Genomic DNA, 57,671 nt, shown 5'->3' with positions numbered 1-57,671 from the left:
ATCTATATTTTGCCATTCAACATCATCCGACCAAGTACCTGAGCCTCTGGTAAATGTTTCAGCACTGCCTCCCGAAAAAACACTCCATGTTAAATCATCGGTAATAACCGCGCTGCCACTTCGGTAGCCCGTAATAGTAAAAACGTTATCACTAGTGCTACCAGTAGATCTTCGCCCTAAGTACATAGAGTCTAATGAAAAGTTATTTGTAGCGGATAGCTGAAAACCGCCTGTAGAAGCATTGAAAGCGATATTTGATGCCGTATCAAATGGCAGCATTGCAGCATTCGCCGCATATACTTTTTCATCCGTATATACATTGCTACCTTGTAAACCGGTTCCCCAATCGATTGTAAAGTTTGTGCTAGTAGATAGACTGACTGTTGAGGTATAGTCGTTTACTGCCCCCCCTGTATCTACATTGGTATAATCAATTGTTGCAGCCGAGGTTGCTATTGATGCAGTCAAGGTTGTTGATAAACCAACAAGCCTAATAGAATTAGTTATTTTATTTAATCGCATGATACTCAACCTCTAACCTGCGCTTGATACACATAAAATCCCATGATATGAAGCAATTTCTGCTTTTTATCATATTAAACAAATGCTTATACAGCATTCTTTGGTAATATTGAAGAAAAAGCTCTTCAACCTTCTAATTTAAAGAACGAGTTTTGCATAAGCCTTTGCAAAGCTCGCTCTGTCTGATTTATGAACGAGATGGGTATATTCCCTCCAGTACCATTTGCCAGTTAACTACCTGATATGGACTAACAATACTAAATGGCTCTGAGTTGCCAGTGTTCCCCACAACGACATTACCTGACACACCACCACCCTCGACAGTTAACCCCGATATATCAGTCAATGTGGGAGCTGGCGAAAAGCCTTGCTCTTTATAGTACATTTGGCTACTTGTATTCGCTGCCAAGTAAGACTCAGCATCCGGCGTCGGTGTATTGGGGCCGTTTGTTGCAACCTGTAGTCGCCCAGTTGCTTGCGAAGCACCTGTAGACTCAAATATCGCAACATGATTATGCTGCGGCAGTTGCGATAAAGCTAAGGTTCTATATTCGGAACCAAAGCGTTGGCCAAGATTATAAGTAGCACCACCAGGCATATTACCCATACCTAATGGGCTCCGACCACGTAAATCAGGTATACCAAACGTCGTTCTTGCATCACCACCATAAAAATCTCCAATTAAAGAGAATAAGGCTGAGTTTTGAGATATTGCCATTAACTGGCCCTGACAAATCGTCCAGTTACGAATTGTAAAATTGCCACCAAATGGTCTCATGGTGCCGATATATGAATCTGCTGACATAATTGGTCCTTAATAATGTTCGAGTTGTAATTGGCGACAAATTGACTTAATAACTGTTTTCAAATGCCTCACCAACTAGGTTACTTGCGATTAAATTAGATATATTTTGTACAACTAAAATCACCTCGTTTATTGAGATTATTTGTTATCTTCTGGTTTACTTCCCACAGGGTGGGCAGAAAATACTGGGGGAACAAACAATTCTGGTAATGCCACCTGACGAACACTTCCAGATGATACTTTTCCTAAACAAACAGTACCTACATCATTAACACTTAAGCTAACGGAAGGATGCTCTGGTTGTGTAGTAAAACGCCAATAAAGCTCAGAAGTCTTATAGCGTATCAATACCATTTGTTCGCATTGATCAAATTCATCTGGCTGTTCACAAAATTTATCGTGGTATTCAGACAGCCGCTGCTCACCCAAAAACTGCACCAACAAGCTCCCCATTCCTGGCACTTTTAAAATTGCGGACTGCCCACGCTCTACAATTAACTCCCCTTTACCCTCAAGTTTGGCGATGGTTTGGGCCAAATCAATGCTAGGCACAGCGCCATCGTTATATGGATATGCTGCTAGGTCATAGCCATAATTATTGGTAAGTTCTATTTTTATCTTCATTTGTTATCTCGCATCTGAAGTGTCATCTAGAGCACCGCGCACATGGAATTACGATAACAGCCCAACCTCTATTGCCTTTCATGCGACTTTGCTCACCATCTTTAAAACTATTATTAACTTGTTGCCTGCGAACCCTGCTTCACTAGATCAAAGAAAATCCTGCATCTAGTCCAAAAAGTACAGCAAATCTATAACCATCAAAGAGCCCTTGCTGTGTGCCAATAACATCTAGACACACAGCACCATCAAGAGTTTTAATAACTAAACCTTCTCGACGACTTAGTTGAATAACAGTACCTGCTTGTACGCCTTTGATATCACATTCAACCTCACTCGCTTGTAGCAATTGAAACATCTCTTGTCTTAGACAAAAGGTGGCACAGCCAACATCGACATTGCCAGCACGGCACATGTTCACAATTTCCGAAGTGGGCTGTTTACACCAGTTAATAGCCAGCTGCTGCGGTTCGAGCATGGGTGCAAAATGCTCAAAGCATGTGTCTTGCTCACGCCAAGAGATATTTTCTTGCTCTTCTAATTGACAAAAAGTATTGAGCAAATGAGGTAAAGCTTGCGAGACTTTTTGATTTACTATACTTATCGTATCGAAAGGATGAATAGTAAGGTCAATATCGATAGCTATATCTCCGCTATCCACTTTTGATGTAACATGGTGCAACGTAAGCTTAGTGGCTTGTTCACCGTTTCTAATTTGCCAATAAAGGGGGAAAGGTCCACGGTATTCAGGTAGAGGACTAGGATGAATATTGACTAAGCTGCCATCAAAGTAGCTGATCAACGTTTGTTTTAAAATATGTCTAAATAGGTAAATTACACCGCGATTAGCGCCTAGCCTGTCCAAATCCGCTATTAGGGCCATATCGTCATGCTGGTTATACTGTAAAGTAGGGATCTGCGCTTGATGCAGTAGCTGCTGCAATTGCATTAAATCCGGGTTTGGCTCAGCGTCCGCCAAAACCACACATGCTAATTTATTGGTTTGTTGGAGATATTGGATCGCCGATAAACTCTGGCAACTCCCCGTAAACACCGCATACCTTTGCATCATATACTCTCCTGTACTTTTACAGGCACAAAACCCGGTAACCCTGTCAGTTGATAGTAAAACTGAATCGTATCCCCGCTACTAGCAACAAAGTGAGTATGTTCGATGTCTTTAGGTTTAAGATCTATGTAGACGCTATTGTCTGGTCTTGGATGTGTGATCCCTGAATCATATTGGCCAACCTCTTCTTGCGCGAAGGTTTCTATGTGAGCATAGACCGCAAAAATACGTTTGCTCATATCTTCGACACCCTTAGGTAGTACAATTTGATTAGCAGGGATCACTTTTATACCGCCTTCAAGTTCAAGCTCTTGCATTTCTAACAAAGTAGACTTATTGATCTTAAGGATTTCGCCTAGCTCCACGCGGTCTTGTTGTGCCTCATTAGCTACATTACTTGAATGACTAAACTCTTGAGTTTTCCATTGTTGATTAAACTCAGTTTCCCCAACAACCATCATGCCTTTTACCGACACATTTTGCGGGATCATCCAACCGTCTATGGATAAGTATTTTACTAAATGTTTAGCAATACTTAATTGGCCCTCTTTCGTAAAACCATGTTGCATCGCTTCTAACACTAAAAGATCAATCGCATTTTCTGGCTCAAATATGCTCGCATCGGCCTCTTCAATAAGTGATATATACTCTTCTAGCTGCAAGTCACTCACGAGCTGTTTAAGGGTTAATATTGCACCGGGCTGAATATCCACAAGTGTCACTTGGATTTGACTCGGCTTATAAGTTTGAGTCTCTTTGTAATAACTAAGTAAAGGTAGTAATAAAGGGGCGAAAGGGCCGCATGCTGGATACAACACATTAATTGAGGGTTTATTTTTTAACTTACCTTGAATTGCTTTATCGAGCCCGCGTGCATATCCCTTTATTCGGTATATATCCTTTATTGTATGCTTACAGTTATAGGGTGACATAATCAAACCCGTCGCTGAAATGTACTGATGTGTAAGTTGCTCTTGGCTTAATCCCGCAACGGCCATAGACAGCACTGCTTGGTCATACATATTTTCGAATGTTTTCACTAATTGAGTGTGAGGGGCAGTTATTTCAGAAAGTACCAACGTCATAGCTTCAACAAAACTTTGTTGCAATACAACGAGCCTTTGTTCAACACTAATAGAAGTCTTCAGCAATGATTCCAACTGTGTTCTGACAGAGTGTTTTAGTAACACGTCTATCTCAGGGTTAGCGTAATCGTATAAAGTCTTACTGTTTGTACCGTCTATTCTATCCATGTAATAAAAACTCAGATTTGTTAAATTGCTAATACCTATAGTTATAGATAATTTTATCTTTAACTAAACAATGTCACGCTGTTTTAGATCAAAGCGAATTACATCAGTATAGTTTTAATACTGTTATTTACAATTTAAGGGTACACTTAAAACAACAAATTATTTATTACACTTTATTACAGCTCATTGCATTACCAATTACCTAGTGCTACTTTGAAAAAATGGCATAAAATAAATTGATAAAATGAAAATACTATCGAGGTGTGGTAAATATTATTACTCGTATTTATTTGCCTAGGGTTCGACCAATATTTGAAGAAAAATCACCGAAAAGCTTGCCATGAACAAATTTGAAAAAATATCTTTTCAGATGGAAAAGAGCGTGTTATTTCATCCTCGAAAATAAACTTTCGAGATCCACGTTTATAGCATTCCAAAAAGTTTTCAGTGTTCATCCCTCATTTTAGACAGGATCTCTAATATGAAAAATTATATTGAGACTATTTTAAGTTTTTTAAGCGAAATAAAAATAGCTTATGAAATGACTGATATTAAGAATAAAACCCTTTTGCCTGGGTTATTTATTCAAAATGGAATTCTTCAAATAGATATAAATAAGCTTAAGTATCCCGGAGATATTTTACACGAGGCCGGCCATATCGCTGTGTGCGAACCTATCTTTCGCGATCGGCTAACGGGGGATGTTTACAAACATGGTCTATCAATTAAGAGAGAGCCTCAAGCGATGCATGGTGAAGAAATCGCCGCCACAGCTTGGTCAGTTGCTGCTGTAAAATATTTAGGCTTACCTATAGAGCTCATTTTCCATGATAAATCCTATAAAGGATCTGCACAAAACCTTTTCGATTTATTTGAAAATGGCGGGTTATTTGGTCAACCGTTATTACACGCCTGGGACATGACGTGCCCAAACGCAGGCTTTCCAATTATGCGAGCCTGGATAAGAAAAACAAGATGGATTAATTCGCTTTCTTAATGAGCTGTGAGGCGTTTGGTAAAGAGTTATTTTCTAAAAAAACTTTGTGAAATATGGACTTATAGTGTTTGAGCTGGCTCTGCCACATATCAGACAAAGCCACAACAAAGCTCTTTTAAACTAAACGTGCCTTATTTTTCCCAAGCAGAGAGTACATCTTTCACCAACTCATAGCGCCATGAGTTAAAAAGGTCTGGTCTTGAGGCCGCTTTACGTTCTTCATCATCGAGCTTCCAATTCCAGCTGATCAGTTGATTAATCTGTTTTTTAGAGGCCAATACATCTTCAGGAATCCCCTGCTCTTTAGCAGCCTTGGTAATTTTTTGTTTAATATCTTTAGCGGCTTTTTTATAAGCCGGAAAATCAATTAAACGTTTTAATTGTGCTGGTTGCTCGCTTACAGGGACAGCTTTACCACGTTCAATACATTTTAAAATTTCGACGCCTGAGCGGTTAACTTCCATCGACTCAACACCTGGGACACGGCGAAGTGCATTCAAGCTTGTTGGCTTACGTTTGGCAATTTCGACCATGTTATGCTCTTTTACCACAAAGTTAAGAGCAAGGTTTTTGCGCTCTGCTTTTTCACGGCGCCATGCTGCAAGTTCGCGTAATACAGCTAAATCATGGGGTCGTAATTGCCATGCATTTTTAATGTCTTTGTAAAGCTGATCGGCAGGGGTTTGATAGGCACGTTTTTGCGCAACTAACTCGCTTTCGCTGATCACTATGTCAAAAAAGCCGGCTTCATCAATTTGTTTTTTAATGATTTCAAAACAAGGCAGTAAATGAAAAGTATCGGCAGCGGCGTAATCTAACTGTTTTTCAGTTAGCGGACGCTGTAACCAGTTAGTGCGTGATTCGCTTTTATCAATTTCGATATCAAGCAACTCTCTCACCATGTGCGCAAAGCCCATGCAGTTACCATGACCTAAAATTTGCAGTGCAAATTGGGTATCAAACAGCGGTGTTGGTACAAAGCCAGCATACTTTTGAAACACTTCAATATCTTCTGATGGTGAATGCAGTACTTTTAACACTTCTGGGTTTTTAAGTACTTGCCAAAAATCAAAAAGCGACAACTCAGCCAGTGGGTCAATTAATGCTAAATGCTCACCATCATATACTTGAATAAGTGCAACTTCAGGATACAGTGTGCGACGACGCATAAACTCGGTATCAATTGCCAGTACCGATTTACCTGTAATTTTTTCTACAAAATCATTTAATTGGTTTTGTGTTTCGATCAGTTGATATTGCACTTACACTCCTATAGGAAACATAAAAAAGCCGGCTGATGCCGGCTTTAATTATTTCTTTTCGTCCTTTAAGGCTCTTCTTAGAATCTTACCAACGTTTGTTTTCGGTAATTCATCTCTAAACTCAACGAGTTTAGGCACCTTATAGTTCGTTAAATTATCACGACAGTGCTTTATTATATCTTTTTCAGTTAAAGATTGATCTTTTTTCACAACAAAAACTTTAACTTGTTCACCACTTACCTCATGAGGAACACCAATCGCTGCCACTTCAAGCACGCCATCGTGCATTGCAACAACTTCTTCAATCTCATTTGGGAAAACATTAAAGCCAGATACGATAATCATGTCTTTCTTACGATCAACAATATAGAAGAAACCTTCATCATCGTAAGTTGCAATATCACCTGTTGCAAACCAACCATCTTTTAAGCATTCGGCTGTTGCATCAGGGCGGTTATAGTAACCTTGCATAACTTGTGGGCCTTTAACCCAAAGCTCACCAGGCTCACCTTTCGCTGCTTCTTCACCATTTTCAAGCATTAGCTTAATATCAGTGCTTGGTGCAGGTAAACCAATGGAACCGTTATAACCCTCAAGGTCGTATGGGCTCAGTGTTACAAGTGGTGCACACTCAGTTAAACCATAACCTTCCATTAATTTGGTTTTCGTTACAGCTTGCCATTTTTCAGCAACGGGACGCTGTACCGCCATACCACCGCCAAGTGACATTTTTAAGCTTGAGAAGTCTAGCTCAGCAAAGCCAGGGGTATTTAGTAAACCGTTAAATAAGGTATTTACCCCCGTCACCGCAGTAAATTTGTGTTGTGCTAACTCTTTTACAAAACCAGGCATATCGCGAGGGTTAGTAATAAGCACGTTCAAACCGCCATATTTCATAAAGGTTAGACAGTTCGCTGTCAGTGCAAATATGTGATAAAGCGGTAATGCCGTAATAACGACTTCTTTACCTTGCTCTAGCACTTTATCTAAGCAACCTGATACTTGTTCAAGGTTACCAACCATGTTGCCATGCGACAGCATTGCACCTTTTGATACGCCTGTTGTACCCCCTGTGTATTGTAAAAACGCTAAATCGTTTAAATCAATATCAGGCTTTTTATAGTTTGCTTCATCACCTGCCAATGCATCTGAAAACTTGATTACATCTGGTAGTGAGTAACTTGGCACCATTTTTTTGATGTGTTTTACAACAAAATTAACAATGTGCTTTTTAAGACCACCTACCATATCACCCACTTGGGTAACAACAATGTGTTTAACATTGGTTTTTGGAAGGGCTTTTTCTAGCGTATCGGCAAAATTAGCAAGAATGAAAATTGCAGCTGACTCTGAGTCATTTAATTGATGCTCTAATTCACGTACGGTATAAAGTGGATTTACGTTAACCACCACACAGCCAGCACGAAGAATACCTAAAATTGTTACGGGTGTTTGAAGCAAGTTCGGCATCATCACCGCAACTTTATCGCCTTTTTTTAGACCTAGGTCGTTTTGAATATACGATGCCACACGTTTTGTCGCACTGTCTAGCTCACTGTAGGTCAACTCTTTACCCATGTTGGTAAAGGCTGGAAGGTCACTATAGTCAGCAAAACTTTTTTCAAACAAGTCGAGTAACGAGTGATAATGCTCAGGGTCGATTGTTTCAGGCATACCTTCTGGGTAGCGCTTAAGCCAGATTTTTTCCACTCTTAGCTCCTGTTTATAATTATATTTTTTAATAACCTTAATCTAACTAAGGCTGTTTCACAATGGAGTAAATACTCTAATGGTGCAGATAATCCCACATTTGGTGCAATTATACAATTAACTTGCTTTATAGTGCTTAATAAATGCATGAATGTGCTCTAAGGTTAATGCAGGATTTTGCATATGGCAATGGTGACCGCCAGGTATCTGATGAATTTTTAACTCCTTGTAATATTTGCCATATGCTTCTAAGTTTTGCTTAACGAACGGGAACCCTTGCTCGCCAAGGATTAGCTGGCATGGTGCCTGAATTTGTTTGATGGTTGCAATACATTGTGCTTCATCAAAACGAAAACCTGAGTGATTTTTAAGCTTAGGGTCCGTTGTTAAATACCACTTACCTGCTTTGTGGTAGCTATTTCTGTCCATCAGTAACTCTGCTTGTGGGTATTCAAGGTCACCACTGGCAAGTCTTGCACTAATAATGTGCGCTTTAGACTCAAATGCTCTGAGCCCTTTAGTACTGACTCTTGCTCTATTTAAAATTGCTTTGCGAAGCTGACTGCTCACATCATTACTGTTTGTTGTGACGCCCCCTATTCCCTCAATAAAATTCACCGATGCCACTTTTTCAGGGAAGCAGCTGGCAAAAACACCTGCAACCATAGCGCCCATTGAATGGCCTACTAAATGCACTTTATTCACTTCAAGTGACTCAATAAACTTATATACGTCATCAATGTAGTCAATAAAGTAATAATGAGCATCGCTACTTCGCCAATCAGATAAACCATGGCCTGGGAAGTCTATACAGTACCAAGTATTATCGAGCTTGGCATTCTCTAACATAGGAATGTAACTATGTGCATTATCAAGCCAGCCATGTAAGGCAACAACAGCCTCTTCACCATGGCCAAAGGTTAGGCCACGTAATGTCTGAGTACCAGTTTGAAAAGAAAAAGGTTGCACAATTACTCCTATTTATTAAGCGTTTCAACTTAAAGGCGTTTATTTATCGTCTAGCTAGTATACAATAATCCTCGCAGTATAAATAAGGGCACAATAATAAGGTTACATCAATGAAATTAAAATTAAGTCTTTTAGCATTATTATGCTCAGCAGGCTCAGTAATGGCTGAATCAGCACCAAAAAACATTATTTACATGATTGGTGATGGTATGGGCCCAGCATATACAACTGCATATCGTTACTTTAAAGATGATCCAAATACTAAAGTCGTTGACCCAACTGTATTCGATACCATTTTACGTGGTATGGCACATACTTACCCTGATGATCATACTTATGTAACTGACAGCGCAGCGGGTGCAACAGCACTTAGCAGTGGTCATAAAAGTTATAATGGCGCAATTGCTGTTGATACTGATAAAAAACCAGTAAAAACCATGCTTGAAGTTGCTAAAGAGCGCGGTATGACAACAGCATTAGTAGCTACTTCACAAATCAACCACGCAACACCAGCAAGCTTTGCTTCACACAATGAATCACGCCGTAACTACGACGAGATCGCTAACGACTATATCGATAACAAAATCGCGGGTAAGTTACCGGTTGATTTAATGCTAGGTGGCGGCACTAAATATTATGTTCGTGAAGACCGTAACCTAGTTGAAGAATTCAAAGCAGCGGGTTATCAGTACAGCGATGACTTCGCAACAATGAGTGACTTAAAACAAGTTCCAGCACTTGGTTTATTCGCTGAAGTGGGCTTGCCTTTTGCACTTGACGAAAATCCGACTCGTCTTACGCAAATGACAACTAAAGCACTTGATTTACTTGATGGTCAGAACGACAAAGGCTTCTTTGTGATGATCGAAGGTAGCCAAATTGACTGGTGTGGTCATGCCAACGACATCGCGTGTGCGATGGGTGAAATGGATGACTTTGCTAAATCGATTGAACAAGCAAAAGCCTATGTAGATAAAAACCCTGATACTCTCCTTGTTATCACAGCCGATCACTCAACAGGCGGTTTAACACTGGGTGCTCATGGTCAATATAAGTGGGAAACTGACGTTGTTAAGGGTGTCAAAGCAACAGCGGGTACCATCACAAAAGCCTTGCTTGAAAGCGAAGATTTAAAATCAGTATGGCAAAAGTATTCTGATATCGAGTTTACTGAAGCAAATGCGATTAAGCTCAGCGAAGCGAAGAAAATGGGCGATAAAACTTTAGTACTCGCCGTTAAAGATATCATTAATCATGCAAGTTTTACTGGTTGGACAACCGGTGGCCACACCGCTATTGATGTGCAAGTTTTTGCCTACGGTAAACGTGCTGAAGATTTCTACGGCTCGCAAAACAATACTGCGATTGCCAATAAGTTGATTGATTTTATTAAAGAGTAAATCTTTTAATCATAAAAAAGCCTAAACACTGTTTAGGCTCTCTTCATTTAATTCAGTTATTTTATTAATTATGCGTACACATCAACGCCAATTAAGCTTTGCACTTCGGCACGGCGATCTAAATTAGCAAATTCAGTGTAGGTGGAAATTGCACGGCTTATTTTTGGATTGCTTGGTTTGTCATAAATTGTTTGCTGATAGCTTTGCGACTCAGCTTTAAACTTATCGGCAATAACAACAGCTTGAGGGCTCGATTTAACATACTCTGTTGACGATTTTTGCTCAGCCGTTCGGTCTGATATCGCCTTGGACGTATCAGTAACGGTATTTTTACGGCTATATTGACCTGGGATGTCACCGGTATAAAAGCCTGAGCCAATAGGTAAAGTCAAACGAGTATTTCCACATCAAACATGACTAAATTATGTGCCATAACTGACGGGCACGCAAGTCCCGTTGCTCTTTCAGTTACTCTCGGCCTGGTAGCTTTTTCCAAGTCACTGTATCACGAACATATTTAGGCTGTGCATTCGCAGCAGTTACCGTTTCACCGTTAGCAAAAGCAGATTCAACAGAGGCCAGCATGTATTTCGCATCAGGCAATAAGATGTTTTCATGTAAGCTTACATTTGCAAGTTCAGTAACAAGCGAAGGATAGGTCTGCCAACCGGTACCCACCGCTGTTGCAGCCATTTCAGGTAGCGTTAGCAACTCAGGTTTAATGACTTGCTCTTCATCAACAAGTCGCATTAAGCCATGTTCATTCGCTTTATAGTGAGCGTAATAAATCTCCCCCATACGTGCATCAATGGCAGAAAACACATCACGTCCTTGATGTTGCTCAAACGCTTGTTGCGCCATCATCTGTAATGTTGATACGCCAACCAAAGGCAAGCGTGCGGCATAAGCTAAACCTTGTGCAATCGCAACACTGATGCGCACGCCCGTGAAGCTTCCAGGCCCTTGACCAAACCCAATCACATCTAAATCGGTTAATTTACATTGTGCATTTGCGAGTAACTCATCAATTAAAGGCAAGATTTTTTGGCTGTGCTGCTGTGGACACTCTTCAAAATGATGAAATGTTTGCCCTTGATAATGTAGCACCAGCGATAAAGCTTCAGTTGATGCATCTAAGGCAAGAATATTGTGTTTAATCATCTAAGTTACTCTAATTGATCTGTTCTAAAAACGCGTTTGCCATTGCTAAATCACGCGTGCGGCGCATGGGTGGCAAACTTTTTAAAAATACTTGGCCATAATGGCGCGTTACTAAGCGGTTATCGCAAATAACCAGCACACCTTTATCTTTACTATCGCGAATAAGCCGCCCTACTCCTTGCTTTAATGCAATCACTGCTTGGGGTAATTGAATATGTGCAAATGGGTCTTTACCTTGCAACTGGCAATCTTGCATTTTTGCTTGCAACAATGGGTCATCCGGCGCGGCAAACGGCAATTTATCTATAATAACACAACTTAATGTGCTGCCTCTAACATCCACGCCTTCCCAAAATGAGGCTGTACCGAGTAAAACGGCATTACCGTGGCGGGTAAACTTTTCAAGGATAATGCGCTTTGACATTTGCCCTTGCATATAAACTGGATAATCCATTTGCGTGGTTAAACCTTCCGCCACTAAGTGCATCATGCGATAACTTGTAAACAGCACAAAGCAGCGACCTTTTGCTGATTTAATCAACTCAAGAGTCAGCTTGATAATAGCATGGGGCATATTATTCGCATGAGACTCAGGTAAATAGCGCGGTAAACAAAGTAGCGCTTGTTGTTGATAATCAAACGGACTTTCAACAATCATACTTTGCGCGGGTTTTAGTCCAAGACTGGCATTAAAATGCGCTAATTCATTATCAACCGATAGAGTGGCCGAAGTAAACACAAAGCCAGCCCCTGTGTCTTTCATCATTTGCGCAAATTTAGCCGATACATTTAGCGGTGTAATGTTTACCGTTAAATAGCGGCGAGTTGTTTCATACCAATAGCTATAGCCCGTTTGTGCAGTATCAAATACCCGCTCTAACTGGCCTTTAAAGGCGAGTGTACGCTCAAACGGGTGCTCTATTTTTTCGCTACGGTCTAAACATAATTTCAACACTTGATATAAAAAGTCGAGGTCGCTTATCACGCGGTGCAGGGCTGCACAGATATCTTTATCGGCTAGCTTTTCACGCCAGTCACCGCGACTGCCATCTAAGCCAAACTGCAAACGTAAATCTGCCACGCTGGTTTCTAACTTATTGAGGGTTTTACCTAATTGCAGCATATCGGGGATATCTGCACGGTAAATCGCGCGTAAGTCATTGATTAAATCCATCAGCTTTTTAGTACTAACACTTTCACCAAAATAGTCACTGGCTATTTCACTTAACTGATGAGCCTCATCAAAAATGTAGGCATCAGCAGTTGGCATCAATTCAGCAAAACCCGTGTCTTTCACAGCCATATCAGCAAAGAATAAATGATGGTTGATCACCACCACATCGGCTTCCATCGCATTTAAGCGCGCTTTACGAATATAACAATCTTGGAAATCGGGGCACTCTTTACCTAAACAGTTATCAGCGGTTGAGCTAACATAAGGCAGTACTTTGGCGTCTTCTTCAATACCAACACAATCTGCTAAATCGCCAGAACGCGTTTCACTGGCAAACTTTGCCACCATCGCCAGTTGATGCATGACATCTGGATCATCTGTTGGTACATGCGCAACGTGCTGACTTAAGCGATAGGTACATAAATAATTTGCACGGCCTTTTAATAGGGCTACTTTTTTCGTGGCACTGAGTGCTTTTACTAAGTTGGGTAAATCACGATGAAACAACTGTTCTTGCAGCGCTTTTGAACCCGTTGAGATGATAGTTTTGCCTTTTGATTTTAACGCAGGCGCTAAGTAAGCATAAGTTTTACCTGTACCTGTTCCCGCCTCAACCACTAATTGGTGACGTTTTTTCAAGGCATCATCAACCGCAACAGCCATGTCAATTTGTGGCTGTCTTGGAGTGTATCCATCAAGAGAAAGTGCAAGCGGACCCGCGGCACTGAAAAGTTGTTTGATAAACTTCGCCAATAAGATTAAAAGTGATGGGCAGATTTTACGTAACTGGTTAACCTAGGGCAAGACTAAATGAGGAAGCCTTGCTTCCTCATTATTAAAAACATGGGTTATTGTGCTACTATAGTGAGTGTCACACCCAATGCAGAACTATAACCTTGCAAGTCTATATACCAAGTACCCGCTTGTGGATTACTAATCTGACATGTCTCTTCGTTGCCATTCTTATAAGGTCGACATTGATAATTTGAACTCGTCGAAGGTGAGCCGTAATTAACATATAAATCAGCATCACCACTGCCCCCTGACATAGTCACTGTTAGATTACTCATACCGCTTGGGATCGCTTGAGTAAACCTCTGCCAAGTACCACTGGGTACATTAACATTCGTTTCTGTGCGGTCTATAGGTGTACTGCCAGAGCCTTGGCTATAACTTCCCGTTAATGCAACACCGGCAATTTCATTCCATGCTTCAACCATAACGTGATAAGTCCCCGCTTGTATTGATGAAATCGCACAGCTTTCGTTACTTGAAGATGTTGTACTTTTACAATCAAAATCTTGTAAAGTCGGCTTGCCGCCAAATTTGACATATAAATCGGCATCACCTGTACCGCCCTGTGTCGTAAACTCAAGGTTGCTGCTCATTGCTGGCACTTCAAGGGTAAAAAATAGTTGCTGTTTTGCAGCCGCAGATAAACCGGTTTTTGCTACACCATTTTCAAGTTCATTACTTGGTTCGCTCACAACATCACCGGCATTTTTTGCCATTTCAGCAAGGTAGCTCACAGCCAGTTTGGCGAATTTGCTGGCATGTTGCGCGTCGAACTGTGAATCGTTTGAAGTATGGATGAGAGGGTTAATATCGCTCATTCTTGATTCAAATGGCATTGATGCAGCAAAACCTTGCTGATACCAAGATGCATGATCTGAACAGCCATAACCACATTGGTCAAAGCCGTAGCTAACACTTGGTTGATAAGCATCAAGTAATTGCGATAAATACTGGTTTTGTGGTGAATTAGTGTAATCTGTCATCATCACAATGTCTGTGCTACTGCCGTTATTACCAGTCATATCAAATTGCACCATACCAACCACATTTTTAGCCTGTGATTTATAACTCTGGGCAATATCTTTAGAGCCCCTAAGGCCGACTTCTTCTGCAGCAAAGCCCATAATTTGGATAGTCCGTTGAGGTTGATAGTTATTATCAACAATTGCTTTTAAGGCTTGGGTAAGCACAGCAATGCCTGATGCATTATCGTCTGCACCAGGCGCACGCCCATTACTTGGATTTGATTGATTTATTGAATCTAGGTGACCCCCAATCACGACAATTTCATCGGCTTTTTCGGCACCTGGAATAGTCACAACAACCGACGACTGTGAAAAACTATGATTGAAGTATTCGACGCTAATATCGCTACGGCTACTTGCTATTTGTTGCCAGTGATTTTTTAACCACTGAGCTGCATCTACACCGCTTTGCACTGAATAGTATCGATTATGGAAATTCATCATACTATTCACTGTATCAGTAAGCTCACTTGCATTAATTGATGAAAGCAACGCATTGACAGTCGTAGCGTTATCAATGCTGTAACTTGCAAAGCTGCTCGTCGAAGCAAGGTGTGAAACACTATTTAGCTTTTGAGTATACAGTTCGGCATCGGCTAGAGATTCATGAGCGACAAAACCACCACAGCGATGGTAATTATCATGCATAAATTCGCTTAACCCTGCTATATCTTGTTTATTGACACGCATAAAGTTTACATCATTTATAACTGACGATTGCAAAGCGAGGTTACGTGTTTGTTTTTGTTTACTTAGCGCATCTTGTTGAAAATGTTTTGCGGCTAGGGCATCAATTGTCACCCAGACTGTTTCATCATCTTGAGCGAAACACATTTGGCTTAACGACAGTGAGGCTACACCGACTAAGCACTGCTTAAGAAGGGTTGTCATAATGGGTCCTTTTCTTTGTAAGGGAAAGTAAAGGGAGCAAATGCTCCCTTTTTATGATTGGCTAATTAGCCGAGATGGAGAGTGTTACGCCACTCGCTGCGTTGTAACCACGTAAGTCAATATACCAAGTGCCTGCTTGAGGGTTGGTAAAGGTACACGTTTCGCTGTTACCATTTTTATACGGACGGCAATCATAGCTAGAAGTTGTTGATTGCGAACCAAACTTAACGTAAAGATCTGCATCGCCAGTGCCACCTGAAATAGTGACATCCAGTGATGAATAACCCGCCGTTAAATCTTGTGTGAAGCGTGTCCAGCTACCTGATGCAACACTTACATTTGATTCTGTACGATTGATGGGTGTCACTCCACCTGAACCATTATCAAAACTACCAGTTAAAGACACACCTGAGATTTGGTTCCATGCTTCTACCATCACATAGTATGTGCCTGCTTGTACATTACTGATTGCACAGCTTTCAGTGCTAGTAGATGACGTACTCTTACAATCAAAGTTGTTAAGTGTTGGTCTAGAGCCATACATTACATACAGATCGGCATCGCCACTTCCACCTGTGGTATTGAATTGCAGGTTTGTAGCACCACTCGGAACATCTAAAGTGAAGAACAGCTGTTCTTTGGCTGCGCCACTAATCCCTGTGCGCGCAACACCATTTGTTAACGCTTCGTCAGTCGGTGGCTCAGTTGTACCGCCACAGCTACTACCTGCGCTTAAGTTTGAACTAACACCTACCGCAGCAAGCGCTGCTTGAACATCGGCAGGATCATAGTTTAAGTCACATGCCGCATCCATCACGCCATTACCTGCAAGGTCCCAGTTAGTGCTTGCTGTCCAATAAAGTTGGTTAGCGCGTGCCATAACCACAAATGCCTTTTGCGTATCCCAACCCGATGTGGTTGCAAGATTATAAAATGCTTTATTGAATACGCCTGAGCTGTAGTGAACATCCATACCAGAGTAGTAATCATTTTGATGATCAATTGAGCTACCATCTTGAGTTGGATTATTCATGTAGCGAAGTGCGCCATTACCTTTGAAGATTTCCTGACCAACTAACCAGTCGTTTGAGCCTTTCATGTAAAACTCAGCGGCTTCACCAGCCATATCAGAGAAAGCTTCGTTTAAACCACCCGATTTACCAGAATAAACAAGTCCTGAGTTTTGCTCAGTAAAGCCGTGGCTCACCTCATGAGCTGATACGTCTAGACTTACTAGAGGGTAAAACGTATTTTGGCCATCACCAAAGGTCATAGCACTGCCATCCCAAAATGCATTTTCGTAATTATTACCATAGTGAACACGCATTTTTAATTGGAAAGTTAAAGGTGCAGTACCTAACCAATCGTTATACATATTAAAGATAACGTTACCAAAATAATGTGCATCATTGAGTGGCGAATATGCACCATTAATTTCTTTAAAGGTATTTTCAGGGCAAGTAAACGAATAAGCCGTAGAACCACTCGTACCGCCATTGAGGTTAATCGTTCTTACGTTGGCGTTATTCATCGTACATGTGTTGCCCGACTGAGAAACATCAAGACTACTGAAGTCACTGCCATAGATGTACTTACCCGTTTTTAAATTGCCGCCAGGGCCTGTTGCACTTGCATGCTGGAGGTTATCCATACTAAAAAGTACTTCACCAGTATTGGCATCAATAATTTGATAAGGGCGAGACGGGTTTTCACCATAAGTAACGTATGACACTTCGTAAACCAAATGCGCAACGCTATTCTCATCAAGCCAAATAGCTAAACGAGACTGCTCATTATGTCTCTCTAGGCCTGACGATTTTTTTGCAGCGGCTGAATTAGCAAGGCCATGCGCTAACGCTTTTTGCTTTGGTAAAGCAGGTGAAACAGAACCGATATCTGAAGCAATATCATAGACCGCAGCACCATGTGCTGTTTTTAACTGTCCCGCATCATCAAAGGTAAGAATAACCGTATCGCCAATAACTGGAATATTCTTATACATTTGCTGGTAACGGCGGGTTGTCGTACCGTTATTGCTTTTTATTTCTTTTAAAACAGTTAGTTCATTTCCAGCTTCCAAACCAATTAAATGTTTCGGATTAGACATTAATACTGATGCAGCATTCGTCTGTAATGCTTTATTAATACCTGTTTGCTTGTTTAGGTATTTTTTATTTGCAGCTTCTGCATTTGTTGCTTGAGCTAATGCCAAAGCAGCAAGAGTAGCTATTGTGAGTTTTGATAAATTCACGTTTACGCTCCGTTAGATTGTTATTTAATATTTTCCTAATAATCGGGTTACACACCTTCCCGATTGCTGATCAGCCTAGCGCGATCAAAAAGAAAACAAAAATTAAACAATAAATTAACATTTAAAGTGGCGAGATTTTCCTAAAGCGCTTATTTTTTAGTAGGTTAAGAAAATAGCATGATAGATAAAGCTTAAAAATGGCGTGAAATTGTAAAAAAATAATTACAGATCATTAACAAATTTACTACATTAGTCCCTTTTTTATTGATTATTTCTTAGCGTTGTTTAATTAGCTCCCCATTCATCTCCTGTCCGTTGAGCACTTTAAAGCTGGGTACATAAATTGCAACGCCGACAAAGACTTTAGCTTATAGGATTAACTATGTTTAGCGAGCTGTCGCAGAGCGAATGGGTAAACAAACCATGGTTGCTAATAATTGGTGGCACAACCCTAGCTGCTATTATCTTGTATATAATAAGGTTTTTAATTGTTTACTGTTTAAAGAAGTGGACTAGACGAACAGACTTTGTATTCGACTCACTACTTGTTGACTCACTTATTACTCCGCTTACCTTGTGCACAATGATGGTGCTTGTGATCATATTTGGGCAGTTATTAAGCATCACCGGATTTATGACAGAACACCCCCTGCCTATTTCAGCCACTGCTAAAACAATATGCATTATTGCGTTTGTACTGTTTCTAGATCATTTTTTATTTGGCACAGTTGATTATTATAGTGCGCGTTCAGCAATGATATCGAATAGCCATAGCATTATTAAAGGACTCATACGCTGTGTGATTGTATGTGTTGGCCTGCTGGTTTTAATGGGTACTTTGGGTATATCAATCACACCTATAATTGCATCACTCGGTATTACGTCTCTTGCTGTTGCACTCGCTTTGCAGCCTACACTTGAAAACTTCTTCTCTGGCGTTCAATTGGTGATTGATAAACCGATTCGGGTGGGTGACTTTATAGAGCTTGAAAGTGGCGACCAAGGCTTTGTCGAGAAAATTGGTTGGCGCTCAACTTGGGTAAAAATGTTGCCAAATAACATGATAATCATCCCCAACAGTCAGCTGTCTAAATCACGCATCATTAATTACTTTTACCCCGAAAAAGAGCTCAGTGTAGCTGTTGAAGTGGGTGTTCATTATGGCTCAGATCTAGAAAAAGTTGAACAAGTGACACTGGATGTAGCAAGGCAGGTTTTAAAAAGTCACAAATGGGGCGTAGCTGACTATGATACATTTGTGGTATTTCATACCTTCGATCAATCAAGCATCAATTTTACCGTGATGCTAAGAGCAAAAGAATACTTCAATCGATTTTGGGTAAAATCTGCGTTTATTAAGGCACTGCACACGCGTTACGCTGAAGAAGGAATTGTAATCCCTTATCCGATAAGGGCTATTAATAAGAGTCAGGAATCGGCACAATTAAAAAAAGCGGATTGACCTAACTAAACTAATCCTCAGCGCACTTCTAGTCAGGTTTATTTTGTCTCTTTTGAGACATTTTTAACAGCAATTATACAATTGCAATCAGCCACCTGAATTTTTACTCTAAAATATCATAAAAATCGCATAAACACTGTGACATACATGAGATAGAGGCGTACCATATGCGGCCAGAAAGTGACAACTTTCTGCGTCTTGTTATACAAATATTTAAGGTCAAACAATGAATGCTTGGTACCTCATTTGTTTTCTTTCAGCATTAGCTATTTTTATTGCTTTTGCTAACCAATATATCCTCAAAATGCAAACCACAATTGCTATAACAACAGGCTCTGTTGTTATTTCTTTACTGCTTATACTTGCCGTTAAAATGCTCGGTGATAGCACCGCCCTCGAAATGACCCAAATAGTCTCTAGTATCAACTTTAATCAGTTGCTATTAAAAGGCATGCTCGGGTTTTTACTGTTCGCAGGTGCACTTGAAATCAACTTAGCAGCCCTTCGTAAACAACGTTGGGAAATAACCGCATTAGTGCTATTTTCAACCATTACCTCCACGGTCATTGTTGGCTACTTAAGTTACTACTTATTTGCTTTTGTTGGCTGGCCAGTGCCATTTATTTACTGCTTATTATTTGGTGCATTAATCAGCCCAACCGACCCAATTGCTGTATTAGCCATTATTAAACAAATGCGAGCCCCAGAAGGTATTTCTGTGCAAGTTGAAGGTGAGTCTTTGTTTAATGATGGTATTGGCTTGGTGATTTTCACTACCATATTTTCAGTTGCATTTTATGGTACCGAAGCTAATTTTACCGACATTGCTGAGCTATTCTTAGTCGATGCTATAGGTGGCATTGCATTTGGTTTAGTGATTGCTTTAGTTGGACATTTTTTAATTATTAATAGCCGCGATGTGAATATTCGCTTGTTATTAACGCTCACCATTCCAACCGCTGGCTTTGCTGCTGCAAATATTTGGGAAATCTCGGGCGCACTGGCGATGGTAACCAGTGGTATTTTACTTGGTAATATCACTCGCTCAAAAGCCACAGAGCGCACGGGTCCTGAAGATACTCGCTACGTAAAAGACTTCTGGCATGCCACCGATAGCTTTTTAAATGCCTTGCTGTTTCTGATCATCGGTATGCTCATTGTCACCATGCCTATCACACTTGAAGAGATTGGCCTTGGTTTACTTATGGTACCTGTGGTGCTATTGGCGCGCTTTGTAAGTGTGGGTGCACCGTTTGTGTTCTTTAAAAAATACCGTCAATACGACAAGCACTCGGTGAAAATCCTCACTTGGGGGGGCTTGAGGGGTGGTTTAGCGTTGGCGATGGCCGCAGCTATTCCACGTGATCAGGTGATGATTGCTGGCTCTGACTTGCACAATTTAATTGTAATTGTCACCTATGTGGTGGTGATCTTTTCGATTATCGTACAAGGCTTAACAATTTCACCATTGATTCAAAGTAGTATTCAATCAGCACAGGCAAAGTCTTAAACATTGCTTTAAAACCATAAAGGCTCGTTTATCGAGCCTTTTTTACGTTTCTTGCACATACAACCACAAGCAGCTAACTTTTTAGTTACTAAATAAGACCGCAGACGAGAAAAATTCGCTATGCCCACGTATCAAGATGCTGATTGCCTTCTTCATCTTCTTCGGTGGTGTTTTTATTATTTTTATCCGCTTTTTGGGCTGTTTTTTTTCGTAACTCAATCTCTCTTTTTTGTCGCTTTTCAAGCTCAATTCGCTGCACGTTCGCATCTTTTACCCCAGCAATATGAAACGCGCCTTTACTTTCAAGTTGTAGGCGAGTTATACGCCCTAAAAAGGGGATCATGATATCCATATGTGCCTCCAGCTGTACCTGCTACCTATCCATTATATATCGACCGTTATAAGATATACTTTAATTTCGCAAAAAAATGCTTGCCAAAGATTAGCAAAGCATGTTTATCTATATACGTAACTTATTTAAACAGATTTACGCACTGGTTTATACAAACGAGTGCAACACAGGAAAAATTATGCGCTTCAATCTGACAACTATCCATCATCACCATCATTCATCGGAATAGCCTGTCAGGTTTTTCGCTGAGAGGTTATTCCTAAAAGGAACCTCTGGCGAGCAATCAACCAAATTATTTATTTTCGCCCTGAGGTTCCCTCGGGGTTTTTAGTTTTTGAATTAAAGGAAAATGAATAATGAGCAATACCAATCGTTTACGAATCGCCATCCAAAAAGGCGGTCGCTTATCAAAAGACTGCCAAGAGTTACTAAAGCAACTTGGTGTTAAATTAAACCTTCGTGAACAACGTTTAATCGCCCACTCTACCAACATGCCAATTGATGTGCTTCGTGTACGCGATGACGATATTCCGGGTCTTGTCATGGACGGTGTGTGTGACTTAGGTATCGTTGGTGAAAACGTACTTGTTGAAGTACAAGCCGAACGCGAACGCCAAGGCGTGGCATTCGAAGTAAATAAGCTTTCTAAACTTGATTTTGGTTACTGCCGCTTGGCACTTGCATGGCCACAAGAACTTGGCCCTCAGGAAAAAAGCTGGTTCGAAGGTAAACGCATTGCCACTACTTACCCTGAAATCTTAAGCCAATACCTAAAACGCGAAGGTATTAACGCAAGCACGGTAATGTTAACGGGCTCTGTTGAAGTCGCACCGCGTGCAGGTCTTGCTGATGCTATTTGTGATTTAGTGTCTACTGGTGCAACGTTAGAAGCAAACGGCTTAATGCAAGGCGACACCATCTTAGAATCAAATGCATGTTTAATTCAGAATAAAGACCTCACTGATCAAAGTAAGCTTGATTTAATCAATACGCTAATGCCGCGTTTACGTGGTGTTCGTCAAGCTAAAGAAAGTAAATACATCATGCTACACGCACCAAAAGCAAAGCTTGATGAAGTGTGTGACTTACTACCGGGTACTGGCCAACCAACTTTACTATCGCTTGCAGGTAGCGACGATTATGTTGCATTGCACATGGTTAGCAGCGAAACCCTATTCTGGGAAACAATGGAACAGTTAAAAGCACTGGGTGCCAACTCAATTCTTGTTATGCCAATTGAAAAAATGATGGAGTAATTATCCATGTTTCGCTGGAATGAGGAAAATCAACAAGCACAGCAGGCGGTACTTACCCGCCCAGCTGTTACTGCCAGTAAAGAGGTTGAAGCAATTTGCATCGACATCTTAAATGCAGTCAAAACAGACGGTGACGCAGCGTTATTAAAGATGGCAAAAGAGTTTGATAAGCGCGAAACACCTCGCTTATTAGTGCCAATTGAAGAAATTAATCAAGCTGAGCAGTTATTATCAAACGAGTTAAAAGCCGCCATCGAAACGGCCTATGCCAATGTAAAACGCTTTCACCAAGCACAATTACCTAAAGACATTAAGTTAACCACGCAACCTGGCGTATTGTGTGAACTTAAATATCAAGCCATTGAAGCGGTGGGTATTTACGTGCCAGGTGGCAGTGCACCATTGCCATCGTCAGTGATCATGCAAGGGGTGCTTGCACAGTTAAGCGGTGCACAAACCGTTGTGCTTACTACACCTGTAAAAGCAGACGAAACAATCAACCCTGCCATTTTATATGCAGCAAAACTATGTGGTATTAAAACTATTGTAGAAAGCGGCGGCGCAGGTGCTATTGCAGCAATGGCATACGGCACAGAGTCAGTGCCTAAAGTGAACAAGATTTTTGGCCCAGGAAATAGTTTTGTCACCATGGCAAAACAACTCGTTGCGCAAACTATTCCGGGCATGGCGATTGATATGCCTGCTGGCCCCTCTGAAGTGTTAGTGATTGCTGATGAGCGTGCAAATCCAGAGTTTATTGCGGCAGATTTATTATCGCAAGCAGAGCACGGTGCAGATTCACAGGTTATTTTACTGTGTAATAGCGAACGCATCATTGAAAAAACACAGCAAGCATTAACTGAGCAGCTAGCAAAGTTAAGTCGTAAAGACACTGCCGAGCAAGCGCTTGCAAACTCAAGCTTGATATTAGTGGACTCGGTTGAGCAAGCCTTTGCAGTGTCTGCACAATATGGTCCTGAGCACCTTATTCTACAACTTGCTGATGCGCAACCTTATTTGAGCTTAGTAAAAAATGCCGGCTCAGTATTTGTCGGTGATTACACTCCGGAGTCTGCCGGTGACTATGCATCTGGCACGAACCACGTACTACCAACGTATGGTTACAGTGCGACCTATTCGAGCTTAAACTTACTGGACTTCTTTAGAACTTACACAGTACAAACCATCAGCAAAAATGGCTTACGTGAATTATCTAAAGCAATTTTACCTTTAGCTGCAGCAGAAGGGCTTGATGCTCACGCGAATGCTGTTTCAATTCGTCTTGAGGCTATGAACAATGAGCGATAATTCAAAAATAACGACACTGTTGCCAGATAACATTGCAGCGCTTACAGCCTACAGTTCGGCGAAAAGTGAAAAGCTGACAGGCACTACTTGGTTAAATGCCAATGAAAGCCCGTATTCACGTACGCCAAATATCAATTTAACTGATTTAAATCGCTACCCAGATCCACAGCCTCAGCAAGTGATCAATCGTTACGCTTGCTATGCTAATTTAGAGCCAGAGCAGGTATTGATGACTCGCGGCGCTGATGAAGGTATTGAGCTATTAGTACGTACTTTTTGTAGCCCTGGTAAAGATAGCATTGCACTCTTTTTGCCAACTTACGGCATGTACAAAGTCACTGCCGATACCCACAACATTGCGATTAACGATTTAACTCAAGAGCTGTTATTAAAAGGCACGGTTGATGAGATTGTCACTGCAGTTGCTGATTCAAAGCTGGTGTTTATTTGTAATCCAAATAACCCTTCCGGCAGCATGACAAGCCTAGACAAAATCAGAAAAATCACCCAACAACTTGCGGGTAAAGCGATTGTCGTGGTGGATGAAGCTTATATAGAATTTTGCCCAGAACAAACAGCGGCAAGCCTAATCAACGAGTTTAGTAACCTTGTGGTACTAAGAACTTTATCGAAAGCATTTGCACTTGCGGGTTTAAGAACTGGATTCACCCTAGCCAATAACGAGCTACTTGCGCCTATTCGTAAAGTGATTGCGCCATACCCTGTATCAACGGTGGTTGCGAGCATTGCCGCAGACGCATTAAGTAGTGACAACATCGCTTCAATGCGCCGTCAGGTGACAATTCTAAATAGCTTAAAAAGCAAACTAAAAAGTTGGCTCGAGCAATCAGCTGCCGTTATCAAAGTACTGAGCGGTGAAGGTAACTTTGTCACCTTAAAATTAAAGGACAAACAATCATTTAATATCGCACTTGAGCAAGGACTCGTGATGCGTGCCTTCACCTTATATGGCGAAGATGATTGGTTACGAATTTCTATCGGTAACGAGCAAGAACTAGAACAAGTAAAAGTTTGGTTAGATGGTTTATCACTGACCAGTAAAACAGTAGAACAGGAATTATCATGAGCAACCCGTATTTATTTATTGACCGCGATGGCACGATTATCGAAGAGCCTATCACCGACAAACAGGTTGATAGCCTAGAAAAATTAGTGTTCTTGCCGAATGTGATCCCTGCTCTATTACAACTTCAAGCGGCAGGTTACCGCCTTGTGATGGTTTCAAACCAAGATGGTTTAGGCACTGATAGCTTTCCGACGGCTGATTTTGATATTGCTCAAGACAAGATGATGGATATCTTAAATAGCCAAGGGATTAAATTTGATGAAGTTCTGATTTGCCCTCACTTTGATGAACAAAATTGTGACTGCCGTAAACCAAAAACAGGCTTACTTACTGAGCTTATGCGCTCGGGTAAAGTCGATTTAGCACGCTCATTTGTGATTGGTGACCGCCAAACTGATATTGGACTTGCCAATAACTTATGCTGCGAAGGCATTTTGTATGACGGCAGCTGGGATGCCATTGTCACTAAGCTGACAACCGCGAACCGTGAAGGCCGTGTCACTCGCAACACCAAAGAAACGCAAATCGATGTGCAAGTTAATTTAGACCAAACAAAAAATGGCGAAATTAGCACTGGCCTTGGCTTTTTCGATCACATGCTTGACCAAATTCGTACACACGCCAATATCGGACTTAATATTCAAGCCACTGGCGACTTACACATTGATGAGCACCACCTAGTTGAAGATATCGGCATTGCACTTGGCCTTGCCCTTAAACAAGCGCTAGGTACAAAAACACAAATTGGTCGCTATGGTTTTGCACTCCCTATGGATGAATGCAAAGCAGAAGCGCAAATTGACTTATCGGGCCGTGCCTCGTTTGTATTAAATGCTGATTTTAGCCGTGAAAAAGTCGGCGACTTAGACGTACAAATGGTTGAGCACTTCTTTAAAAGCTTAAGTGATAATGCCGCCATGAGCCTTATTTTGTCGGTTAGCGATGGTAATTGTCATCACCAAGTTGAAGGTCTATTTAAAGCGTTTGCAAGAGCACTTCGCGCTGCGATTGCAAAAGATGCTTCACAACAAACAGCAAGCTCTAAGGGGTGTTTATGATTGCCATAATTAATACCGGTTGTGCCAACATTAACTCTGTTCGTTTTGCCTTTGAACGCTTAGGTAAAAATCCTGAGGTGATCACCTCACCTGAGCAACTAAAAGGCTTTGAACGTGCTATTTTACCAGGCGTAGGCCATGCTTCTGTTGCCATGAAACGCCTAAAAGACGGTGGTTGGCAGCAAGCAATTGATGAATATCAGCGCCCGCTGATGGGCATTTGTTTAGGTATGCAATTACTTTGCGACAGCACAGAAGAAGGCAACGTTGATTGCCTTGGCAAAATTCCAGGTATTGTTAAGCACTTAGATGTAGGTGAATTAACTTCACCGCACATGGGCTGGAACGACCTAAGCGTGTTAAAAGAGCATGCCCTTACTAAGGGGTTATCAGCACAAGATCAAGTGTACTTTGTGCATAGCTTTGCTCACACAGTGAACGATGCCACCCTAGTTAGCGGTGAATACGGGCAAGCTTTTTCAGCGATTGTTGCTAAAGATAACTACGCAGGCATGCAGTTTCACCCAGAGCGAAGCGCCAAAGTAGGCACCCGACTTTTACAAAACTTTTTAGATTGGCAGCTGTAAGCGCAGCAAAAATATAAGAGAAATAAACGTGATTATTCCAGCACTCGATGTATTACAAAACCAAATTGTGCGCTTATACCAAGGTAAGTATGATACAGCACAATTTTACCCTTACGAACTTGGCGCACGCTTACAAGAGTACGCAAACAGCGGCGCAGGCAAACTGCACCTAGTTGATTTAGAAGGCGCGCGCGATCCAAATAAAAAACAGTGGCAGCATATTCAAGCCGCAACTAAAGCGCTTAATGTGCCTTATCAAGTGGGCGGCGGTATTCGCTCTGAGCAAGATGTTGCTGACTGGCTTGAAGCCGGAGCTAGTCAAGTCGTAATTGGCTCAATGGCCGTTGAAAAGCGCGAGCAAGTAAAGACTTGGATTGAAGAGTTTGGCAGCTCTCACTTTGTTATCGCACTAGATGTTAATAAAACTGACAACGGCTGGGCGCCAGCAACACATGGTTGGTTAAGTGAATCTGAGTTTGGTTTGTTCGAACTTGTTGATTTTTACGTGGCACTGGGTGTGGTTGATTTTCTGTGTACTGATATCAGTAAAGACGGCACCATGACCGGCCCTTCATTTGCACTTTATGAAGATTTAACCAACCACAACAGCGAGATTAAAGTTCAAGCATCAGGCGGTGTAAGTTCACTGGATGATATTGCAAAGCTGAAAAAACTGGGCGTTGGCGGTGTTATCTTAGGTAAATCATTACTTGATGGTGCCTTTAATGTTGAGGAGGCGTTAGCATGTTATCAAAACGCATAATCCCTTGTTTAGATGTAAAAGATGGCCAAGTCGTTAAAGGCATTAAATTTAAAGGCCATGAAGTGGTTGGTGATATTTTAACGCTTGCCAAGACTTACAGCGATGCCGGTGCGGATGAACTGGTGTTTTATGAAATCAGTGCCAGCGTCGAAAAACGCCTACTTGATGTTAATTGGGTAGAGAACATTGCGCGCCATATTGATATTCCATTTTGTGTGGCGGGCGGCATTAAATCTGTTGCCGATGCCGCTCGTGTTTTAGAACGTGGTGCAGATAAAATCAGTATTAATAGCCCAGCTATCGCTCGCCCAGAGCTAATCAAAGAGTTACACGATGAGTTCGGTAAACAATGCGTAGTTGTGGGTATTGATAGTTTTTATGATGAAAAAACTGGTGAGTATTTGGTGTACCAGTTAACTGGCGACCCAAATGCATCAAGCCGTACTCGCTACAAAACCGAAGAATGGGTTAAGCGCGTGCAAGATCTAGGTGCTGGTGAAATCGTCCTTAATTGCATGAACCAAGATGGCGTGCGTAAAGGCTACGACAATGTTCAGCTATCAAAAATGCGTGCTCTGTGCGATATTCCACTAATTGCATCGGGCGGCGCAGGTACGATGCAAGACTTTGTTGATGTATTTGGGCAAAGCCAAGTTGATGGCGCGCTCGCTGCCAGCGTATTTCACAAGAACGTCATTGATATTGGCGAACTAAAACAATTTTTAACTGATAATAATGTAGCGGCAAGACTATGCAATTAACCAAAGACACTCTTACTCAAGTCGATTTTGCCAAAAGCGAATTGATCCCAGCTATCGTGCAAGACGCACGCACTGGGGTTATTTTAATGCAAGGCTTTATGAATCAAGACGCATTAGCTGCCACTTTCGACAAACAAAAAGTAACTTTTTACTCGCGTTCTAAAGAGCGTTTATGGACCAAAGGCGAAACATCAGAAAACTACCTTGAAGTAGTTTCTGTGCACACCGACTGCGATTACGACTCACTATTAGTGCTAGCAAACCCACTTGGCCCAACATGTCACTTGGGTACACAAAGCTGTTTTGGCGATGATGCAAAACCTAGTTTGTCTTTTTTAGCAGAGCTTGAACAAGTGATTGTTTCACGTAAAGACGATGATCCAAGCAAAAGCTACACTGCGTCTTTGTTTGCAAAAGACTTAAGCCGTAGTTGCCAAAAAGTGGGTGAAGAAGGTGTCGAAGTTGCCCTTGCAGCCATGAAACATGATAACGATGAATTAACCAATGAATCGGCTGACTTACTGTATCACTTAACTGTGTTATTGCACCGCCAAGGCCTATCGCTGGCTGATGTGGTGAGCTGTTTACAAGGCCGTCATAAGTAAATGAAGTACATTAAGATGCACCTTTTCAGGTGCATCTTAAATCTTATTGCCTAAGTGCTTTTAAAACATCACGGGTAAAGTCATGTTCCTTAAAGCCTTTAAGACCCGCAAGATCATACCCTCGCCTAACAATAACTAGCTGCTCACTTGGAATAATTACCAAATATTGACCACGGTTGCCTCGCGCTGCGATGGTATCGTTTGGTAGTTCTGGGAAGCGCTCGTTATAAAGCCACCACTGCGCGCCGTATCCAGGTGCAGTTTCTGGGGGCTGAGCAGGGGCTGGTTTACTAATATAACTTAACCAATCTTTTGGTAATATTTGCTCACCTTGCCAACGACCATTATTTAGATGTAATAGCCCTAAACGAGCAAGATCTCGTGAGGTCGTCCACACTTGCGATGACAAAATAAAGTCACTTTGCCAGTCAGATTCTAAAAAAGTATGCTGCATGCCAATTTTATCGAGCAAGTTTTCATACGGATAACGTAAGTAACTCGCCTCATCGTTGAACGTTTCTCGTAAGGTCCGTAGCGCTAACATGGTGTCGTTATTGGCATATTTCCAGCGGCTGCCAGGCTTTACTTCAAGCGCAGTATGCGTTGCAGTATCAGACACTAAACCGCCCCCCATATACACACGATCCGTCCGGTTACCCGCTTTATTACTGTCTAAGCCTGATGCCATATGAAGCAAGTTTTCCAAGGTAATTTCACCTCGTGGGTCAAGCGGATGAGACCAATTTTTAAGTCCTGCTGGCTTAGTAACATCAAGTCGTTTTTGCTCTACCGCCACACCAATGATGCTCGCGCCAATACTTTTTGCAACGGACCAAGTACGCTGAGCAGTTTCTGGGGTAAAACCTGCCTTATATTGCTCTGCTAAAATCGCCTGAGGGCTCGCTATTAATATTGCTGAAGTACGTGCTCCTTCGCCATAATGACGTGTAAAAGCCTGAGCAATAACCCCATCAAGCGCCTCATTGCCCGTTGCTTTATTAACACCATTTAGCGTTTGCCAAGGCTTACCCTCATCCTTTTGGTAAGCTAAGTTTTCTTTAAACGGCGCTTGCACAAGTGATGCAGATTCTAGGCTAGCCCCTACCGGCAAATCAACACAGCCTAAACGAGGACGCCACACGGATATGCGCTGCTTATCTTTATCATAATCAACAGTGACTCGCTTATGCTCGGTATCAATGTTCGCTTGCAGTGTTTTTACCGTGGCTGCGATTAAAGGATAAATCCCCGTGAGTTCATCTGTAACGATTTGCTCAGTCGTTTTGCCAGCATTAAACGTGGCACTACAGGAAAAATTGGCGACGTACCCAGCAGCGTACGCGTTTAAGGTTGTTTCTGTTTCTTCACTACAAACAAAAAAGCTGGTGCACAGCAAAGCACTTAGGAAGGTTATTTTTTTCATTATTACTCCTTGGAGGCCAAAAAGTTTAAATTAGCAAAAGAAAAAAATAATGATATGTTTTTACGGCAGTATTAACGCTTTTAACGATAAGAAGCTGGATACTAACAAAATAAACAAAGCAGAATTATTTTTTAAAAAGTTTTTAAATTGTTTAAACCTTTTATACCAGCACCTGCGACTAAGCTAATAACACCATACATATGAAAGGGAAGAACCATGTTAAGTACAGTAAAAACACTCTCGCTAATTGCTGCAGGTTTATTGTCAGCACACACATTTGCTTGGGGTGAAATGCCTTTGCAAACAACTAAAAACCTCACCCTTGATGCAGCATCATTAACCGCATTAAAAGTACAAGCTGGCTCTGGTTTTTTACACATTACCGGCACTGACGGTGATGAAGTGAGCGTTAAAGCCGAGATTTATCAAGAAAAGCCTCATGATGAATATTGCCTAACGCTTGAAGCTAAAGATAAGAGTGCTGCGCTTAGTGCAGGTCAATGTGAATATCAAACCAACAAGCAAACTCGCATTGACTTAACCGTTGCGATCCCTCGCTCATTTAATGTCGATGTGCATGATGGCTCTGGTGAGATTATTATTAGCAAAGTCGCTGATACAGTGATCAACGATGGTTCTGGTTCAATTACAGCGAATGACATTGCAGGCAGATTAGAAATCAATGACGGTTCAGGCAGCATAGATGCGCGTAATATCAGCGGTGATATTAAAATTCATGACGGCTCAGGCAATATTGATGTTGTAAAAGCTCAAGGCAATATCGAAGTACACGATGGTTCGGGTGGAATTGATTTAAATGATATTTCAGGTGATGTAGTCGTTTCAGATGGCTCTGGTAGCATCCGCGTTGATACCGCAGCAAACTTTGAGTTATTAACTGATGGTTCTGGCTCAGTAAAAGTAACCAATATTACTGGTAAAACGAAGATTTAGCGCTGTATTACTATTACTTTAAAAAGCGGTGCTAATTTGCAGCACCGCGCTTACTATTTATTCTATCCCGCCAATTTTTTATAGTGGCTAATTATCTTTTTCCGGTCATCCTCAGCAAATATTTTCAGCGGGATCTTACGCGTGATCGTTTTTTCCTTTGCCGCAACTTCTAAGTGCAAAAAATCTTTTATTATTTCAGCGGAGTTTATATCTTTGTTTTTGATAAACCACCTTGGTCTTGCAATAGCTAACTTGACCTCTGAGTAGTCTTTATAAAACCTCACTGCCTCTAACTTACTATGAAAGAAAAATATGGCTATCATAAAAATACCCATGCCGATTAAATGTGGCACAATAAGTAGTCCTATTACCAATGCGGCAATGCCCATATATAACAAAATGTTTTTATGTTTATCAGCAACGCCAAATGTTTCAAGCGGCTCGGCTGTAGCATCATATTCACTCACTACGTAAACTCCTTAAGAAATCACGTTTAATTTCATTATCCATCTCACTTCTCAAAGCAAAAACCCCGAGTGCGCCAATAGGCACAAAAACAACACAACCTAGCATTCCTGTGTAAGCTAACCATTTATTTTTAAAAATAAAATACAACCCCCCAAATAAAGATAACAGGATAGCTGGAGCAAAAATCAGTGCTAATGTCTGATAGTTCGGATCTTGATATAAAATGATAATTGCAAAGGTTTGGATCAATATCGTGAGGGTATATAAGTACTTCATCTAATTCCTTTAGTTTGAAAGTATGCGTCCAGCAATAGGCGGCAATTCTATACACGTTAGTGAAAAAGTAAATATCTGTGTATTAGATCAAGCCTAATTAATTCAAAACTAATATTTTTATGTCTTTCATAGCATTTTTACAAGGGCTTAGGTATCCTTTATAAAACGTTTAAGGAACTGCTATTTAAAAGGATAGCCTGATATGAAAAAGCCACTCGCCGCTTTACTAACCAGCCTTGTTTTAACAGGTTGTACGGGACTGACAACTGAACAACAAGCTGCCATTGATAACTTAACCCCTTGCGAGAAAATTAACGCCCTATTAGGTGCTTACGACAACCGCTTTGAAGGCTTAAAACGTAGCCGTGTAAACACTAAATACATGGAAACATGGACAGCAAAATACAACCTTATTGCTGATAACTGTCAAATTACCGCGCTTGATAAAGACAATGTCACCTACCGCTGTGTAGGCAACTATGAGCAACAGCAGCAAGCTGTGGCCGATCACACTCGTGCGGTTAATTTTACTCAAGCGTGTTTAGCTGGTAATAATTGGCATCAAACACAAAAAGAGTCAGCTGAATCGTTGCGCACGACCTTTGTGCTTGACGAAAACAACCCTGTTATCTCAATTCATTCGGGTAAAACCTTATCACGTAAACAGCCTTGGTCTACCACTCTTGAAATTGGTAAACCCGTTGAAGGCAAATAAAATACCCTTGAAGGCTAATAGACAATAGCCTTCAAATTAACTATGACAAATTCAAAAAAACCAACCAGCCAATTCAAAACAGATTGCATCGGCCAATGTCATCGCCTTAATGGCTATTGTACAGGCTGTGGTCGCAGCAATGATGAAATTTTTGATTGGATCATTTTATCCGAGCAAGAAAAACAAACAATTTTAAATACCCCTCGCCCTGACATAAAAAATAAATAGTACTGACATTCAAGCGTCATTGACGATTGCTAGCCTGCTTTAAACGGCTATTTAGGTGATTATCATGACCGCTATTTTTGTAATTAACTTAGCAAGCTCTACTGAACGATTAAACCGTGTTAGCCATGAGCTAAATGCACAAAATTTGGCATTTGAACGCCTTGATGCAATTGATGGAAGAGAGCTGTCTGATACAGAGATAGCTAAGCACTATAGTGCTGATTTAAACCTAAAAAAATACCATAAGCCATTGAGTAAAGGTGAAATTGGTTGTTACCTGAGCCACCGAAAAGCATGGCAAACAATAGTCGATAGACAACTCGACTACGCTATTATTTTAGAAGATGACTTTGTTCTTGACCGCTCCATTCACAGTGCAATTGAAAACATTAATAGGTTACAGCAGCCTTGGCAGTTAATAAAATTGGCTGCTTACAAAGACCGTCAGCGCGACATTGCTTTTACCAAACCCCTGGCTGATGAGCAGCATTTAGTCATTCATAAAAAGCTGATGTCTGGCTGCTGTGCAACAGCTGTTAGCTTGGCCGGTGCAAAAGCGCTGTTAAAAGCCACTGCCACATTTGGCCGTCCCGTTGATTGCGATTTACAGTACGTTTGGGAAACAGGCGTTTATGGTTACTCTTTGCTGCCCTACCCGGTATCGCAACCTGAAAATTCACAAAGCGATATTAGGGATAGATCAGACAAAGTTAAAAAGTCATTTTGGCGACGTAAAAAGCAGCAACTCCACAGTGCATTATTAAACACAAAGTACACTAAGCAGTTTGTGAAAGCGCAGCAAACACCAAACAAAAAGAAAGGAGCCGCAGCTCCTCTCTTACCAGTCAAAAATCATTAAACATTAAATTGGCTGTTATTTTTCTTGGTTTGGGTGATCAACACCCATCCATGCTTTAAACAATGCCATTTGAGCGGGTGTTGCATCTTTTAATGCTTTTACCTTTTTCTCTTTATCAAAGTCTTCGCTCAGTGTCAGCGTCGTGCTTTGCAGGGCATCACGTCTAATGAAATCAACAGTCACGGTGTCGCCTGCTTTAAATGTTTCAAGGCTAGCTGTTAAATCTTTACCAACATGCTTTTTGTTGAATGCAACAATTTTGTCATCTGTCGTTAAACCCGCTTGCCAAGCAGCACCACCACGGCGAACGTGAGTCAAGGTAAGTAACTCACCACTGTTTTTAGCGAACGAATCAATACTCGGTACTGATTTTGCCCCTTCAGGGCGAATTAAACCTAAACCGACTTTTTCAAGTAATGCATCGAAGTCGATAGCTGCTGGTTCATCCACATTCGCTTGCCACCAAGCGCTGTAATCGCGACCTGTAAGCTCTTTTAAAATCGCTTTAACATCATCTGGCGTAAAACCATCTGGTAAACGGTGCTTGTTGTAAAGTGCACGGTGAACATCACGGTAGCTAATTTTGCCATCGCTTTTTTCAAGTAAATCAATATCAAGCGCCATTGAAATCAATGACCCTTCTAGATAGATATTAGTGCTGTAGTTGCGAGCGTGGTCGCCGCCTTGGTTGATCCACTTATCAAAACTGGTTTCGGTTGCGCTTTGTACTTCGCGACCCGGTGTTTGTAAGTGACGATTAATCGTTTTAGTTAGGGTGTCAAAAAACTCATCGGTTGTTTCAATACCCGAGCGCACCATTAAGTGATCTTCAAAGTAGCTGGTTGAGCCTTCTGCTATCCACAATGTTTTCGTGTAGTTAATATTTGTGTAATCATAAGGGGCAATCCCCTTTGGACGATACGCTTTAACATTCCACGTATGAATAAATTCGTGGGCAGCAGTGCTAATAAACGCGAGGTAATCTTTACGAGAACCAAAACGGTCACGTGGACGCTGGATAATGGTTGAGTTTAAATGCTCTGTTGCACCGCCTGCACCTGATGTGGCATGTACCATAAATACATAACGTTCATACGGGTAGCTATCCCAAATAACATTGCCAGTTGCCACTAGCTTTTTAAGATCGGTTAGCATTTGGTCTACGTCGTAGTTGCCATCACCCCAAATAACGAGTTCGTATTCACGACCATCAACAGTGAACTTGTGTAGCTCATTGATACCACTTTCAATTGGCGAATCTACTAAAATGTCGTAATCAGCGGCTTTGAAGCTATGTTTAGAACCCGCATTTTCCATACCTGACACTGAACGCCACGCTTTTGGTACGTTTAGATTTACAGTAACAGGGTCTTGGCGAAATGATTCACTGAACATGAAGAAGCCCGAGGCATCAATAAATGCATGGCTATCATCAATGTGACGAGCACGCTTACCAAGCTCATTGGCATAGACTTGGTAATCAACATTTACTTGCGTTGGCTCATTTAGGTGAACACGCCAAGTGCTGTGGTCAATTTTTTCCCACTTTAACGCTTTACCATCATCATCTTTTGCATCGAAAAAGCGTACGCCATTGGCAAGATTTAAAATTTCGTAACGACCTGTGCGCCAAGCGGGAAGTTTAATATCCAAATGTGCTTGCGCAGTTTCAGGAAACTCAACACGCACATTACCTAAATGGTGTTCAGGTTCAGTAATAGACAGTGAATAATTAACATCAGCAAATGCACTGCTTGAGCACGCCGCTAATATTGACATAGCCAACAACTTTTTCATAATAACTCTTTTTTCTTAGTATCAAAATTACAAGCTAGCCTACCAACTGAGTAAAAAAATGTGAATTAAAAACCGATAAAGTCCCAATGCAATAAGCTTGATAAACAAATTCGCTAAGTTTTTGACTTCGCGCCTACATTTCGCATTAATTTGTTGTAAACTTAGGGTATTGAAATTTGAATCTAAATGGCGGTATTACTCGGTGCAACAGCAGCATGATGTTCTTAATAAAAAGTTAAAACAAGCGATCGACGCACGCATGGTCGTCGAAGACGCTCGTAAGCATCAAGTTGAATTGCTCTCACAGTTTGCGGCAAAATTATCGCTCAGCTGTAAAGGGCTAGACATTGAACTAGACAACCGTCTTGCCAAATACCGTAATGCATTAAGAAAAGGGGTAGACTTTCAGCTACTCGAACCCTTCATCAACGATATTCTTGGGCTGTTAAAAAATCAAGAAACGAAACAAATGGCGCTACAACGCGAGTTGAACGACACTGTCCTTGATGCCGGTAAGCAACTTCAAAAAGTAAAAGGTTTACCAGACGATGCGCGCAGAACACTTCGTCATTTACTCGATCATGAATTAAATAATATCCAGTCAAATCATGACTTTGTTCCATTACTTTCAAAGTTGATTGTAATCTACCATCAAGCATTGCAAGCGAAACTCTCCACAGCAAATGACGCTGAGGCACTCATAAAGCCAGAACTTGCCAAGCAATTAATGCTACTTGCTAATGACCTTGTGCTAGAAGATGAAAGCGCTGAACAAATAAAGAGTATAAAAAACAAAATTACCTACAATGACAGTGTTGATGATCTGCTAGATACAGCAATCGATATTATCACTATCATTACACGTAATATGAGCAAAGAGCGCCAATCTGCGCAAAGCTTTTTAATCTCATTAAACCAAACAATCGAAGACTTACATCACTCGATTGTATCAACCAGCAAACACTCAGAATCACTCAGTGCTGAATATGAAACGCTCAATAAGCAAATAGAAAGTAAAATTAAAAACTTACATAAAAAAACACAAGATGCGACATCTATTTCAGCGCTTAAAGAGTTGGTAGAAGAAGAGCTAAAATCACTAAGTGATGACTTAATTGCAAAAGAAAAGCTTGAACACTCTGAACGTGAAAACTTATTAGCTAGTTTCAACGATATAAATAGTCGAATTGGTCATTTAGAATCTAAACTGACCACTTACAAGCAGCGTTTGAATGAACAAAGGTTCAAAAGCTTGCTTGATGGGTTGACTAAGTTACCTAACCGCGCTGCATTTGATGAGCGCTTTAATCATGAATTTCATTTATTTGATGCCCATGAATCCGACCTGACTTTGGTTGTGATTGATGTCGACCATTTTAAATCAATTAATGATAAATATGGTCATAGTGCAGGCGATAAAACCTTGCAAGTTATTGCTAAAGCTTTGCAAAAATCAATTCGTAAATCTGACTTTATTGCCCGTTATGGCGGTGAAGAGTTTGTCATGTTAATGACAGGAGTGTCTCTTGAAAATGCATCATTACCGCTTGAAAAACTGCGTAAAACGATTCAAGCCATTCCATTTAAATTTAAAGATACTCAAGTTGAAATAACCATTTCAATTGGTGCTACACAACTTAAAAAAGGTGACACACCTATTATCGCATTCGACCGTGCTGACGATGCACTCTATCGTGCCAAGAACGAAGGGCGTAATAGAGTGTGCGTCAGTCGATAAATGAATTATACCAATTTACTTAATTAATTGGGCAACCTACCCCTCAAAATGATTAAGTATTATTGCGAAAGGTATTAGTTTAAGTCTTGTACATACACAATGATATAGGCTCATATATGAGCTAGGAGAGTGCTTATGTTAAAACAATTGAATCCTACAGGCGTACTGGATTTATTATCACAACTAGAAGTAGACTTACTCGAACAATCATCCACCAGCGAGCGTTATAAACTTTTTAGAAACTGTGTGCTTGCCGTCCTAAATGTGGGCAGTCATACCGACTCAAGCTCTGAGATATACGATAAATTTGAAGATTTTGATATTCGCCTTTTAAGCCGTGAACGTGGTATTAAAATAGAGCTTGAAAACCCTCCTGAATCGGCTTTTGTCGATGGTGAAATCATCTCCGGTATTCATGAACATATTTTCTCAGTTATCCGCGATATTTTGTTTATCTGTCAAAAATATGAGAAAAATTTAACCGAACAAAAAGCCATCACGCATATGGTGTTTGACATGCTAAGAAATGCGGGTGCGCTTCGTGTCAACAGTGATCCAAGTATGATCGTATGCTGGGGCGGCCATTCAATTAACGAAGTTGAGTATAAATACACTAAGCAGGTGGGTTATGAGCTTGGCCTACGTGGTTTAAACATTTGTACTGGTTGTGGCCCTGGCGCAATGAAAGGGCCAATGAAAGGGGCAACTATCGGGCATGCTAAACAACGTATTTCAGATAACCGTTATTTAGGGTTAACAGAACCTAGCATTATTGCTGCTGAGCCACCGAACCCGATTGTAAATGAATTAGTTATTTTACCCGATATCGAAAAGCGCCTAGAAGCTTTTGTAAGAACGGCACATGGCATTATTATTTTCCCAGGCGGTGCAGGCACAGCTGAAGAGCTATTGTATTTGCTGGGTATTTTGCTCCATCCTGATAACGAAAAACAACGTTTACCTGTGATACTCACGGGCCCTAAAGAGAGTGAAAATTACTTTATCGAGCTTTGCAAGTTTGTTGAGAAAACACTCGGTAAAGTCGCTCTTGAAAAGTTCGAAGTCATTATTGATGACCCTGCCCGTGTCGGTAAATCGCTAAAAACCCAAATGGCCGAAGTTCGCGATTACCGTAAGAGCCAAGGTGATGCCTACTACTTCAATTGGACATTGAAAATTGATAATGATTTCCAGCAGCCTTTTGTTCCAACACACGAAAACATGGCCAGTTTAGACTTACATTTAAATCAACCTACACAACAATTAGCAGCAAACTTACGCCGTGCCTTTTCGGGTATTGTGGCAGGTAACGTTAAAGATGAAGGTATCCAAGCTATAAAACAACATGGTCGATTTATACTCAGCGGTGAGCCTACATTAATGACCGACATGGATAAGTTGCTTGCAGCCTTTGTTGCACAAGGTCGAATGAAACTCCCTGGCAGCAAGTATATTCCTTGTTATGAGATTAAAGCGTAACAAGGAGACTGTGTGAGCACCCAGTTACTTTTAATCGATGCGCTTAATCTAATCAGGCGCATCTATGCTGTTGATAGTAATCAAAGTCACCATAGTGAAGAGCATATGATCAAAGCAAGTTGTGCCCGTGTGGCTCATGCTTGCAAAAAGTTACGTGCGCAATGTAACGCCACCCATGGCGTTGCTGTGTTTGATGGTGACAGAAGCTGGCGCTATCACTACTTTAAAGATTACAAATCTTCTCGGGCTCCAATGCCTGATTTACTTAAGAAGAACCTTGCATTATTTAAGCAAGCGATAGAACACACTGGCATTGTTGTTTTCTCCCCTGATAACGATGAAGCAGATGACATTATTGCGACTCTCGCCTACAAGGCCGCCTCAAATAAAGTGCCCTCAACCATCGTTTCAACTGATAAAGGGTTTTTACCATTTTTATCTGAATACATAAGCGTTTTTGACTACTTTAAAAAACACTTTATCAGCCAAGATGATATTTATAAGCGTTTTTCAGTGCCACAGCACAGGCTAATTGATTTTTGGGCTTTAGCAGGTGATAAAACCAATGATATCCCAGGCGTTAAAGGTATTGGCAACAAATCAGCACAACAATTGATAAATCAATATAATGTGATTGATGATGCCATAGACGATGAAACGCTTAACGCGACTTTAAAGCGAAAGCTCATTGCCGAGATGGATTTGTTTGTCATTTCCAAAAACTTGGTTACCTTGCGAACAGATATAAACTTAGGCTTTAGTTTAAAGCAGTTAAGGCTCAATTAGTCGCAATCCATTAGCACTGTAAAGCAACTGATCGTATACTGAAAGCAGCGTTCGTATTGAAGAGTGACACATGTTTAAAAAGGTTTTCCAATATCTGATACTAGGATTGGGTGTTTACGCACTTATAGCGGCCCTAGTTATCACTTTTTATAAAGATGATCCTCAAGCAATGATTTGGCAAGATCGTGAAGCGTTCAATAAACGTTATATTGCCAAGCTTTCAATCGATAAACCTGAAAACCTTAATGCCGTACTTGATTATTTAGGTAGTCCAGACCTAACCTATGCGAAACGAGCAGAAGATGTTGTATGGCAAATTGTTTTTTATCGCACGCAACATGTTAAATCTGATGGCATTACAACAATTGATGAGTGTACAGGTCTATTATTTAAAAACGGTCAACTTGTTTTATGGGGCCCCAGTGCCTATGAAAGCTATCAACAAGAAGGCTAACACGCTATGATGGATCCAGTCACGCCACGAGAATTAGCGCGTTTGTTTGATAGCACTCACCAATTATTAAAGCTTTATCATCACAAAAACAAATGGCCACAGATATACCCTCTATTAACTAACCTTGCTGAACGTTACTACCTCATTTATCAAGCTTGTCCTAAAGGCCTGCAAGCGCAACTAAGTTTATATGTTCCAGATCATGGTTATACAACTAATTTAGTCGTTAACCAATGTGTACTCGCCTGTGTGTTATGTCGAGCCCTTAACTACAACCAAGCAATCAGCGAACAAATTATTGCAACCTGCTTGGCTAATTATTTATGTGTGCAATCACAAAGTAATAAGTTAGCGTGTGCACAGACTCTCACCACACAAGATAAAAAACTGTGGCAATGTCGCCATCAGCTCGCAGTAAAATTATTGCATGCCTCTGGGCCTATGACATTAAGTGTGCAGCATATACTTGCACGCCTTAATAAATACAAACAAGCCTTACTGAGTGCGCCAAAAACAATGATTTACGATGGTGCGACGACCCTTGTTGCCCTCGCTAATATCATTGCGATGAATATAACTTATCGTCAAACAGGCGAGCACATTAGTTTACACAAAGCACTGGCTGACATTTACTTACGAACCCCAAATGAATTTGCTCAAAAAGCGATTAAAAGCTTTATTGCTCACACCGGCTCATACCTACCTGCCAGTGAAGTAAATTATGCCGAGCAGTCACTCATTTATTTAGCAACGGATGATCGTGCACGGCATATACTTGTCGATGTTTCTCGCCCTGAAAAGGTGCGTTGGCATAGAGTGAAAGCAACGCTTAGCACGTTTGAGAAACAGCGAGCATGTGATGATAACCGCTTACTCTATACAGTTTGGTTCAGCGACAATATAAATTTTGCGCACCCTGAAGACATTGCTAAATCTCAGCGACAAAAATACCTCAATCTCATTAGCCAATTAAAAATATCGAAAGAATACAGTTTTAGCGCTCTTAATAAGTTACTGAGTCCATTTCCAGAGCTCATTTTGCAATTAACTTTAGCCGTTAAACCCTATAACAAAGAGCATCAACGTGCTAAAGACTTACGCCATTGTTTATCAATGGTGGGCTACGACAATGCCCCTGCTATTATTCAAAAAGTACTTTTTCAGCGTTTAGTCGCAACTATTTCACACCCATTAGAACAGCATCTAGTTAAGCGACTAGAAAATATTGCTGTTATTATTCAAGCTTTTTTTAAGCACTCAACTATTCAACAATTTGAACAAGTTACCCTGCCCTTATACGCGTACTGTGTATTTTTGTGTGAAAAGCATGCTACGGCTTTATCCCGAAAAACATTATTTGCACCAGCAGAATTAAACAATGTTAGTGCCCCTTTAGCTTGTTTATTTGGCGTAAGTGCAATTGATCAAATACCACTTAGTGAATACCTTATGCAATTACTCGGTGATAACCCATGGACTGGATACTTACTTAACAGTGAGCAAAAGGAAAAGCAACAATTAGGTAGTGAGGAAAAACACTGGATTGCGATAAAATTATTCGCTTACTATGTTTTTCAACCCAACGCGGTTTTCAGCAGTTGGCAAGAACAAATCATGGCACAAAGCCTCAATCTAGTTGGCTGGCAATCAAAAGCGGATTTTTATTCATATCTAGAAACCTGTGAGTTTGCCGATAATTTTTAGATTGTGTTGTTAAAACGTGCAAAATCGTTAAATAATTATGAACTTTCGCCTATTTATAGTCAGTATTCACAGGATAAACTGGCAAAAAGCTGAATAAATTGCTATAAAAGCCGCTTAAATTTTCAAACACATCCACGTAAGTTTCTAACAAGTAAAGTCGTGCTCAATTTCGCGATATATTTACGTGTATATCTACTCATAAATAGGAAAAGTAAATGGCTAAACAAACCATCACAGTGATCAAAGGCGACGGCATTGGTCCTAGCATTATTGATTCAGCACTTGAGATCCTTAAAGCTGCAGGTTGCGATTTTGATTATGAATTCGTTGATGCTGGCCTTGCTGCCCTAGAAAAAACTGGTGAGTTACTTCCGCAAGAAACCATTGATACGATTGCGCGTAACAAGATCACTTTAAAAGGTCCTTTAACTACACCAGTGGGTGAAGGTTTCACATCTATCAACGTTACATTACGTAAAAAGTTTGGCCTATACGCAAACGTACGTCCAGTTAAATCTTTTGCAGGTACGAAAGCTCGTTACGATGATATCGATATCATCACTGTTCGCGAAAACACACAAGGTATGTACTCAGGTCTTGGTCAAGTTGTATCTGAAGACGGTAACGAAGCTGAAGCGATGTCGAAAATCACACGTGAAGGTGCAGAAAAAATCGTTACTTTTGCATACGAATTAGCAGTACGCGAAGGCCGTAAAAAAGTAACAGCAGTACACAAAGCTAACATCCTTAAATCAACGTCTGGTTTATTCTTAAAAGTTGCACGTGAAGTCGCTGAGCGTTACCCGCAAATCGAATCAACTGAGATGATCGTTGATGCAACATGTATGAAGCTAGTAATGACGCCAGACGAGTTTGATGTAATTGTTACAACGAACTTGTTCGGTGACATTCTATCTGACCTATGTGCTGGTCTTGTTGGTGGTTTAGGTATGGCACCAGGTGCAAACATCGGTGAAGATGCAGCTATCTTTGAAGCTGTTCACGGTAGTGCTCCTGATATCGCAGGTAAGAACCTTGCTAACCCAACTTCAGTTATCTTAGCGTCAATTCAAATGCTAGAGCACCTTGAAATGGGTGAAACAGCTGAGCGTATTCGTAACGCTGTAGCAGACGTTATTAAGACAGGTGACCGTACTACACGTGACCTAGGTGGTAGCCATGGTACAACTGATTTCACTCAAGCAGTAATCGACCGCCTATAATTTTAGTCTCAAACTAATTTTTAAGAAGCCAGTCATTCGACTGGCTTTTTTTATGGCTAGATTATGCATAGCTAAGCAATGGTTATATTATTTATTACTGTTAAGCCATAAACCAACACAATCAAATTAATGCATAGTTATTCCTCAAAAACCGCCAATGAAAACAAACAAAAGAACAAAAACAACTATAAAAACAAAAATAAGAAAAAATAATGCAAAAAACACCTTTTACAGTTGACATCCCCTGCTAAAAAGCTTAAAAATAAGTCAATCATTTTTTAGGCAGCAACTCTATTTAGGAGTTGTCCTTTTATAAGAATTTAAAAACTATGAATATTCGCAGTCACCTTTTAGTCGTCAACGTTCTCGTACTGGTCTTTTTAACAAGCCCAGCGGGGAGCTATTAAAAGGTGAAAGCATGCTTTTAAAAAACCCCCGCCCTATGCGGGGGTTTTTTTATGCTCTCGCAGCTAGCACACAGAGGAATGAGGATGAGTAAAACACAATACAATGGGTCAGAACTAGTCGTTCGGGCGTTAAAAGAATTAAAGGTTAAATATATTTTTGGCTACCCAGGTGGCTCTGTACTAGACCTATATGATGCACTTTTTCAACAAGATGATATTGAGCATATCTTAGTGCGTCATGAACAAGCTGCTACACATATGGCAGATGGTTATGCCCGCGCCACGGGAGAGGTCGGTGTTGTGCTTGCAACTTCAGGCCCAGGGGCTACAAACTGCATTACCGGTATTGCTACCGCTTATATGGATTCTATTCCTATGGTGGTTCTATCTGGCCAAGTGCCCACAGGCCTAATTGGTGACGACGCTTTCCAAGAAACGGATATCGTTGGCTGCTCAAGGCCCATAGTAAAGCACAGCTTTAACTGTCGTAGCGCTAAAGACATCCCAGCCATTCTTGCAAAAGCTTTCTATATAGCTAGCACAGGTCGCCCTGGGCCTGTTGTTGTTGAACTGCCAAAGGATATGCTAAACCCAGCACTTACTTTCGAATTTGAGTTTCCTAAATCAACTGAGCTAAGAACCTATAACCCCAATACTAAAGGGCATTCAAAACAAATAAGAAAAGCCGTTACTGCGATTCTAGAAGCAAAGAAATTAGTTATCTACTCTGGTGGTGGTATTGTGCTATCTAATACCTCTGAGCAGTTAACCCGACTTGTTGAGTCACTCAATGCGCCTATCACGAATACACTAATGGGTTTAGGTGGCATTAGTGGTACACACCCGAACTTTATTGGAATGCTTGGTATGCATGGCAGCTTAGAAGCCAATAAAGCAATGGCCAACGCAGATGTTATTTTAGCGCTTGGCGCCCGTTTCGATGATCGGGTAACTAATAACGTTAAAAAGTTTTGCCCAAATGCAACTATTGTCCATGTAGACGTAGATCCAACATCAATCTCTAAAACCATTAAAGCCCACATCCCAGTTGTTGGTTGCTTAAACACGGTTCTTGAACAACTTCAAACAGCGATTGATAAAAGTGCTATTGCGATAGACCGCTCAGCACAAGAAGATTGGTGGCGACAAATCATTAGCTGGCGCGAACAAAAGTGTTTAAGCTACAGCACAGATGGCGATAAAATTAAGCCGCAAGCTGTAATAGAAGCCATTTATAAAGCAACCAATGGTGATGCTTATGTTAGCTCTGATGTAGGCCAACACCAAATGTTTGCAGCTCAGTATTACCCGTTCAAACATCCACGCCAATGGATTAATTCAGGTGGCTTAGGCACCATGGGCTTTGGGTTGCCAGCTGCTATGGGCGTTAAACTTGCTTTCCCTGATAAAGAATCTATCTGTGTGACAGGTGATGGTTCAATTCAAATGAACATTCAAGAGCTATCAACCTGTTTACAATACAACTTAGCTGTAAAAGTAGTCTCACTTAATAACCGTTCACTTGGCATGGTGCGCCAATGGCAAGATATGATGTATTCAGGACGTCACTCATCTTCTTATATGGAATCATTACCTGACTTTGTAAAACTAGTAGAAAGCTACGGCCATGTGGGTATTCGCGTCGACCATATCGATGAACTAGAACCAGCAATCGAGAAGGCTATGTCAATCAATGACAGGCTCGTTTTTTTAGATATTTGTGTTGACGAGAAAGAACATGTTTACCCTATGCAAATCAAGCTAGGAGCTGTAGACGACATGTGGTTACGTAAAGGAGTAAAAGCATAATGCGCCGTATTTTATCAATTTTATTAGAAAATGAACCAGGCTCGTTATCACGCATTGTTGGCTTGTTTTCACAACGAGCTTACAACATTGACAGCCTAACCGTTGGCACAACGGATGATCATTCATTATCAAGAATTACCATCACAACCATGGGTGATGACCGTATCGTTGAGCAAATCACGAAGCAAGTTAATAAACTTGTTGATGTACTTAAGATCATTGATCTAACTGAGATGGCACATATTGAGCGCGAATTGTTACTTGTGAAAGTGTTTGCCCAAGACGAAAACACCCGCGCAGCGGTCACCCGTGTGGTTGATGTATTTCAAGGCGCGATTCTTGATATGGGTCGCCATAGCTACACGTTACAACTAGTGGCTAGTACTGAAAAAATAGAATCTTTCCTTGATACACTACGTCACGAGACAGATCTTATTGAAGTTGTACGTTCTGGTGCGGTTGGCATTGGTCGAGGAGACAAGGCGCTAAAAGCGTAACCATTTTTTGAGCTAAAGCAAAGAAACAAAAAAAGGGCTAGTAAGCCCTTTTTTTAATAATAAGCAATCAGTCTTATTAAGGATTAACTTGATCTTTAAGACCTTTACCCGCTTTAAAGCTTGGGATAGTTGCTGCTGCGATTTGAATTTCTGCACCAGTTTGTGGGTTACGGCCAGTACGCGCTGCACGTTCTTTTACTGAGAATGTACCGAAACCAACTAATGCTACTGAGTTACCTTCTTTAAGAGAGTTAGTAACCGCGCCAGTGAACGCATCAAGCGCACGTGTTGCTGCCGCTTTTGAGATTTCTGCATCAGTAGCAATTTTTTCAACTAATTGAGCTTTATTCATTGTTAGATTCCTATTCGTTATTATTTTGCCTTCGCAAAACCTATCTTTATGTATTTTTGAAAAGTTAGCAACAGCAAATTGCTATTTTTACGTAAATTCTTCAAAAATGACTACATTTTAACTATCTGTCACTAATCTAGTGACTTCAGGGTTAATAAAGACTGAATTTAACCATCTTTCAAATGGTTTAGAGACAATTAAACTATCGTTCGATTTTCTCGATAACCAAGGTCACTTCCCCGACCTCGATGCCAAACTTATCAATAGCAGTACGGTTAATCAAGCGTGATTGTGTTACCAAATACATCCAATCATCAAAATTCACTACTAAAGTACTACCATCATAAGGTAATTCTACCGAGTAGGTCCAATGAAAAACACTGCCATTGCTGTCACCGTAGGCTGTACCAACAACATCTGATGCCGTTCCCTCAATGCTGCCATCCTCTTTTAGGGTGATATTCCAAGTGCGAGTTTGCGTTTCACCGTCATCATAGACGAACTGTTCATCAATAATGCCCTGATTGCCTTGCCAGCTCGCTTGCATATCCACCACTAACTTACGTGTTAGCTCGCCTTTATGGTCTTGGACAACACCATAGGCTTTCAATTCGCCATTAAAGAAGCGTTTAAAATCAAACTGTGGCTCTGTTCCTTGGTAATAATCAACATCAGGCGCAGAACAACTGGTGACTAACATTACCATGGCAAAAATAAAGATTACTTTGAGCTTAATCATGTTTCCCTCCAATAAGCTGTTTTCGAAGTGAAGGCTCTGAGGTATCGCTACTGAGCCAAATTGCTAAAAAATGGTCTGCAAACTGCTTATCTTCAACAACACCAAGCTTGTCGTTATTGAAGTAAAAAGTACCTATCCCTTGTGTATTCGTTTCGAATGACAAAGAGTCGTTTTTTTTGATATTTGGCCAAAGCGCTAACAATTGTTCGTCATACGCATTAACCATATCCACCAAACCTAGATGCTGCCATTGCTCGTTGGTCGCTTTTACGATGTCTTTTGCGTCAAAATTGCGCAGATAAGTAAGTGTTAATTTCACCGGATGTTCACCAAACTCATAGCTTCCTGTTGGAGTTTCTAGTTTCGCGTTGTATACATCCCAGAATAAATATTCCATTTTTGCTTCGCCAACGGTCTTAAATCCGTTAGCACTGGCATATGCTGACAAAGTCAACGAGATGGAAAAAAGCATCAAATGTATTAACTTCATAATTGCTTGCCTAAAAGTCAGTTTGTAGACACTACGATTTAAGCGTAAAAGTTGATCATTTCTTGGCAAGCATTCTGTTATTTAAGATCAGAATAGCTAGAAACATTGACGCCCAACCTGCGCCATACATAATCCAAAACTGCCACAAGGGTAACTTGATGTTTAATACTTCAAAACGTGCCCCTGCAAAGTAACTAGCAGGTGCAAATACAGCGCAAAGTAACCATGCTAAGTACCAAGGAAGCTTTTGCAAAAATTGCATTGAAGTATTGACGGTAAGCAGTAACGCAGACCAAAGTACCACCAGCCAAAAAGGAAATGGAGCCTCTTTAAAACTCAGCAAATTAAGTGCTGTAGCCAGCCATTCAAAAGTCAGCGCAATAGGTAGAGCAAAAACCAGTAAAAAAACATCTTGTCTTCGTTGCAATGACAGATACATCATCAACGCAACACAAACGAGGGCCGGTAAAATAGACTTTTGTTCAAGGAGTAAGGCCATAAACCAAACCCCTTGGAACAAGGCAAAATTAATAATTGAGCGCAATGTCATCGCCAGAATGCACAAATCGCGGTCTGCGGGCAACAAGATGAACCGTGCTTATTGCACGCGTTCTAAAAGCCCCCTCGCAGTAAGCAAGATAAAATAACCACAAACGATAGAAGCGTTGATCGAATTTTACTTTATCGATTTCAGGCCAACTAGCAATAAAACGTTCACGCCAATCGGCAAGGGTTCTAGCATAATGCACACCTATATCTTTTACACTGTGTACGACCATGTCCGTTTTCAGTTTTATTTGTTTGTTCATCTCGTCTAAACACGGCAAACAGCCACCTGGGAAGATGTACTGCTGAATGAAGTCAGAATTTTTTAGGTAATGTTTATAACGTTGGTCGGCAATGGTAATCGCTTGAATTAGCATAGCGCCATTTTCTTTTAACAGCGACTGACACTTAGCAAAAAAGCCAGGTAAATACTCATGACCCACTGCTTCAATCATTTCTATGGAGACAAGCTTATCGTAACGCCCTTCAAGCAAACGGTAATCTTGTTTGAGTAAGGTTATTTTACTTTCTAAGTTTAGCTGTCGAATTTTCTCAGCTACATAAGCGTGTTGTTCATCAGAAATCGTCGTAGTTGTAACATGGCAATCATAATGAGTGGCAGCGTATATTGCGAAAGCCCCCCACCCTGTACCAATTTCAATTACCTTGTCGCCCGCCTGCAAATCAACTTGCTCGCAAATAAGCGCTAGCTTGTGCGACTGAGCTTGCTCTAGTGTTGCTGTTTGCGATGGATAGACTGCACAAGAATATAGCATTTCGTCACTTAGAAAAGAGCTATACAAATCATTGCCTAAGTCATAATGAGCAGCAATGTTCTTTTTAGAACCTCGTGACGAGTTTTTATTTTTTAAATGATTAATGCGATGCGCTAAGCCACTTAAAAAGGCAAATTTTTTCTCAAACGCGTCAAGCTGATCTTGATTTAATGCAAATATTTCAATCAGCTGCGTTAGATTATCGCACTCCCAATAACCTAGAATATACGCTTCTCCGGCCCCCACACTACCAGATAATGCAAACAGCTTATACATTGCAGGGTCTTTGACAGTCACTGTCACGTTTAAAGAGCTACTTGGGTTGCCGAATTGAATACGTTCATTTTCTTCAACAAGTGTGATGCAACCAATGTTGATGCTATTAAAAGCACCGGTTACAAGCTTTTTGTAGATTTTTGTTAACCAACTCGTTGTATGAGTCTGTGTTAAGTTTGATACCTTTTCCATCACATCACCTAGTTTGTTTCTCTTGCTTGCCCGAGTGACCAATAAAAGGCACACGTTTACAGAACAACTTCAGCGCATGAATATAAATCCCCTTGAAAATACTGAGGGTCATCGCAGGGAAACGTTTAAGTACAGCACTTACTTGTTGTTTAGTAAGCGGCTGCCTTTGCAGTCTCAATGTTGCATCAAACAAGAGTTTTTCGTCTTTTTTATTTTCAATATGAATCATAGTGTTATCAGAATTTTGTCTGACACTCCAATGATAGTTCATATCTAAGTTCATGAAAGGTGATACGGAGAAAACCTTTTTAAAGTTCACTTTTTTTTGCAGGGGTACGACATAATAATGACGTTCATTCCAAGGGGTATTACTCACCTCAGCAAGCATGTGGCTAAATTCGCCATTCGGTGTCTGATAAAAGAAAAAGTTTACAGGGCTAAAATAAATGCCGAAACAGCGCATTTGCCCAAGCATGAAAACATGACTGAATGTTTGCGTGACGCCGAGCTGTGCGATTTTATCGAGTGCGCGCTGTTTTACAGGTAATTGCATGTCAGTTTGATAGTTAAAATAGTCGCTTTGATTGAACTTCAGCGCTTTAAAACCATCACAGCCAAGCCAAGGATGAATACCGTTCAATTCTTCAGGCCGTGATAAATCAACCCACATCATATAAAGTGGGTATTTGAAGTGGTGCTCCTTCACCGCAAATCGTCGGTGGCGAATATCACCGACATAAATTGCGCTATTCAAACTCAACCCCGAGTTGCTGTGCGACATTAACAGCACTTCTAACACCATCTTCATGGAAGCCGTTATACCAATAAGCACCACAAAAATAACTGTTATTTTTTCCGTCTATGAGTGACTTTTGCTTTTGAGCCGCAATAGATTGTTTATTAAAAACAGGGTGATGATATGTAAACTCTCTGAGAATTTTATCTTTACTGATCCCTTCCCGGTGGTTCAACGTGACACAAAATTGCGTATCACTTTTGATACCCTGTAAAATATTCATTTGATATGTTACTACAGCCGCTTTATCCGTGTTGTCATTCAGTAAGTAATTCCAACTGGCCCAAGCAGCTTTACGTTTAGGTAAGAGCGCAGTGTCGGTATGTAGCACCACTGAATTGGCTGTGTATGGCATTGCAGCTAGCACTGCTTTTTCATCTTCACTTGGGTCTAGTAATAATTTGAGGGCTTGATCTGAATGACAGGCAAACACCACTTTATCAAAGGTTTCAGTATGACCATCGTCAAAATGAATATGAGCACAGTCTTCAGTACGTGAAACCGAGCTAATGTTGCTATTCAGACGAATTTTATCCGCAAAACCTTGTATCATAGGTTTAATGTACTCGCGCGATCCACCTGGTATTACGTACCACTGTGGGCGATTAGTAATGTCCAATAAACCATGGTTATAGAAGAACTTAACAAAAAACTCAACGCCGACTTGGGTCATCTCTTTTATGCTAGTCGACCAAATAGCCGCGCCCATCGGTAAAATATAATGGAAGCGGAAAAACTCATTAAAATTGTGCTCGTCTAACAGCTCGCCCAGCGTTTGATTTTCTGTATACGTTTGTTTTGCATGCAGCGCTTTACAGACATCATTGAAGCGCACAATATCTTTCAATAACTTCCAAAATTTAGGGCGGAAAATGTTGCGCTTTTGAGCAAATAAACTGAAAAAGGTATGACCATTATATTCAAAACCTGTGCCTTCATTATGTACACTAAAGCTCATTTGCGTTTTTTGGCGGTCGACACCTAAACGGTCTAATAACTTCTCAAAATACGGGTATGTTCTATCGTTAAATACAATAAACCCCGTATCAACAGCATATTCAACGCCACCAAGATTAACGTCAATGGTTGCAGTATGGCCGCCTATGTAATCGTTTTTTTCAAATACAGTTACATCATAATGTTTGTGCAGTAGGTGTGCGCAGCTTAATCCTGCTATGCCAGACCCAATTACAGCCACTTTTTTCAACGTGATAATCCTTTTGCAAGCTTCAACCATAATGGCATAGGAAGCATTCTTAAAAATTTTAAAATGAAGGTAAAACGATGGGGGAAGTGCACTTCTTTGCGCCTTTTCTTAACCCCTTTGTAAATATAGTTCGCAGCCTGTTCAGCCGTTACAGCCATAGGCATCGGGAAGTCGTTTTTATCTGTTAATGGTGTTTTCACAAACCCAGGGTGAACAAGAGTGACATCCACATCAGTTAAATCCACCGCGAGGCTATTTGCCAGATAACTCACTCCGGCTTTAGAAGCTCCATATGCTTGACTTCGTGGCAAAGGAAGATATGTCACACTGGAACTTACAATAACAAGCTGACCACCAGATTTAATTCTTGGCAGCAATGCCTCTAAACAATACCCCATGCTAAGTAAGTTGGTGGTAACAACACGCTCAAACAAGCTGCTGTCGAAGTTACGTGCATCATCAATATATTCACAATTACCTGCGTTTAAAATAACGCGGTCAAACTCATTGTAAGCAACTGTACTGGAACGTATATCCTGTAAGTTTGTGGCATCAAATTGACAGCTTTCGATGTGGCTATGTTTACTCAGCTCAGCAAGCTTCTCTGTATTTCTACCACAGGCAATAACGTTTTCACCCTGCTCTGCATATAGCCTAGCAAGTGCTTCACCAATCCCTGAGGTTGCTCCTGTAATTAAAGTAGTCATTATGTACTTGTCCTTTTATCAATATAACGTATTGCCGTACCAAGAAGCGGAATATGCCTATACAGAAGTGCGCCTACATCAAAGTAGTCCTGATGATGAACTATTTTATCTCCCTCAAAAACTAAACGGCTGTGCCCCTCAACGGCAATGCTTTTGCCATTATTTAGTTTTGGGTGGCGATAATGCATCGTCCAATAGATAAAGGCTTTGTTGTCGCTACTTTCAGTGTCTTTTATCGAAAACTGGCAAGACAACACATTAGCGTATAAGTTTTCAAAGTAATGATGGAGTGACTCAAGACCGTTCACGGTATGCAGTGGATCAATAAATTGGATACTTGGGTGATAAATATCATCAAGTAGCTGCAAGTTGTTTTTGTTCAGTGATTGGTAAATTTCAATAAACCTATCGAGAGTCACCTTGTCCATATCACACCTTAAATGCGTTTAGTGCACGTTCTCGTGCTGCTTTATGATCAACAATTGCTGGCCAATAACTGCTAGACTTTCCTTGCTTAGCTAAATAATCATGAGGAAAGTGGATTTGTTTTGCAGGTATTTTTTCCAGTTCTGGTAAATATTTACGAATAAATTCACCATCTGGATCAAAACGCTCACTTTGAGTAATGGGATTAAAAATACGGAAATAAGGTTGTGCGTCACATCCAGTGCTTGCTGCCCACTGCCAGCCGCCATTATTTGAAGCCAAATCACCATCAATCAAGTGCTTCATGAAAAAGCGCTCACCCTTTCGCCAATCAATAAGTAGGTGCTTTGTTAAAAAGCTTGCAACCACCATACGTAAACGGTTATGCATCCAACCTGTTTGCACTAACTGGCGCATTGCAGCATCAACAAGAGGATAACCCGTTTTCCCCTCGCACCATGCTTTAAAGTCACTGTCGTCGTTACGCCACTTAACCGCATTATATTTGTCGTTAAAGTTTGCGTACTTGCTTAGGCGTGGAAAAACCGATATGAGGTGTCGGTAAAATTCTCGCCAAATTAACTCATTGACCCAGCAAAACAAATTGCTTTTCGCACTTTTTAATATATCAGGGTGACGCTGTTGAATCAGCGCAAGAAGCTGATGAACACTGACAATACCTAACGCTAAATAAGGACTCAGACCTGATGTACCTTTAATGCTTGGGATATCTCGCTGCTCTTGATAAGAGGCAAGCTTTTCATCTATAAAGCGGGCACAGACATGACTTAAGGTCTCATCATCAACGGGCCACTTTTGTGAGCTTCCATCTGATGTGAGTAATTTACTTTCTTGCCACTCGATTTTGTCATGCATCTTAGGCGGCTCAGCAAAGTAGAAGTGTCTGTCTTGATACTCTTTGAGCCATGCATTTTTAAATGGAGTAAAGACCTTAAACATCTCACCACTTTGATTTTTGATACTACCTGGGGGGGCAATAACATCACCATCGTAGGTGTAAAATGAAACTCCTAGGCTGTCGGCTTTATCTACAAAGGCACGATCGCGCTCAACTTCATTTAGCTCATACTCGTTATTAACGTAAACATTTTTTACTGCATTTTCTTCGCAAAAATCGGCTAGTTTGTCAACGCAACCGGTATAGTCTCCAGCATCAATGAGATGCAACTTTATACCTTTACTTGCTAATAACTGGCCTAAAAAAGCAAGCCTGCGTTTTAATAAATCTAGCTGAATATCTGCGACATCATGAGCCTGCCACTGCTTTTCAGTTATAAAAAATACAGCATGTTGGCAGCCATTCTCGATCGCTTGATACAGAGCGTCGTTATTAAAAAGGCGCAAATCGCGCCTAAACCAGAATAGTGTGTTCATTAAATTCCGTAGCGTAGTTTAAGTTCGTTCGGATAAGGGTCTAAGTATACTTGTTGACTTAGGTATTCATTTGGATGAACTTTGAGGTGATGCTTTATCAGCGTTAATGGCACATACAGTGGCACCAACCCTTGCCGATATTCGTCTATCGCATCGCGTAACTCTTGCTTTTCAATCTTAGAGAGTGACTTTTTAAAATAACCTTGCAAGTGCATAAGTGTGTTCGCATTATTTTTGCGAGAAGCAGGCTTTTTCAAAGCAGTCATCAAACCAAAAATATAATCACTTGCTAATGCTTGAATATCATGACCATCAAATGTACCCAGTAAATTGCCTAAATTACGGTATGCTTCGTAGTTGTGAGCCATCAAAAGATACTTATACTGAGCATGAAATTGGGTCAAACGATGCACGGTTAAAGGTTGTTCATTAAGGGTTTGCCAATGTTTGTAAGTGTATACACGCATAACGAAGTTCTCTCGTAAATGCATGTCGTTCAAGCGCCCGTTCTCTTCACATGGCAATAGTGGATTATGGGCCATTATTTGCTCAGCAAAAAAGCCCACACCTTCAGAGGTGTTACCTGTGCCTTGTTCGTTGTAAATTTTGATACGCTCCATACCACAGCTGGGGCTTTTGGCGCAAAAAACAAAACCGCTTAACTCAGCTGTTTGCTCCGTAGCAACTCGCTTTCCGTATTCTGTAAGTTTTGGTCCTACATCCCCCGTGCCGTCAGGGCGACAAACTTTAATTGTGTCACCCACTCTCACTTGGCGGATGGTTGGTCGTGGGATTGGTAATCCCACAGCAACTTCAGGACAAAACTTCTTATACTCAACATGCTTAGCGAGCTCGTCCATACAGAAGTTAGATTTTTTATGACCACTATCAAAACGAACTTTATCGCCAGCAAGACAGGCACTAATACCTATTTTAATTGTTGATTGCAGCATAGGATCCCTAATAAATTAAATTACCAATTGGGTTAAGTAATTTGCTAATACCTTTGTTAAAATGCAACGCACTACTAACCACTGTAAAACACAAACACCCTTCAGTTGTTTTTGGTGTATGGTTATGGCGTCCATCCAGCATCATAAAATCCCCTGGGACATAACTGCCATCTTCATCACTAAACTCACCATCAAGTAATAAGGTTAGCTCAAAACCTGTGTGAGTGTGGTCCGGAATTTCACCACCGGCATCGATATGTAAAAGACTGGCTCTGAGCGCCCCATCATCCAATGCAATTCGTGAACGTGCTAGTTTACCTATTTGCATAAAGCTACTGTGCCCAATGCGAGTTAGCGCCCTTGGTAAGGTGTACTCTTTTCCCTTAACCTCTACTTTGATAGCCGGTTGATCATATACTTCATCAATACTCTCATCCGAGGTGATGTTGTCGAACATAACCTGGTCAAAGCAAATATCATCGTCGTTAACTACGTCTTCAAATGCAGTGTTTGCATTTTTAGCTTCAAGTGTAGCGAGTTGCTTTTGACATACAGGACACATCTCAACATGAATAGCAACCGCGACACTTAGCGTAGCCGGCAAATTGCCCTCACTAAATTGCACTAATAATTCGTTGCTCGGGTGATGCTTAATCATGTTGCTCTCCCATTTCGTTGCGTAACTTCTGCAAGGCTAGACGAAGTCGAGACTTCACTGTACCTACGGGAATGTTTAAATGCTCTGCAAGTTGCTCTTGTGACATATCTTGAAAATAAACGCCGCGTACCACTTCACGTTGGGCTTGTGGTAAACGGTCTAGATATTGTTTAATTTGCTTATCTTCAAGATGATCGCTGAACTCGTGCTGCCCAGGCTCAGCTTCATCAATGAGCGGCCAGATATCTTCACTTATACACTCTTCTTTGCTGCTTTTCATTTTTCTGAGCATATCGAAAGATGCATTTCGCATCACAGTGTATACCCACGTTGTCGCAGCACCTTTTTCAGGATGGTATAAGTGTGCCTTTCTCCAAACCGAAGTGAGCGTTTCCTGTACCAATTCCATTGCTTGAGCCTCAGAACCAAACTGTTTGATTCCAAAACGCTTTATTTTGGGCGAAAAATATTGGAAAAGAAAAGCAAATGCACGCTTGTCACGGGAAGTGGCAACAGCGAATAGCGAATTAGCAAGCTCTTTGCTCGGTGTCTCTGGCATGGCAGTAAATTGACCTGTTTTAGGTTTACAACCTGTTTGAAGTTGTTGACTTACCATTTTAATGTCATCCAATTATTGTCGTAAGATGCAATACGCATTCAGACATGGTTCGGATCATATTAATCAGTAAATTCTGTGTTAATTAGAGTATGGAGGAAAGTGAGTAAGTTTTCAAAGTTAGATTCAAAGGCAAGTTGTTGTTTTTTAACTAGTGAAATAGGTAGAATTTCGAGCCAACGCGCAGCAACCCACGCCAAATCATCGTATTGCGGTGTTGGATAAAGTGCAGACAAGTCAGGCTGACTAGCAAACACTGAACGAAGCGTCTCGCTTAATAAAGCATTGTTCTGATCCAAAGGTATTTTTTTATACCAAACAGGCTCAATTACTGCTTCTACATCAGCGTAACGCAGCATATTTTTGTCTTGAAATGGATTGTGGATTGTGACAGCAGCTTGTGCATAAACATCTATCAAGAGCTGACCGCTGTCGTCTTGATTAAAGTCATTTATTTGCATCAAGCAACCTAGATTAGGCAAGTTGAACTCAGTGTCGTGCTGGTAAGTACATAGCACAAATCCCGTATTATCTTTCGCGGCTTCTTTAACCATATCAAGATAACGTTGCTCAAATATTCTAAGTTTAGTCGCCCCTTCTGGAAGAATAAAAACCGGTAGGGGAAAAATCGCACGCTTCATAAAGTCTACTATTTAAAATACCACATGCCTCTAATTACGTGCGCTTTTCATTTGCCGATCAATATTTCATGAAATCTTCATTTATGCCCAGTAAATTAAAAGTTGAACCATTGTGCAACGTTTCTAAATAATTCGATTGACGCGTACGCACTCAGTAAACTCAAAACGGGTGCAACCATAAGTAAAAATAAACTGATTTCACTACTCATTAGATGTTTCCTTACTGCTTATTTTCTACAACAGGTGCTTTAGCAATAACGGTTGATTTGTCATTTTCCTTAACAACCTCTTCGCTCATGTATTCATTGAGTAATTGCTGAGCATCAAATTCAATACTGTTTGTCACATTTTGTTTAAGCTCATTACTCGCTTGTTGAACATAACTTTTTAGCGATTGAGTAATTGTGTTACTAATATCTAATTCAAAGTCAGTCGCACTTGCTTGAGTAGACCCTAATACAAGTAACGCAGCTGTTGTAAGTTTAAGTGAGTTATTCATAATGATATTCCTTGTCTCTTTAAGTAATTAGTCGTAACTACTTAATCAAAGGTTGTGCCAGCATGAAAATATTTTTCAACCCATTAATTTTTAATGATTTTTTGTAAATTTTAATTTTTCATCCTATTCAGCAGTGGTTAATAAAACCAATCAATTTAATATTTTTGACTAACTATTAGCGAAAAAATAAACGTTGATATTTTCAGCGTACACTTGTACACTGAAACTGTTTTTACAATCACTTTTAGAGAGTTTATGACTGCTCAGTTACCTTACTCGCGTCAAGAAGAACAACTCAATGTACTCACTCATAGCTTGGGCGTGTTATTTGCTTTTTACGTACTGTGGGATTTGATTTCGCAATCAAAAGCTGTGTCAGCAACAGTCAGTGCGATTGTTTATGGTTCGAGTTTACTGGTGCTTTTTATGGCATCAACACTTTACCATGCAAGTACCAAAGCGCGTTTGCGTGCCATCTATAAAAAATGTGATCATTGCGCTATTTATTTGCTAATTGCTGGTACTTACACGCCATACCTCGTCATATCATTATCGGGAATGTGGGCAATTGCAGCACTGGTATTTATTTGGAGCTTAGCAATAGGCGGAGTCATTTATAAACTGGCGGTAAAAAATGGCAATAAAAAAGTATCACTTGCAACCTACTTATTAATGGGTTGGTTTGCCCTTGCCCTTGTCTACCCTCTGTACTTAAATTTAGATCACAGCGCTTTGTGGTGGTTATTAGCAGGAGGCGTTGCTTACAGTCTTGGTACTTTTTTCTACAGTGCTAAAACACGCCACTATAGTCATGCTATTTGGCACGTATTTGTACTTGTTGGGTGTGTATGTCACTACTTATCAATCAGTTTATATGTTTTTTAATGCCATTGGTGTAAACGCATATTGATTTTAGCTTTATTAAAGCTCA

At 40.8% G+C, this 57,671-nt stretch carries 59 protein-coding genes (2 of these 59 only partly in view); 25 read left to right on the top strand and 34 right to left on the bottom strand.

Features of this window, described 5'->3' with window-relative positions:
* From L3V41_RS06770 to L3V41_RS06750, 5 genes are all read right to left on the bottom strand, one after another.
* Window positions 1-522, bottom strand: the 5' end (the start) of a protein-coding gene (locus tag L3V41_RS06770; RefSeq protein ID WP_237127401.1) for an Ig-like domain-containing protein. 8,082 nt of this gene lie to the left of the window's left edge; only the first 522 of its 8,604 coding nucleotides appear in the window; it begins with the start codon at window positions 520-522; its stop codon lies off the left edge, out of view.
* A gap of 187 nt (window positions 523-709) precedes the next feature.
* Window positions 710-1,327: a tail fiber protein gene (locus tag L3V41_RS06765; protein WP_237127400.1), complete on the bottom strand. Its 618-nt coding sequence runs from the start codon at window positions 1,325-1,327 to the stop codon at window positions 710-712.
* Between the two features lie 138 nt (window positions 1,328-1,465).
* Window positions 1,466-1,951, bottom strand: coding sequence for a hypothetical protein (locus L3V41_RS06760; protein ID WP_237127399.1), 486 nt, complete (start codon window positions 1,949-1,951; stop codon window positions 1,466-1,468).
* Between the two features lie 142 nt (window positions 1,952-2,093).
* Window positions 2,094-3,020, bottom strand: coding sequence for a formyltransferase family protein (locus L3V41_RS06755; protein ID WP_237127398.1), 927 nt, complete (start codon window positions 3,018-3,020; stop codon window positions 2,094-2,096).
* A complete protein-coding gene (locus L3V41_RS06750) occupies window positions 3,017-4,270 on the bottom strand; it encodes a hypothetical protein (protein WP_237127397.1) in 1,254 nt (417 codons plus the stop codon). Before L3V41_RS06750 ends, L3V41_RS06755 begins: the two co-directional genes overlap by 4 nt.
* 481 nt (window positions 4,271-4,751) lie before the next feature.
* Between L3V41_RS06750 and L3V41_RS06745 the strand changes: the two genes are divergently transcribed.
* On the top strand, window positions 4,752-5,267 hold the full coding sequence (locus tag L3V41_RS06745) for a hypothetical protein (RefSeq protein WP_237127396.1): 516 nt from the start codon (window positions 4,752-4,754) through the stop codon (window positions 5,265-5,267).
* A 131-nt stretch (window positions 5,268-5,398) separates the two neighbouring features.
* Here L3V41_RS06745 and rnd read toward each other — a convergent pair whose 3' ends face one another.
* The 3 genes from rnd to L3V41_RS06730 all read right to left on the bottom strand — a co-directional run bounded on the left by rnd (window position 5,399) and on the right by L3V41_RS06730 (window position 9,208).
* Window positions 5,399-6,529: a ribonuclease D gene (rnd, locus tag L3V41_RS06740; RefSeq protein ID WP_062568078.1), complete on the bottom strand. Its 1,131-nt coding sequence runs from the start codon at window positions 6,527-6,529 to the stop codon at window positions 5,399-5,401.
* Between the two features lie 48 nt (window positions 6,530-6,577).
* Window positions 6,578-8,239, bottom strand: coding sequence for a long-chain-fatty-acid--CoA ligase FadD (gene fadD, locus L3V41_RS06735; RefSeq protein WP_237115688.1), 1,662 nt, complete (start codon window positions 8,237-8,239; stop codon window positions 6,578-6,580).
* A 117-nt stretch (window positions 8,240-8,356) separates the two neighbouring features.
* Window positions 8,357-9,208: an alpha/beta hydrolase gene (locus L3V41_RS06730; protein ID WP_237115689.1), complete on the bottom strand. Its 852-nt coding sequence runs from the start codon at window positions 9,206-9,208 to the stop codon at window positions 8,357-8,359.
* A gap of 110 nt (window positions 9,209-9,318) precedes the next feature.
* Here L3V41_RS06730 and L3V41_RS06725 point away from each other — a divergent pair, with 110 nt between their 5' ends.
* Window positions 9,319-10,608: an alkaline phosphatase gene (locus L3V41_RS06725; protein ID WP_237127395.1), complete on the top strand. Its 1,290-nt coding sequence runs from the start codon at window positions 9,319-9,321 to the stop codon at window positions 10,606-10,608.
* A 68-nt stretch (window positions 10,609-10,676) separates the two neighbouring features.
* Here L3V41_RS06725 and L3V41_RS06720 read toward each other — a convergent pair whose 3' ends face one another.
* The 5 genes from L3V41_RS06720 to L3V41_RS06700 form a co-directional block, all read right to left on the bottom strand.
* On the bottom strand, window positions 10,677-11,000 hold the full coding sequence (locus L3V41_RS06720) for a hypothetical protein (RefSeq protein ID WP_237115691.1): 324 nt from the start codon (window positions 10,998-11,000) through the stop codon (window positions 10,677-10,679).
* A gap of 76 nt (window positions 11,001-11,076) precedes the next feature.
* The gene (tsaB, locus tag L3V41_RS06715; protein WP_237127394.1) at window positions 11,077-11,769 is read right to left on the bottom strand and encodes a tRNA (adenosine(37)-N6)-threonylcarbamoyltransferase complex dimerization subunit type 1 TsaB; all 693 of its coding nucleotides are present in this window, start codon (window positions 11,767-11,769) and stop codon (window positions 11,077-11,079) included.
* A 10-nt stretch (window positions 11,770-11,779) separates the two neighbouring features.
* Window positions 11,780-13,696, bottom strand: coding sequence for an ATP-dependent DNA helicase (locus tag L3V41_RS06710; protein ID WP_237127393.1), 1,917 nt, complete (start codon window positions 13,694-13,696; stop codon window positions 11,780-11,782).
* A gap of 95 nt (window positions 13,697-13,791) precedes the next feature.
* Window positions 13,792-15,597: a M28 family metallopeptidase gene (locus L3V41_RS06705; RefSeq protein ID WP_237127595.1), complete on the bottom strand. Its 1,806-nt coding sequence runs from the start codon at window positions 15,595-15,597 to the stop codon at window positions 13,792-13,794.
* Between the two features lie 118 nt (window positions 15,598-15,715).
* On the bottom strand, window positions 15,716-17,905 hold the full coding sequence (locus L3V41_RS06700) for a pre-peptidase C-terminal domain-containing protein (protein ID WP_237115693.1): 2,190 nt from the start codon (window positions 17,903-17,905) through the stop codon (window positions 15,716-15,718).
* 382 nt (window positions 17,906-18,287) lie between these two features.
* Between L3V41_RS06700 and L3V41_RS06695 the strand changes: the two genes are divergently transcribed.
* On the top strand, window positions 18,288-19,367 hold the full coding sequence (locus tag L3V41_RS06695) for a mechanosensitive ion channel family protein (RefSeq protein WP_237115694.1): 1,080 nt from the start codon (window positions 18,288-18,290) through the stop codon (window positions 19,365-19,367).
* 226 nt (window positions 19,368-19,593) lie between these two features.
* Window positions 19,594-20,877, top strand: coding sequence for a sodium:proton antiporter (locus L3V41_RS06690; RefSeq protein ID WP_062568087.1), 1,284 nt, complete (start codon window positions 19,594-19,596; stop codon window positions 20,875-20,877).
* Window positions 20,878-20,995: 118 nt separating this feature from the next.
* On the opposite strand, the gene L3V41_RS06685 is transcribed toward L3V41_RS06690, so the two are convergent.
* A complete protein-coding gene (locus L3V41_RS06685) occupies window positions 20,996-21,229 on the bottom strand; it encodes a hypothetical protein (RefSeq protein WP_062568088.1) in 234 nt (77 codons plus the stop codon).
* 356 nt (window positions 21,230-21,585) lie between these two features.
* Here L3V41_RS06685 and hisG point away from each other — a divergent pair, with 356 nt between their 5' ends.
* From hisG to hisIE, 8 genes are read left to right on the top strand one after another with little or no spacing between them, the layout of a single operon-like run.
* Window positions 21,586-22,485 carry an ATP phosphoribosyltransferase gene (hisG, locus tag L3V41_RS06680; protein WP_237115695.1) on the top strand — a complete coding sequence of 300 codons (900 nt, stop codon included), beginning with the start codon at window positions 21,586-21,588 and terminating at the stop codon, window positions 22,483-22,485.
* Between the two features lie 6 nt (window positions 22,486-22,491).
* The gene (hisD, locus tag L3V41_RS06675; RefSeq protein ID WP_062568089.1) at window positions 22,492-23,793 is read left to right on the top strand and encodes a histidinol dehydrogenase; all 1,302 of its coding nucleotides are present in this window, start codon (window positions 22,492-22,494) and stop codon (window positions 23,791-23,793) included.
* A complete protein-coding gene (gene hisC, locus L3V41_RS06670) occupies window positions 23,783-24,880 on the top strand; it encodes a histidinol-phosphate transaminase (RefSeq protein WP_237127392.1) in 1,098 nt (365 codons plus the stop codon). Before hisD ends, hisC begins: the two co-directional genes overlap by 11 nt.
* Window positions 24,877-25,938 (top strand): bifunctional histidinol-phosphatase/imidazoleglycerol-phosphate dehydratase HisB, encoded by a 1,062-nt coding sequence (gene hisB, locus L3V41_RS06665; protein WP_054563884.1) that lies wholly within the window; start codon window positions 24,877-24,879, stop codon window positions 25,936-25,938. Before hisC ends, hisB begins: the two co-directional genes overlap by 4 nt.
* Window positions 25,935-26,525 (top strand): imidazole glycerol phosphate synthase subunit HisH, encoded by a 591-nt coding sequence (gene hisH / locus L3V41_RS06660; protein ID WP_058584165.1) that lies wholly within the window; start codon window positions 25,935-25,937, stop codon window positions 26,523-26,525. Before hisB ends, hisH begins: the two co-directional genes overlap by 4 nt.
* A gap of 28 nt (window positions 26,526-26,553) precedes the next feature.
* Window positions 26,554-27,288 carry a 1-(5-phosphoribosyl)-5-[(5-phosphoribosylamino)methylideneamino] imidazole-4-carboxamide isomerase gene (locus L3V41_RS06655; RefSeq protein ID WP_237127391.1) on the top strand — a complete coding sequence of 245 codons (735 nt, stop codon included), beginning with the start codon at window positions 26,554-26,556 and terminating at the stop codon, window positions 27,286-27,288.
* On the top strand, window positions 27,270-28,049 hold the full coding sequence (gene hisF / locus L3V41_RS06650; RefSeq protein ID WP_237127390.1) for an imidazole glycerol phosphate synthase subunit HisF: 780 nt from the start codon (window positions 27,270-27,272) through the stop codon (window positions 28,047-28,049). Before L3V41_RS06655 ends, hisF begins: the two co-directional genes overlap by 19 nt.
* Window positions 28,040-28,654, top strand: coding sequence for a bifunctional phosphoribosyl-AMP cyclohydrolase/phosphoribosyl-ATP diphosphatase HisIE (hisIE, locus tag L3V41_RS06645; RefSeq protein WP_237127389.1), 615 nt, complete (start codon window positions 28,040-28,042; stop codon window positions 28,652-28,654). The genes hisF and hisIE overlap by 10 nt, the downstream gene beginning before the upstream one ends.
* Window positions 28,655-28,697: 43 nt before the next feature.
* On the opposite strand, the gene L3V41_RS06640 is transcribed toward hisIE, so the two are convergent.
* Window positions 28,698-30,077, bottom strand: coding sequence for a serine hydrolase (locus L3V41_RS06640; RefSeq protein WP_237115290.1), 1,380 nt, complete (start codon window positions 30,075-30,077; stop codon window positions 28,698-28,700).
* 216 nt (window positions 30,078-30,293) lie between these two features.
* Between L3V41_RS06640 and L3V41_RS06635 the strand changes: the two genes are divergently transcribed.
* Window positions 30,294-31,031 (top strand): hypothetical protein, encoded by a 738-nt coding sequence (locus L3V41_RS06635; protein ID WP_237115291.1) that lies wholly within the window; start codon window positions 30,294-30,296, stop codon window positions 31,029-31,031.
* A gap of 62 nt (window positions 31,032-31,093) precedes the next feature.
* On the opposite strand, the gene L3V41_RS06630 is transcribed toward L3V41_RS06635, so the two are convergent.
* Together L3V41_RS06630 and L3V41_RS06625 are read right to left on the bottom strand one after the other, a co-directional pair.
* Window positions 31,094-31,498 (bottom strand): hypothetical protein, encoded by a 405-nt coding sequence (locus L3V41_RS06630; protein WP_062568098.1) that lies wholly within the window; start codon window positions 31,496-31,498, stop codon window positions 31,094-31,096.
* Window positions 31,491-31,775, bottom strand: a complete 285-nt coding sequence (locus L3V41_RS06625; protein WP_062568099.1) for a hypothetical protein — start codon at window positions 31,773-31,775, stop codon at window positions 31,491-31,493. The genes L3V41_RS06630 and L3V41_RS06625 overlap by 8 nt, the downstream gene beginning before the upstream one ends.
* A gap of 202 nt (window positions 31,776-31,977) precedes the next feature.
* Between L3V41_RS06625 and L3V41_RS06620 the strand changes: the two genes are divergently transcribed.
* The 3 genes from L3V41_RS06620 (at window position 31,978) to L3V41_RS06610 (ending at window position 33,577) form a co-directional block, all read left to right on the top strand.
* Entirely contained in the window at window positions 31,978-32,490 is a 513-nt protein-coding gene (locus L3V41_RS06620) for a hypothetical protein (protein ID WP_062568100.1), read from the top strand.
* 42 nt (window positions 32,491-32,532) lie between these two features.
* Window positions 32,533-32,718, top strand: a complete 186-nt coding sequence (locus L3V41_RS06615; RefSeq protein WP_062568101.1) for a DUF1289 domain-containing protein — start codon at window positions 32,533-32,535, stop codon at window positions 32,716-32,718.
* Window positions 32,719-32,782: 64 nt separating this feature from the next.
* Entirely contained in the window at window positions 32,783-33,577 is a 795-nt protein-coding gene (locus L3V41_RS06610) for a glycosyltransferase family 25 protein (protein WP_237127388.1), read from the top strand.
* Window positions 33,578-33,592: 15 nt separating this feature from the next.
* Here L3V41_RS06610 and L3V41_RS06605 read toward each other — a convergent pair whose 3' ends face one another.
* Complete coding sequence (locus L3V41_RS06605) at window positions 33,593-35,374, bottom strand: PDZ domain-containing protein (RefSeq protein ID WP_062568103.1); 1,782 nt, start codon at window positions 35,372-35,374, stop codon at window positions 33,593-33,595.
* Window positions 35,375-35,576: 202 nt separating this feature from the next.
* Between L3V41_RS06605 and L3V41_RS06600 the strand changes: the two genes are divergently transcribed.
* The 8 genes from L3V41_RS06600 to ilvN all read left to right on the top strand — a co-directional run bounded on the left by L3V41_RS06600 (window position 35,577) and on the right by ilvN (window position 45,471).
* Entirely contained in the window at window positions 35,577-37,112 is a 1,536-nt protein-coding gene (locus tag L3V41_RS06600) for a diguanylate cyclase (RefSeq protein WP_346656317.1), read from the top strand.
* Window positions 37,113-37,247: 135 nt separating this feature from the next.
* Entirely contained in the window at window positions 37,248-38,591 is a 1,344-nt protein-coding gene (gene ppnN / locus L3V41_RS06595) for a nucleotide 5'-monophosphate nucleosidase PpnN (protein ID WP_237115293.1), read from the top strand.
* 12 nt (window positions 38,592-38,603) lie between these two features.
* On the top strand, window positions 38,604-39,377 hold the full coding sequence (gene xni / locus L3V41_RS06590; RefSeq protein WP_237115294.1) for a flap endonuclease Xni: 774 nt from the start codon (window positions 38,604-38,606) through the stop codon (window positions 39,375-39,377).
* A 70-nt stretch (window positions 39,378-39,447) separates the two neighbouring features.
* Window positions 39,448-39,831, top strand: coding sequence for a DUF3192 domain-containing protein (locus L3V41_RS06585; protein WP_062568106.1), 384 nt, complete (start codon window positions 39,448-39,450; stop codon window positions 39,829-39,831).
* A gap of 6 nt (window positions 39,832-39,837) precedes the next feature.
* Window positions 39,838-41,535 carry a hypothetical protein gene (locus tag L3V41_RS06580; RefSeq protein WP_237127387.1) on the top strand — a complete coding sequence of 566 codons (1,698 nt, stop codon included), beginning with the start codon at window positions 39,838-39,840 and terminating at the stop codon, window positions 41,533-41,535.
* A gap of 215 nt (window positions 41,536-41,750) precedes the next feature.
* On the top strand, window positions 41,751-42,758 hold the full coding sequence (locus L3V41_RS06575; RefSeq protein WP_062568108.1) for an isocitrate dehydrogenase: 1,008 nt from the start codon (window positions 41,751-41,753) through the stop codon (window positions 42,756-42,758).
* 491 nt (window positions 42,759-43,249) lie between these two features.
* Window positions 43,250-44,974 (top strand): acetolactate synthase 3 large subunit, encoded by a 1,725-nt coding sequence (locus L3V41_RS06570; RefSeq protein ID WP_062568109.1) that lies wholly within the window; start codon window positions 43,250-43,252, stop codon window positions 44,972-44,974.
* A complete protein-coding gene (gene ilvN, locus L3V41_RS06565) occupies window positions 44,974-45,471 on the top strand; it encodes an acetolactate synthase small subunit (protein ID WP_036972002.1) in 498 nt (165 codons plus the stop codon). Before L3V41_RS06570 ends, ilvN begins: the two co-directional genes overlap by 1 nt.
* Before the next feature lie 76 nt (window positions 45,472-45,547).
* Here the strand turns inward: ilvN and L3V41_RS06560 are convergent, their stop codons facing one another.
* From L3V41_RS06560 to L3V41_RS06490, 15 genes are all read right to left on the bottom strand, one after another.
* Window positions 45,548-45,823 (bottom strand): HU family DNA-binding protein, encoded by a 276-nt coding sequence (locus L3V41_RS06560; RefSeq protein WP_036972004.1) that lies wholly within the window; start codon window positions 45,821-45,823, stop codon window positions 45,548-45,550.
* Between the two features lie 202 nt (window positions 45,824-46,025).
* On the bottom strand, window positions 46,026-46,562 hold the full coding sequence (locus L3V41_RS06555; RefSeq protein ID WP_062568110.1) for a DUF3833 domain-containing protein: 537 nt from the start codon (window positions 46,560-46,562) through the stop codon (window positions 46,026-46,028).
* The gene (locus L3V41_RS06550; protein ID WP_062568111.1) at window positions 46,555-47,052 is read right to left on the bottom strand and encodes a chalcone isomerase family protein; all 498 of its coding nucleotides are present in this window, start codon (window positions 47,050-47,052) and stop codon (window positions 46,555-46,557) included. Before L3V41_RS06550 ends, L3V41_RS06555 begins: the two co-directional genes overlap by 8 nt.
* Before the next feature lie 55 nt (window positions 47,053-47,107).
* Window positions 47,108-47,602 carry a DUF2878 domain-containing protein gene (locus tag L3V41_RS06545; RefSeq protein ID WP_237127386.1) on the bottom strand — a complete coding sequence of 165 codons (495 nt, stop codon included), beginning with the start codon at window positions 47,600-47,602 and terminating at the stop codon, window positions 47,108-47,110.
* Window positions 47,580-48,842 (bottom strand): cyclopropane-fatty-acyl-phospholipid synthase family protein, encoded by a 1,263-nt coding sequence (locus L3V41_RS06540; RefSeq protein ID WP_062568113.1) that lies wholly within the window; start codon window positions 48,840-48,842, stop codon window positions 47,580-47,582. The genes L3V41_RS06545 and L3V41_RS06540 overlap by 23 nt, the downstream gene beginning before the upstream one ends.
* Before the next feature lie 4 nt (window positions 48,843-48,846).
* Window positions 48,847-49,596 (bottom strand): DUF1365 domain-containing protein, encoded by a 750-nt coding sequence (locus L3V41_RS06535; protein ID WP_237127593.1) that lies wholly within the window; start codon window positions 49,594-49,596, stop codon window positions 48,847-48,849.
* Complete coding sequence (locus tag L3V41_RS06530; protein ID WP_062568115.1) at window positions 49,589-50,845, bottom strand: FAD-dependent oxidoreductase; 1,257 nt, start codon at window positions 50,843-50,845, stop codon at window positions 49,589-49,591. The genes L3V41_RS06535 and L3V41_RS06530 overlap by 8 nt, the downstream gene beginning before the upstream one ends.
* Window positions 50,842-51,552 carry an SDR family NAD(P)-dependent oxidoreductase gene (locus L3V41_RS06525; RefSeq protein WP_062568116.1) on the bottom strand — a complete coding sequence of 237 codons (711 nt, stop codon included), beginning with the start codon at window positions 51,550-51,552 and terminating at the stop codon, window positions 50,842-50,844. Before L3V41_RS06525 ends, L3V41_RS06530 begins: the two co-directional genes overlap by 4 nt.
* Window positions 51,552-51,980, bottom strand: a complete 429-nt coding sequence (locus tag L3V41_RS06520) for a nuclear transport factor 2 family protein (RefSeq protein ID WP_237127385.1) — start codon at window positions 51,978-51,980, stop codon at window positions 51,552-51,554. The genes L3V41_RS06525 and L3V41_RS06520 overlap by 1 nt, the downstream gene beginning before the upstream one ends.
* 1 nt (window position 51,981) lies before the next feature.
* A complete protein-coding gene (gene phrB, locus L3V41_RS06515; protein ID WP_237127384.1) occupies window positions 51,982-53,373 on the bottom strand; it encodes a deoxyribodipyrimidine photo-lyase in 1,392 nt (463 codons plus the stop codon).
* On the bottom strand, window positions 53,373-54,326 hold the full coding sequence (locus tag L3V41_RS06510; RefSeq protein ID WP_237127383.1) for a DUF523 and DUF1722 domain-containing protein: 954 nt from the start codon (window positions 54,324-54,326) through the stop codon (window positions 53,373-53,375). The genes phrB and L3V41_RS06510 overlap by 1 nt, the downstream gene beginning before the upstream one ends.
* Before the next feature lie 7 nt (window positions 54,327-54,333).
* Window positions 54,334-54,984: a ChrR family anti-sigma-E factor gene (locus tag L3V41_RS06505; RefSeq protein ID WP_237127382.1), complete on the bottom strand. Its 651-nt coding sequence runs from the start codon at window positions 54,982-54,984 to the stop codon at window positions 54,334-54,336.
* Complete coding sequence (locus L3V41_RS06500) at window positions 54,977-55,600, bottom strand: sigma-70 family RNA polymerase sigma factor (protein WP_062568121.1); 624 nt, start codon at window positions 55,598-55,600, stop codon at window positions 54,977-54,979. The genes L3V41_RS06505 and L3V41_RS06500 overlap by 8 nt, the downstream gene beginning before the upstream one ends.
* Before the next feature lie 62 nt (window positions 55,601-55,662).
* Complete coding sequence (locus L3V41_RS06495; RefSeq protein WP_062568122.1) at window positions 55,663-56,241, bottom strand: LON peptidase substrate-binding domain-containing protein; 579 nt, start codon at window positions 56,239-56,241, stop codon at window positions 55,663-55,665.
* Between the two features lie 220 nt (window positions 56,242-56,461).
* The gene (locus L3V41_RS06490; RefSeq protein ID WP_062568123.1) at window positions 56,462-56,740 is read right to left on the bottom strand and encodes a hypothetical protein; all 279 of its coding nucleotides are present in this window, start codon (window positions 56,738-56,740) and stop codon (window positions 56,462-56,464) included.
* Between the two features lie 255 nt (window positions 56,741-56,995).
* Here L3V41_RS06490 and L3V41_RS06485 point away from each other — a divergent pair, with 255 nt between their 5' ends.
* Window positions 56,996-57,625, top strand: coding sequence for a hemolysin III family protein (locus tag L3V41_RS06485; RefSeq protein WP_237127381.1), 630 nt, complete (start codon window positions 56,996-56,998; stop codon window positions 57,623-57,625).
* Here the strand turns inward: L3V41_RS06485 and L3V41_RS06480 are convergent.
* A protein-coding gene (locus L3V41_RS06480; protein WP_062568125.1) for an MGMT family protein crosses the window boundary here: on the bottom strand, window positions 57,622-57,671 show its final stretch. It continues 259 nt past the right edge of the window; the window shows 50 of its 309 coding nt (coding positions 260-309); the start codon falls outside the window, past its right edge — the gene reads right to left on this strand; the stop codon is at window positions 57,622-57,624. The genes L3V41_RS06485 and L3V41_RS06480 overlap by 4 nt on opposite strands.

The organism is Pseudoalteromonas sp. L21, assembly GCF_021728035.1.
Lineage (GTDB): Bacteria > Pseudomonadota > Gammaproteobacteria > Enterobacterales > Alteromonadaceae > Pseudoalteromonas > Pseudoalteromonas arabiensis.
This window is presented reverse-complemented; position numbering and strand designations above follow the sequence as displayed.

What these genes read in the sequence shown, in the direction of transcription:
- L3V41_RS06500 (WP_062568121.1), bottom strand. Translation starts at nt 55,600, where the DNA reads ATGGTAAGTCAACAACTTCAAACAGGTTGTAAACCTAAAACAGGTCAA.
- ppnN (WP_237115293.1), top strand. Translation starts at nt 37,248, where the DNA reads ATGTTAAAACAATTGAATCCTACAGGCGTACTGGATTTATTATCACAA.
- L3V41_RS06620 (WP_062568100.1), top strand. Translation starts at nt 31,978, where the DNA reads ATGAAAAAGCCACTCGCCGCTTTACTAACCAGCCTTGTTTTAACAGGT.
- hisD (WP_062568089.1), top strand. Translation starts at nt 22,492, where the DNA reads ATGTTTCGCTGGAATGAGGAAAATCAACAAGCACAGCAGGCGGTACTT.
- L3V41_RS06525 (WP_062568116.1), bottom strand. Translation starts at nt 51,552, where the DNA reads ATGACTACTTTAATTACAGGAGCAACCTCAGGGATTGGTGAAGCACTT.
- L3V41_RS06605 (WP_062568103.1), bottom strand. Translation starts at nt 35,374, where the DNA reads ATGAAAAAGTTGTTGGCTATGTCAATATTAGCGGCGTGCTCAAGCAGT.
- L3V41_RS06755 (WP_237127398.1), bottom strand. Translation starts at nt 3,020, where the DNA reads ATGATGCAAAGGTATGCGGTGTTTACGGGGAGTTGCCAGAGTTTATCG.
- L3V41_RS06635 (WP_237115291.1), top strand. Translation starts at nt 30,294, where the DNA reads ATGTTAAGTACAGTAAAAACACTCTCGCTAATTGCTGCAGGTTTATTG.
- L3V41_RS06575 (WP_062568108.1), top strand. Translation starts at nt 41,751, where the DNA reads ATGGCTAAACAAACCATCACAGTGATCAAAGGCGACGGCATTGGTCCT.
- L3V41_RS06625 (WP_062568099.1), bottom strand. Translation starts at nt 31,775, where the DNA reads ATGAAGTACTTATATACCCTCACGATATTGATCCAAACCTTTGCAATT.
- hisIE (WP_237127389.1), top strand. Translation starts at nt 28,040, where the DNA reads ATGCAATTAACCAAAGACACTCTTACTCAAGTCGATTTTGCCAAAAGC.
- L3V41_RS06570 (WP_062568109.1), top strand. Translation starts at nt 43,250, where the DNA reads ATGAGTAAAACACAATACAATGGGTCAGAACTAGTCGTTCGGGCGTTA.
- L3V41_RS06580 (WP_237127387.1), top strand. Translation starts at nt 39,838, where the DNA reads ATGATGGATCCAGTCACGCCACGAGAATTAGCGCGTTTGTTTGATAGC.
- tsaB (WP_237127394.1), bottom strand. Translation starts at nt 11,769, where the DNA reads ATGATTAAACACAATATTCTTGCCTTAGATGCATCAACTGAAGCTTTA.
- L3V41_RS06705 (WP_237127595.1), bottom strand. Translation starts at nt 15,597, where the DNA reads ATGTGTTTCGCTCAAGATGATGAAACAGTCTGGGTGACAATTGATGCC.
- hisF (WP_237127390.1), top strand. Translation starts at nt 27,270, where the DNA reads ATGTTATCAAAACGCATAATCCCTTGTTTAGATGTAAAAGATGGCCAA.
- L3V41_RS06765 (WP_237127400.1), bottom strand. Translation starts at nt 1,327, where the DNA reads ATGTCAGCAGATTCATATATCGGCACCATGAGACCATTTGGTGGCAAT.
- L3V41_RS06725 (WP_237127395.1), top strand. Translation starts at nt 9,319, where the DNA reads ATGAAATTAAAATTAAGTCTTTTAGCATTATTATGCTCAGCAGGCTCA.
- L3V41_RS06615 (WP_062568101.1), top strand. Translation starts at nt 32,533, where the DNA reads ATGACAAATTCAAAAAAACCAACCAGCCAATTCAAAACAGATTGCATC.
- L3V41_RS06495 (WP_062568122.1), bottom strand. Translation starts at nt 56,241, where the DNA reads ATGAAGCGTGCGATTTTTCCCCTACCGGTTTTTATTCTTCCAGAAGGG.
- hisC (WP_237127392.1), top strand. Translation starts at nt 23,783, where the DNA reads ATGAGCGATAATTCAAAAATAACGACACTGTTGCCAGATAACATTGCA.
- hisH (WP_058584165.1), top strand. Translation starts at nt 25,935, where the DNA reads ATGATTGCCATAATTAATACCGGTTGTGCCAACATTAACTCTGTTCGT.
- L3V41_RS06640 (WP_237115290.1), bottom strand. Translation starts at nt 30,077, where the DNA reads ATGAAAAAAATAACCTTCCTAAGTGCTTTGCTGTGCACCAGCTTTTTT.
- L3V41_RS06750 (WP_237127397.1), bottom strand. Translation starts at nt 4,270, where the DNA reads ATGGATAGAATAGACGGTACAAACAGTAAGACTTTATACGATTACGCT.
- L3V41_RS06690 (WP_062568087.1), top strand. Translation starts at nt 19,594, where the DNA reads ATGAATGCTTGGTACCTCATTTGTTTTCTTTCAGCATTAGCTATTTTT.
- L3V41_RS06510 (WP_237127383.1), bottom strand. Translation starts at nt 54,326, where the DNA reads ATGCTGCAATCAACAATTAAAATAGGTATTAGTGCCTGTCTTGCTGGC.
- ilvN (WP_036972002.1), top strand. Translation starts at nt 44,974, where the DNA reads ATGCGCCGTATTTTATCAATTTTATTAGAAAATGAACCAGGCTCGTTA.
- L3V41_RS06545 (WP_237127386.1), bottom strand. Translation starts at nt 47,602, where the DNA reads ATGACATTGCGCTCAATTATTAATTTTGCCTTGTTCCAAGGGGTTTGG.
- hisB (WP_054563884.1), top strand. Translation starts at nt 24,877, where the DNA reads ATGAGCAACCCGTATTTATTTATTGACCGCGATGGCACGATTATCGAA.
- L3V41_RS06610 (WP_237127388.1), top strand. Translation starts at nt 32,783, where the DNA reads ATGACCGCTATTTTTGTAATTAACTTAGCAAGCTCTACTGAACGATTA.
- phrB (WP_237127384.1), bottom strand. Translation starts at nt 53,373, where the DNA reads ATGAACACACTATTCTGGTTTAGGCGCGATTTGCGCCTTTTTAATAAC.
- hisG (WP_237115695.1), top strand. Translation starts at nt 21,586, where the DNA reads ATGAGCAATACCAATCGTTTACGAATCGCCATCCAAAAAGGCGGTCGC.
- L3V41_RS06485 (WP_237127381.1), top strand. Translation starts at nt 56,996, where the DNA reads ATGACTGCTCAGTTACCTTACTCGCGTCAAGAAGAACAACTCAATGTA.
- L3V41_RS06685 (WP_062568088.1), bottom strand. Translation starts at nt 21,229, where the DNA reads ATGGATATCATGATCCCCTTTTTAGGGCGTATAACTCGCCTACAACTT.
- L3V41_RS06585 (WP_062568106.1), top strand. Translation starts at nt 39,448, where the DNA reads ATGTTTAAAAAGGTTTTCCAATATCTGATACTAGGATTGGGTGTTTAC.
- L3V41_RS06540 (WP_062568113.1), bottom strand. Translation starts at nt 48,842, where the DNA reads ATGGAAAAGGTATCAAACTTAACACAGACTCATACAACGAGTTGGTTA.
- L3V41_RS06505 (WP_237127382.1), bottom strand. Translation starts at nt 54,984, where the DNA reads ATGATTAAGCATCACCCGAGCAACGAATTATTAGTGCAATTTAGTGAG.
- L3V41_RS06695 (WP_237115694.1), top strand. Translation starts at nt 18,288, where the DNA reads ATGTTTAGCGAGCTGTCGCAGAGCGAATGGGTAAACAAACCATGGTTG.
- L3V41_RS06560 (WP_036972004.1), bottom strand. Translation starts at nt 45,823, where the DNA reads ATGAATAAAGCTCAATTAGTTGAAAAAATTGCTACTGATGCAGAAATC.
- L3V41_RS06555 (WP_062568110.1), bottom strand. Translation starts at nt 46,562, where the DNA reads ATGATTAAGCTCAAAGTAATCTTTATTTTTGCCATGGTAATGTTAGTC.
- L3V41_RS06520 (WP_237127385.1), bottom strand. Translation starts at nt 51,980, where the DNA reads ATGGACAAGGTGACTCTCGATAGGTTTATTGAAATTTACCAATCACTG.
- L3V41_RS06550 (WP_062568111.1), bottom strand. Translation starts at nt 47,052, where the DNA reads ATGAAGTTAATACATTTGATGCTTTTTTCCATCTCGTTGACTTTGTCA.
- L3V41_RS06745 (WP_237127396.1), top strand. Translation starts at nt 4,752, where the DNA reads ATGAAAAATTATATTGAGACTATTTTAAGTTTTTTAAGCGAAATAAAA.
- L3V41_RS06490 (WP_062568123.1), bottom strand. Translation starts at nt 56,740, where the DNA reads ATGAATAACTCACTTAAACTTACAACAGCTGCGTTACTTGTATTAGGG.
- L3V41_RS06760 (WP_237127399.1), bottom strand. Translation starts at nt 1,951, where the DNA reads ATGAAGATAAAAATAGAACTTACCAATAATTATGGCTATGACCTAGCA.